This is a genomic window from Mucilaginibacter sp. GW821-FHT07H05 (assembly GCF_059418485.1).
In genome coordinates this window covers 1-57,671 of the sequence record NZ_JBWKPY010000011.1, presented here as the reverse complement: position 1 = coordinate 57,671, position 57,671 = coordinate 1, and the positions used below count along the sequence as shown (strand labels likewise).

Genomic DNA, 57,671 nt, shown 5'->3' with positions numbered 1-57,671 from the left:
TGATAATTTTATACTGTAATACTTCCATTTCTCAATCATTTAAACATACTTACTGTATATTGTTCCCCTTTGTTGCAAAGTTTGGTATACTCGGCATGCGTGCCTATCCAGCAAATGAACAGGTGGACTTCCTTTCTGCCGAACATATAGCCGCAGATGAGCCTGTATTTATTCCCGCCGATATCGAATACGGCCCGTTTACAGCCTTTGCCCAAAATATCAGTCGCAGGAAATGTTCCCTGCATGTCTTCCGGCATTGTCCAGCTGGCGGATTTTAACACATCCAGCCAGTTACGAAAAGCATTTTTGCTGACCGCGTGTTTGGCCACAAAGTCCTGAATTACCTTTTCTTTAACTAAACGAATGCGCATATAAAGATATACAAATATAATAAATAGTTAGCCTGTAGCGAACTTTTTAAGGAGATATTTTTAGTTATATCCTGGATAAATTGATTTTTTTTCTATCCGTATGAAATCTTCGATGGGTGCATGTTCAAGATCAAAGTCAACTTTCTGCGCAGCTATTGTATATGTCCTTTTTATCACCAAGCATACCCCAGCATATGCCCCCTTGAAGCATCCTGTTATTTTTGGTTTCGAGGTGGCAGCCAGGTAATGGCACCCTCTACATATGTATCTTTAGAAATGTCCAGTATCACATCCTTGTTTACTGTAAAAGATGATTTGGGCTTTCCGGGCCCATTGAATTTAATTTTGCAATTAATAAAAGCAACAGTCAGTGGTTTAGGCGTTGCCGGTAACATCGCATTGATAAGAGCGATACCTCCAAAACCATTTACGGGTACAATGGCCGAAATGGTACTGTTTTCAATCGTATCTAATCCGTTTCTTAGCAAAAGATTGTAGCCGTAGTTGTCCTCCAATATCATATTGTCTGCTTTACAAGTAACGTAGGGATCACCATGGCACATACCTGTTGAATTCTTCCTTGCAATGAAACCCCGGATGGCAATTTCACAATCTTCATGAGCGCTGATGCCATCGTCACCACATTCTGTAGCTGAAATATTTTCAAAAACTACGTCTTCAGTGTGCCCGTGGATGTTAAACCCGTCGTTGATAACGTGCGTAATATTCATGTTGCGAATAACCCAATGCTTGCAAATACCTCCAAATCCCACTCCATTCTGGCGAAGCGGTGTTTCAATATGATATTCTCCCAGTTTTTTTTGAGGATCAATCGCTATGTAAAATGTTGTGTTTGAATCTTCATATGTCCATTCGCCTGGTTGTAATTTATCCGGAGCTACCAACGGTTTACGAGCACCTTTGGAAGAACGGCCCATTCGGTTTTGAACACCATTCCACACCATAAAATAACGCTGGATCGTGGCTGCTGTAGCGGAAGCTCCGCTTTTAAGATCCGGAATAAGATGATCATTCTGATAAATTCCGGGCCGGATTGCTGTCCAGTCGGCAGCACTAATGGTATCAGCACCAGTAAATATGTTCCCCTGCCCATCGATCACAATAGGTTTACCCGGGGCCCCGGATTTATTATGGATCGTAATTGATTCATGAATAGGATGATCTACTTTAACAATCATAATGGTATCTCCCGGATACGCATGATTAATAGCTTGCGCCGTCGTTCTGAACGGCGCAAGCTTTGATCCCGAATTTTTGTCTGACCCTTTTGCAACATCAACATAGAAAGTGCCTGCAAAAACTGACGATGAACCCATTATCAGCAACAAAACTGTCAAATGAAATAAGGTTATCCTCCATGAGGATGGTAACCCTGTTTTTATGGTTGATATCATAAGTTATAATTACGCATCATATACGGGAATAAACGTTAATTTAAAACGAGCCGCACAGCATCGGCACATACCATTCCACCTTCACCTTCATTCGAAATTTTGACACGGCATCCTTTCCCTTTGGCAAAAGGATAGTTACCTATTTTATACCAGTAACCATCGCTGGGTTTCTGGGTCATGTCCACAAATTCCGTTTTTTCTCCATCTAATGTGTTAATGGCAATCTTAACTTTTTTCGATCGGTCTTTAGCAGCTACATACATCACATATACATCGTAGTTTCCATCTTCTATTATAGCAGGGTTATAAATTAAGCTCGCTGTTTCAACGGGAGACTGCATTGTTGTTTTGTAGCCGCCTATCAAAAACGGCAAAGTTTTTTGGTTCCTGCCCCATGCCCAGGTACCAATTTCTTCTGCATCAAGATCATCAACAACAATCCCGTTGAAATAGCTTTTAGGCAAATAGGAATCCGGACTAAGTGGAATGTCAAAGATCTGCCCATGCTGTTTCAAACTTGCCTGTAATGCCGGAATATTGATCTGCTGAACAGCCACTTTTGCTTTAACAGCAAAGGCTGCGGCCGTTCCCGCCGCATCGCCTGTGGTCATATAAACAGGCTCCATTCGTATAGAACCATAAATAACATGCGAGGCAGACAGGCAAATGGTAACCAGCAGGTTTTCGCATTCTCCTTGCTTAGGTACAAGACTGGTGTAAGGTATCTGATAAGGTTTATAAGGGATGTGGTGTATGCCGCCCTCGACGATCAGTCTTTTGTCGGGTGTAATGGTTCTCTGGACGTCGTGACTGTCCATAAAGTAAGATCCCATTCCGATGACATCCTGTTTTTTTACATTTTCCCAGGCATCCTGTTGCTTCATTACATAAGCGCCTATCATCCGCCGTGCTTCCCTGATGTACAGCATGTAGGGCCAGTTGTTATTGTCTGCAAACTCGTCTTTGGCGTATCCATAGCGCTGTGCGTCAAGCCTCAGCGCTTCAGGCACCCGGGGATCGTTAGCGACGAAATACAGGTAGCCTTCTTCCCAATCTTTATGATACTGGTATATCTTGCTCCGCTCGGCATAACTGCCGTCCGGGTAATTAAAACTGGCATTGGGCAACTCCAGGTGGTTAATATCTGTTTTTTGATCTGGCAGTTGATAAACGGTACACACCTGATCGAACTTAGTGAACTTTCCTGTAAGGATTTTTTTTAGCAGGGGTTCATACCTGGCCGGATTATAGCGTGCCGGTTTAGTGAAAGGAACTTTGTTATTGGCTTTTGTAGTTAAACATAACCTGAAGCCATACGCCTGCGTTTTTTTGTCTGCGGAACCTGCAGCTGGGAAACTCTCGAAATTATAATCCAGCGGAAATTCTTTGGCCAGCGCTTTTATCTCTTCCAGATTTTTATCTGATAATTGAACCGGCCGTACCCCGCGTGTTCCTCGGCCAGCCTCCGATTCCCGGTATTGGCCGCTGCTTTCCCTTCCGACGATGTAAGACACATGTGCCCAGGCCATCAGGTCGCCTTCATAGGTCGCATCGATAAAAACGGTGCCTTTAAATACTTGCCCGTTTTCGAGCGCAATTTTCTCAATGCGTTTATTGGCGGTAAAAACGCCATTTTTTTCTTTGATCCTCGAATCGTAAAAAATATCAACCCCAGCCTCTTTTGCCATGTCTACAAAAGTTTTCTCGGCGTCAGAACAGGTAAAATTAAAAGGAGGCCCCTCAACTCCGGGCCCGTATTTCGAACGGACACGTTTTAAAAAATCCATCGTATAGCCGCCAATGGTTTCGGCCATTCCCACATCGGTATTGCCCAGGCCGCTGGTAGGCAGACCGCCGACATGTTTATTGTCAGCTAACACAGCTACTTTGGCTCCCTCTTTGGCAGCGGCATACGCCGCTATCATTCCAGAGGCGGAGGCGCCGTAAATTACTACGTCATATTTTTTTTCCTGGGCTGCCAAACGACCCGGAACGACAATGGTTGCCAATAGGGTAAAAACTAATGATAAACTGATAATTGATTGTTTCATAGTGATTTATTTTAATTATTGATTACTGGGGATGCTCCCATGATAAAAGTTAGATTGCCGCCCCTGATCAGATCGGCATGCGATAAATAATTTTTTGAATATGGTTTTCCATTCAAATAAATTTGTTTGATAAAAATGTTCTTATCAGACAAGCCTTTAGCTTCAACCGTAAATGAATGATTGTTTGTCCTGATGATGGCTTTTTGAAATGAAGGCTTGCCGAAAACGTATTGCCCGTTTGAAGGATTAACAGGATAAAAACCAAAGGAACTCAGTACGTACCATGCACTCATCTGACCGCAATCGTCGTTGCCACTCAAGCCGTCAGGTGTGTTATTGTACAATTCGTTCATAATCTGATTGATTTTTTTCTGTGACTTCCAGGCTTGCCCGGCCAATGTATATAGATATGCCACATGATGACTGGGTTCGTTGCCGTGCACGTACTGGCCTATCAATCCCGTGATGTCTAAGGTTGACCCTTCACTTTCAATTTTCGGGCTCGCAGTGAAAAACGAATCGAGCTTTTTAATAAATTGCTGTTTCCCCATCAGGGTCATTAATCCTTTGATATCATGCTGAACCTGCCAGGTGTATTGCCAGGCATTGCCTTCCGTATAATCGCCGCCTACGGTACCGGCGTGGGACAGACTGTAAGGATCGAATTTTTCAACCCATTGTCCGTTGGCGTTTTTACCCCGCATAAAACCGGTTGATTGGTCAAACAGGTTTTTATAATTTAAGGCGCGCTTTGCAAAAAATCTGTAATCATCATCCTTACCTAAAGCCTTAGCCATTTGAGCTGCGCACCAATCATCATAAGTGTTTTCCAGTGTCGTGGAAACAGCCTCCTTTTTGATGATATCTGAAGGAAGGTAGCCAAACCGGTCATATATATTCCAGGGAGAGTTAGGGTGGTTAACCGTTAAACTGGTCTTGATAGCTTGATAAGCCTTATGAATGTCAAAACCGCGAATGCCTTTTAAATAAGCGTCGGTAATAACAGGAACAGCATGATTGGCGATCATGCAGAAATTTTCGTGCCCCCAGAGTGTCCAAATAGGTAAGTAGCCTTGTTGGTCAAAGTGAGCTAACATACCTGCAACAAATTTTCCTGTTACTTTAGGGCAAATAATAGTATAGAGCGGATCAAGTGCCCGGTAGGTATCCCATAAAGACAGTGTTGAATAATAAGCTCCGGTATTAGTGTGATAAATTCGGTTATCTGCACCACGATAATCCCCGTTAACGTCTGCGATATTATTGGGAGCGATCAGTGAATGATACATTGCCGTATAGAAGATCTCTTTTTGTTTGCGGCTACCCGTTATCCTAACGCGGGATAAGTAATCGTTCCAAATTTCAGCTGCGTCTTGTTTTGTTCTTTCAAAATTCCATCGGTCGTTTTCTGCCCTTAAATTCTGTTTGGCATTGGTTATGCTAACGGTCGATAATGCGATCTTTAGCTCCAATTGTAATTCACCTTTATTTTTGAAGCTGAGGACAACCCGCTGATTTCGTTTTGCAGTAGAATCAGACAACCATGTAACGGCAGAAAAAGGTTTTTTCAATTGAATCACAAAATAGACCTGCTTTTGACCGGCCCAGCCCCTGGTTATGGTAAAACCCGAAATGGTGGTGTCATTTTCCAAATGAAGTTCACTTTTAATGACATGATCCTCCAGGCTTTTTCTATCGTGAACCAGGCCATGGCGAAGATCTATCAGGACGTGCCCGGTTTGGGATTCCTGAAAGTGGTATTGATGGTAAGCAGTATGCGCAGTCGCGGTTAACTTTACCATCACCTTTTCGTCCGGTAAAAAAACCGAATAGTACCCAGGCTGAGCTTTTTCCTGCAAATGGGAAAATCGGCACCGGTGAATATCTTTTTTAACCGAAGTTGCAAACGGAAGTAATAATATATCGCCCAGGTCTTTTCCGCCGGTCCCGCTAAGATGGGTATGTGAAAATCCAAGCAAAGTGCTGTCCTTGTAATAGTAACCGCTGCAATGTTCCCAACCCATGAAATCGGTATCCGGACTAACCTGCACCAGGCCAAAAGGCAGCGCAGCGCCAGGAAAAGTATGCCCCGTGGCGTCAGTTCCGATAAAGGGATTGACATATTGTGCATTACCCGCCGACTGTGCCAATACCAACCGGGGCAACTGAATAAGAACGAACAAGAAATAGATGATTTTTTTCATAACATGTTTAGATTAATATTCGCTTACCACAGTTTTGCCTTCCCGCCAATCCAGCATATTCAACACCAAATAGTTCCAGTTCTGAAAACCCTTATTGAGCAGGGGTTCCCCGCTTTCCGGTTCGTAATATTCGTGAAGCGCACCATAACGTTGAAAGTCCCTGCCAAAAAGCACAATGGTACTTTCTGCCAACTCATTGGCTTCCGCTTTAAAACCGTAATTGACTAACCCTTTCCAGGTGAGATAATTGGATATTCCCCAGATAGGCCCCAGCCATGAGGATGGATTTCGTGAAGCTTTAACATTATACATTTTTTCCATTTTAGATAATGTGCGGATGCCGTACGGAGAGTGGAAGGTGTCCGTGTTATGGTAATGCCCGCTAACCATGCGCTTAGCTTGTTGTGGGGTGGCTATTCCCGCCCACATGGCCATAAAACCAGACCATACACCTAAGCGCTGGATAAGGCAATCCCAATCCCTGGGCATCCCGCTGTGCAAAATATATTCCAGCCCATCGTTTATTGGGGTCAGGTTAAGATCCACACTGTAAAAGAAACCGTCGCGCTCGTCCCAGCAATGTTCCTGAATAGCAGATCTCAGTGTAACTGCTTCTTTTTCGTATTGCGTTCCTGTTTCTTTCAGGCCTAAGCGATCGCATAAATAAACCATGGCGAGCAATTCTTTGTACATCATGCAGTTAAGCAGGATAGAACCCGAACTTTTGGGAGGGCGGCCAAAAGTTGCGGGATCGTTATCGACGCCTATGGATTTATCATTTTGCCAGTAGTAAAGGCCGGTTGACCGATGGCGGTGATGCTCATAATAATTATTTTCAAATCTTTGAAGATTATAAAAACTGTCGCGCAGCCAACCGGCGTCGCCGCCGGACAACCGGACTAAGAAAGCGGCATGCTGCGCTAAACAGGGTTTATGCATATTTTCCGCATATACCGCTGCCGGTTGTGTCAGTTCATCTGCGGCCGCGGTCCTTTTTACAAAAATGGGTATCCAGCCAGCAGGGCTGCTTAGCGATAAAAAATTCAGTACGCAGCCTCGTTCGTTCGCAACAACCTGCGCTGTTGCCTTTTCATTCCCCGAATCTTGCAAAACTTGTCTTAGAGCCACATTGCTCAGCCATGAATCCCAATCCCACAGCACATCGGCATACTGGCTGCTGCCAGGTGTTAAAAAAGGATATTTGAGGGCGCCGCCAGCTGGCTTGAGCATGCCCTGATAGTCACTGTAAACTGATTTTCGTATCATAGGACCATAGGTTTCCCATTGACTGGACTGGGCATTACCTTTTAAGCTCAGGGTCAAAAAAGGTATCAAAAGAGCCACTGTTTGCAGCCCTTTTAATGGGTTATTGCTATTGATGCCCATTGATCGTTATATCTTTTGTTTTGATTTGTTTAACGGCAGTTGCCGCCAGTCCTTTGCTCGTAATGCAAGCTTTATCCACATCTTCTAACCAAATGGCCGGTCTGCGGTCTGCCTGATGCAGATTAAATGTGAGGTTGATGATATTCAGGTTCTGTACATGTCGAACATATAAACCATAAGCAGGCAGTGTCCAGCCAAACATCCTGTTTTCCGGATACCCTTTTTCATTTTCCGGAACAGACTTGAGTGCGTCTGCTTCAGTTCCGCCGCCAGGTACATCGATACTGATGTCTTTAAGCGTTACATTTTCGATATAAAAACCGGGCACAGCAGTGATGGAACTGGCAATCTGGCTATGAGCGGAAGCTTTGATCTGGCTGATGACGACATTTTTCAGCGAGCCGACCGCGTTTTTCCGGTTACCCAGCCGCATAAATATAGGCGTCTGCACACCGGTCATCGTTATATTGGAGATGGTTACCTTGTCCAACATTCCGCCGTCCACAATTTCTAAAGCAATACCGGCAAGGCCTGTAATACTATCCTTTACCGTATGTTGCGATTTGATATCCCAGTGATGCAATGGCGATTCGGCCGCCTTGTACAATACACAATTAGTGATGGTAACGTTTTTAAACCCTCCGTAAGAACTGGTCCCCATTTTAATTAAATTACAATTAGATGCCAGGCGGCAATTGCTAACCGTAATGTTTTCGCACAATTTTTTGGGGTTATCGCTTTTCAGGCATAAAGCATCGTCGCCACTGTCTACAGTACAATCCGTTATTGTTACATCCTTACTGTCAATGTCAATGCCGTCATTATTATAATTGGCATGCGAGTAAACCGTAATACCCTTGATGTGTATGTTTTCGCTGTTATATAACCTTAGCGACCAGGAAGCCGATTGTCTGAGCTGGACGTCCTCGATGGTGACATTTTTACTTTGCCTTACATACACCAAATAAGGCCTGTCAGGAGCGGATTCTTCTACCTTAAAGTGATCGCCATTCCCTAAAATAGTTCCATGCCCCGTGATAGAAACGCCTTCGGCTTGATTAATATACACGACAGCGACATAAGGACTACCGGAAGCATTCCCCGACAGTACGGCACCATCGAGCAAATGGAGGTTTACTTTGCTCTTTAATACGACACCGTTAGTCAAAAATGTGCCGGCAGGAACTACTACCGTTCCGCCACCATGATTAAAGCAATCATCGATCGCGCTTTGAATCGCTTGAGTATTAATTGTTTTTGAATCACCTACTGCATGATACTTGGTAATATTATATTCCTGCGCGTAAGAGCTGGAAAGCAAAGCGAACGACAGTACAAAAAAAAGAATGGTTTTAGAAAAAGTCATAATTTGAAATTTAGTAGGGTTAATTGTATCCCGGATTTTGTATTAAGCTTTTATTAGTGTCCATCTCCCGGCTGGGTATTGGGTACCAAATCTTATAATCCGCGTAATTATTTATTACAAGGGCAACGCTTTCATTGGTAAAGACCGGAGTGGGGTCAAGACTGGCGACAACCGTTTTTAACTTTCCCGTCCGGATGAGGTCTATTCGTCGCCACCCTTCGCCGAGCAATTCCCTGGAACGCTCATCCATCAGTTCCTGCATAAAATCTGCTTTGAAATACGCGGTATTGATCGTGTTTAACGTTGCAGTAACCCCGCCTGCTGCGCGGCTACGAACCTGACTGAGTAAAGCCCTCGCACCTGGCTCATCACCCGTTTTGAATTTGCACTCAGCATACATTAACAGGACATCCGCATAGCGAAGGATGCCATAATCAGTTTCCCCCGAATTGGCCGGCACACCACGGGCAGCGCGGTCAACCGGGTCGTCCTCCCGCCATTTATTAAGACAGAGATTAGATAAATTTGCCGAAATAGCGGTCGGCGTATAGTATTTGCGACCAGCTATTGTAACATAGGTGGCGGTAGCGGCAATATTCCCACTGAAACTTAAACTTTTCCTGCCATCAGCGGCATTGAAACGATTATACCCCTCTCTTACAGGCCGCATCCAGCCCGCTACCGCCCCAACGGTCAGATAATTACCTGTGGGCCCGGCCAAGTTAAAATAGTAGATATATTCATTACTTCCCCCGGGCCCGGCCTGAACAACCATCATATGCTCATTCCTTGCTACATCTTCCGTGGCGGATAGAAAAAGATAATTGAAAGGCGTGATGAGTGCGTAACTGCTCTGCGTATAAATAACCTGACACAGCGCCAGTGCTTTCTGGTACATCTGATCCTTGTCAACGGCCGAAAAGCTATTAAGCGGGAAATTGAGTGCTTCACCTACATTATTTTCCTTACAACTGGCTAAATACAGATACAGTTTCACAAGGAAACCTGCCGCCGTATATTTATTTACTCTTCCTGCCTGGGCGTTCCGGGCTGGCAGCGTTTGATACGCGAACTGAAAGTCGCTCTCCGCCTGCGTCATTACATCTTGTAAGGATGAACGGGGGGCACTCAGATCTGGAATTGTTGAAGTACTGATCGGAACCCCGCCCCATAGCCATCCCAGGTAACAATAGTACATGCCTCTTAAAAACCTGGCTTCGGCAACGATCTGATTTTTCCTTGCAGCGTCCATGTTGATAGCTGGTACTTTTTCGATGACAAAATTTGCCCGGTTAATCCCCGCATACAAAAAAAACCAGGCATTACTCAACAGCGTGTTCTGAGAGGTGTAAGTATAGTTGGCAATGGTGACATAATTGTTGTCGCTTGTGATCTTTGTCGCGTCAGCAATCAATTCGTCGCATCCCATCGTGGTCAGCCATTGCATTCCTCTTCCCCAGGTACAAGCTGTTCCCTGCCCCTGAATAACATTCGCATCAAGAATATCATACACACCGGTAAGCGCCAGTTCGGCATCGGCAGATGTTTTGTAAAAGTTGTCCGTCGTAACGAAAGAATAAGGCGTTTCGTCAAGAAATTTTTTACACCCGGCGAACGGTAGGCCGGTTAAAATAATGAGGAATATAATCGTATATTTAGATTTCATGGTTTTAAAATTTTAGATTCAACCCTAATGTTATTGATCGTGACCTGGGGTAGGCGATGTTATCTATTCCCGGGAGCAGGGCCGTATAAGACGCGATCTCGGGATCAAAGCCGCTGTATTTTGTCCAGGTGACTAAATTTTCACCGGTGATGTAGATCTTACAAGCGCGAACGCCCAATCGTTTGAATGCTTTGGTCAGGTTGTAACCCAGCGTTACGTTTTTAAGCCGGAGGTAAGAGCCATCTTCTACGTAATAACTTGAAGTTTCTATTTTACCCAATCCCGTTAAGGCAGCATAGCTATTGCTGGGATTAGTCGGCGTCCACCTGTTCGCCCAATAAGTGGTACTCAAATTGGCAAAATAATTTTGCCCGGCTTCATACCGATACCGCCCGGCATTTAAAATATCGTTACCATAAGACCATTGGAGCAACGCGCTGAGGTCAAAACCTTTGTAAGTGAACGTGTTTGAAAAGCCGCCGTAATGTTTAGGATTGCTATTGCTGATCACGGTCATGTCGTTATCATCAATCACGCCGTCATTATTCAGGTCCTTATATTTAAAATCTCCAGGTTTGGCCACCCGGCTTTGCATCTTCACCACACCAGGGTTTAAGACTTGCGTGCTGCCGGTTGTTGTAAAATCGCTCGTTTGATAGATACCATCAAACACGTAACCGTAAGCTGTGCCTATAGGATTACCCACGATTACCCGGCCTACATTCCGGATGAGGCTGCCTGATATGGTCACTGGTAAATAATTTACGCTTCCCAGCGATTTGACTTCATTCCTGTTGAAAGAAATATTAAAACTACTTGTCCAGGAAAAATGAGGCCGCTGAATATTAATGGTATTTATACCCAATTCGATACCCTTATTATCTACCCTTCCGATATTTTGCCATTGTTTCATGTAGCCACCCTGACTCGAAATGTCGGCATTGATCAACAAATCCCTGGTTTGCTTCAAATAGGCGTCCGCGGTAACAGAAACACGGTCTTTTAATACTGCCAGGTCAATGCCCACGTCATATTGATAGGTAGATTCCCATTTTAAATTGGGGTTGGCCAGCACAGAAGGAGCGATACCGAGTGAGACACCTGAACTGCCGGAATAATAGGCATTTTCTGTACCTGATAAAGATTGGTAGGCCGAGATCCGGTCATTCCCTGTGATCCCAAAACTTGTTCTTAATTTTAAATCAGAAATAAAATCGAGTTTTTGTATAAAGGGTTCCTGTGAAGCTCTCCAAGCCAATGCGGCGGATGGGAATAGTGCGTACTTATTTCCGGCGCCAAACTTGGAAGACCCATCATTACGAAGTGTAGCAGTAAACAAATATTTATTGTTAAACGTATAATTAAACCGTGCAAACTGCGATAAACGGTTGTATTTATATCTGTTGGTCGTTGGTGGGGTTGACAATATTTTTGCGGTAGATATATTGTCGGTTGCATTAATGGACTGGACGTCAAACCCCTGGCCGATCATGTTGAAGCTTTCATAATCATAGGAGTTAACTTCAACGCCTAAGAGCGCGGCAATACTGTGGAGCTTACGAAAAGTATGCTGATAGTTCAGGGTGGTTGTATTGTACCAATTTAAAGAACTGCTGTTGCTTAGAATGGCAAGGCCGTTAACAGCGTAGCCCCAGGAAGTTGTGGAAGGATACCATTCCTTGTCCTTTGAGCTGGTAAGCACGCTGCCGAAACTGGTATTGAAATGAAGATCTTTGCTAAGCTGATAATCGCCCGAAATGTTACCGATGATTCGGGTGATCGGTATACTTTTATAGGCATAGTTAACAAAATCGATCGGGCTTCCCAATCCGCTGTTATCCGGATCGTCGCTAATATCGCCAGCCTCGGGAACGTTAACCGGCTTATATAAAACCAGGTTCTGGATCAATCCGTTATAATTCCGAGGTCCGTCACCACCATTGGTTGCGGTGCCGTTACTCATAGAATAGGAAGCATTGATCAACGACGCGATCTTGAAATTTTTAGTGGCCTGAGTATTAATCTTGAAATTCATACTGTACCGCTGGTAATCATTATTCTTCACCAGGCCCTCTTGTTTCAAATAGCCGACGGAACTGGAAAAGGTCGTCTTGGCGTTTCCACCGCTATAACTCACATTGTAATTCTGTGTGAGGGCATTACGCAGCAGCAGGTTTTGCCAATCGTACGTTTTTAGCGAAGAAACATCCTTTATTTGATCGTAAATCCCATCGCCATTTAAATCTACAGCCCATACCGGGTCCTGCGGAGTAATGGCATAACGGTAAGCAGCATAGTCCTGAGCTCCAAGCAGGCTAAGTTTTTTGGTAGCAGCGGACGTACCTACATAAGTATTAACTTCAAGAGCAGGGTTATTTGCGTTGCCGCTTTTGGTGGTAACCAAGATGACACCATTTGCTCCACGGGAACCAAATATGGCGGTCGCCGATGCATCTTTTAATACTTCAATGGATGCGATGTCAGCAGGGTTGATCCCCGCCAAAGGATTTAGCTGAGAGGTGTTTCCATAGGAGGAGTTCGATACTTCCCCGCTATTGATATCGATCTGTACGCCATCGATCACATAAAGAGGCTGAACACCTGAACTAAACGAGTTAGCACCGCGAATGTTGATATTTACGCCTGCACCTGGTTCTCCGGAACTTGATGTGATCTGGACTCCTGAAAGGCGGCCTTGCATGGCTTCCATAAACGACACGGCTTTTGACTGCTCGATGTCTTTTGACTTTAATGAAGTTACAGAACCGGTAAGATCGGATTTCTTCTGGCTACCATAACCGATCACGACCACTTCGTTCAGACCTGTATTTTGCTCTTTTAAAATTATGTTGATCAATGTTCTTCCGGCCACCTGAATCTCCTGTGTTGTATATCCGATGGAGCTAAACACCAATACAGAATTGGTTTGGGGGACATTAATGCTAAACTTACCGTCCTGATTGCTCACTGAGGAAATTTGTGTTTCCTTAACTTTTATCGTTACACCCGGTAACGGCTGATCCTTTTCATCTTTGACCGTACCCGAAACGGCTATAGCCGTAACTACAGCGACGTCCCTGGGCGTCTTAAGCTTAATTAATATTGTTTTCTGTTGAATGGAATAAACGAAAGGTTGATTTGAAAAACATTCCTGTAATACCTTTTCTACTGGAGCATCCTGTATGTTGACGGTTACCGGCCTGGCGGCAGTTAAGATATCCGGATCACAAAGGATGTCATAGCCCGTTTGTCGCCGGATGTCATTTAAGGTTTCCCAAAGCGATGCGGATTTTTTATTAATACTGATTTTTTGCGCCAGAGAGGATGCACTTACTTGCAAAAATGCAACAAGCAAAACGACGAATGACAGTTTCATTACTCTCCACAATTTAGGTTTGATGCGGAAAGAGATTCCGCATCCAATTGATGTATAATTTTTATACATTTGAATTTATAGGTTAATTAATAATTGGTTGTGTTAACAGCGATCATTTTGATTACCTAAATACAGCTCCCAAATGCTGTACATTTCCAGGGGCGGTTGGAACGCCCCTGGTTATATTCTTTAGATAATTCTTAAAAGTAAATTATTGCATCAATATCACTTTCCTCCCTTCTATTTTATAATGAATCCCGGATGTAAATGCGATGTTCTCCAGTAGCTCAGTAAGGTTTTTATACCTGGACACCGTACCTCTTAGTCTTTTCTGTTTAATGTTATTTCCCTCATATGCTACATCTATGTTATACCATCTCGAAGCCGTTTTCATCACATTCTGGATGTTTACATCTTTAAACGAGAACTTTCCATTGGTCCAGGCCAAGGCCTGTTCGGTGTCGGCGTTCTGCACTGCAATATCATCCTGGCCGATCGCGGTAATCCCTTGTTGGCCGGGTTTGATCAATGCTATAATGCGATCATGACGCATTTGTATCGAGCCCTCCACTAAAGTTGCTATGACTGTCTGATCATCTAAGTAGGCCGATATATTGAAGTGGGTACCAAGAACTTTTATCTCTGCCCCATTGGCATTGACAATAAACGGTTTCTCCTTGTTCTTGGCGACCTCAAAGTATCCTTCACCTTTCAGTTCAACTTTTCGGATTTTGTCTGTAAATACGGTTGGATAAGTAAGCGACGATGCTGCATTCAGCCAAACTTGCGTACCGTCTGGTAAATTGATTTTATAGGTTTCCCCTTTAGCGGTCGAAAGCGTATTAAACTGATCATTCCCGGAAGTACTGTTCCCGGCAACGGTATAAACTAATTGACCATTGGCTGTTTTTGTAACACGCACACCAGCTTCTTCAGCGATCTCACCTTTGACAGCATCAGATAATATGACCTTTTCTCCGTTTGCCAAAGTAAGCGTTGCCGTATTTTTGCCCGGAGGGATATCATTTTTGAGCGGTTGGTTAACCGCAACCCGTTGAGGTTGTTGATGACGAACTAAAAAATAACCACCCACCCCCAATGCAAATATCAAAGATGCAGCGGCGGCAATACGCGGCCATGATACAATACGGCGGTTGGTCTCCGGTAATTTCTGGAAGATATCTTCTAAATCTCTCGTAATTTTGTCTTCGGGGATTTCATTCTGGAAAAGCTGATCATGGTTAACGTACCAGGTCTCCAGCAGGTTAATCTCCTCCTGTGTACACTTGTCTTCGTTATACTTATTAACTAACAGTAGTATTTCTTCCTTGTTCATTTATCGGGCTCTAACCTGTATATAATGTATAATACATAGCTATACCCCAGGGCGTAGAAGAAAAATTAAAAAATTGAATTGTTGTGAGATAGCGGAGATAATGTCACAATGGTTGTGAATTTCCTTGTCAGAATTCACAGCATATGAGACACTCAACCTTTCCCAGGACGAGTCAAGTGATAACCCATGATTAATAACAATAACCAATGACCAATCAGTTAATAAAAAAACAGGAGGATTAAAAATGTAAATATGCCTAATTTAACACGTAATATCTTCAATGCATTGTTAACTTGCTTCTTAACGGTTGGTTCTGCAATGCCAAGTTGTTCCGCAATTTCTGCATGGCTAAAATTCCCCCTACGGCTTAATAAAAAGACTTCCCGCATCTTCGGTGGCAAGGCATCGATCTCCCGGTCGATTATTTTCTTTAACTGATTTTCCCTTGCCAGGTGATCGGTTATGCAGATACCTTGGTTCACGGAGTCTTGTAACGAAGCGATGTAAACATATTCCAAACCTAAACGGGAGATTGTCCGAAAAATACGGTTACGTACAGCAGTATAGAGATACGATGAAAGATGATTTCCCAAATTAAGCGTCTTCCGATTATTCCAAAGCGACACAAACAATTCCTGTACTAAGTCTTTCGCTTCCTCGGTATTCCTTAATTTATTATAGGCATGAACGTATAAGGGGGCCTTGAAACGGTTATAAATTTCGGTGTACGCGTTATGATCCCCTGCCTTTAATAAGACCGATAGTTCTTCATCGTTCAATGTATCATATGTAACCATGATGGGGAATCACCAATAAAGTTATGGAAATAATAAAGCAATGTTAAAGAAAATATTTCATTCCGTTCATATCTGCTAAATAGCCTTTGGTTAAAGCAATAATTATTAATTCGATAACAATCGAGCAAATATTTGTACGTCATTAGACTATCAATATACAAAGCAAGGCGGTGATTTACGGAGGCGATACTTTACTGATATATCCGGCTTTTATTGTACGGATGATCTTTTAAAAAGCATTATAGCCAACTGAAAAATGTCTTTGCATATTCGAAAAAATCACGAACGCAGAGAAAATAGCACTTTTGTATTTGACCAAAACCGTTTGTTTAATATGGATCTGAACGCGGCTGCGTTTGTATCATCAGCTTAGCGCTCTACCTGCGTGGTTTCGGTCACAACGATCCTCCGGCTTGCCCTTATAATCAATAGGCTTACCGATCACACAAATTAATTGCCTATCAATGCCTTCTGCCAGCTGAGTTTCGCCCCGTAACCAACCGTCAAAAGCGGATTGGGATATGCACGCCGATATTTACTGCTTATAGTTATTATTTCTAGGTTTGGTTGTTGGCGTCATTATGATATCCGTGTGTTTCAACCGTCGAAGCTCATGCAGTCTTAATAAAAAAACAGACTGCATGTCGTGCAGCCTGTCCAGGTATCATTCTAAAAATTTTATCGGCTTATGATGGGCGGATCAAATCAGATGATCATCTTTCTTATAATCCGGCACCATTATAGCAACCCACATTGGGAGCCGTAGTTGCAGAAACCGAATTACCATAAAAGTCCCAGCCTCCGTTACCAGTAATCAGTGTCCCGGTGCCTAAAGCTACCGAACCGGTCAAGAGTTTATAACCGTTAACATCCCCGACATCCGGATTCGTCAGTTTAACATTACCGGTAATACTGTTAGTTTGGCTGGGCTGACCGGTTGCCGTGTTATTGTAGAAAGCATTATAGTTAAACACATTACCCGTACTGGCACCGAGGGCATAGCTTGAACTGGTTCCGTAATTGGCCATAATATTGTTGTAATAGGACGAATTAGTAGGGTTATATGTCCCCCAAGTACTGTGCAGCACGATCCTGATACCGGTTTGGCTTGAACCGATATCGAATGTATTATTGTAAATCTGGGTATTGGTCGCTTTACCTGAAATTTTAAAGGCCCATTTACCGCCGGTTCCTGTTTGAGTAGTAATACCATCCCTTTCTATAATATTATATCTAAACACAGTTCCGTCATTAAAATCATCCGTATCATGCCCGCCGGTAACCAGGGTGCCAAAGTCATTATTGTGCGAGTAATTATATTGAATGATCGTATTTTTGGAATCAAAATCAGAGTCCAGCCCACCCGCATCTGCATCACCTACATTCGCCTTGGTATAACGGCTTTCATTAAACTGCATGATAGCGTTATCTGTATTGAAACTGTAACAGGCATTTCCGGAACCTTTAATGGCACAATGATCAAATAAATTATGCTCGATCAGCGGATGATCGGCGACGCGTACAATGAGCGCATTGGATCCAGTGTTATAAAAGGTATTCGCGCGGATAACGATATTAACAGAAGGGGTCCAGTCTGTATTGCTGCTCAATGTCCGGGTGGACCAGGATGAAAGGAAAAACATACCGACACGATCCACATCGTGAACCGTACAACTGTCTACTAAAACATCATCAAACCAGGTCGGCGTTGTAGAACCGCTGACCTTGAAATAAATGCCCCCATTATTTTTTGTATTCGCGTCTGCTTCGTCAATCGCACCGTTGACGCCATGGACGTTCAAATTATGGAGATAGATATGGTGATCCACACCCTTGTTAAGCGCTAAGATATACACGCCATATTTTGTGGTGTTAGCAGCTGTATATTGGGAGGGTAAGGTTGCGTTGGCATAGTTCGTGGTATTGTTCGCTTCCCAGGTCGCTAAACTCACACCTGCTTCCGTTGCATTAAAATTCGTTATTTCCAGGTTGGTGACTTCCCAATATTCCTGGTTATTGAGGTATACCGTACCATTCGCTACACCCGCCCCGTTGATCACCGGCCGATTACCAGTGCCATAGCTGCCTATCACGATCGGTGATCCGTTCGTTCCTGAACCTAAAGGATGCAATTGACCCGTCCAGATCCCGCCTGCTTTAAACAAGATCTGATTGCCGGCTGTAAAAGTAGTGGCGTTCACTTTTGATAAGGTCTTCCAGGCAGAAGCAGTTGATGTGCCATTATTGCTGTTGTTCCCGTTAATATCATCTACATAATAAATCGTAGTAACGATTCCGGACAACCGAATTTTAGTATTCACCGCACCCAATTGCGGTGTTTCTGGTTTTTGTTGTACAACCTCGCTTTTTTTGCAGGCGCTTGCACCTAACAGGCATAGCAATGCCATGGCTTTAAAATTTGTTTTCATAAAATAGATTTATTATGAGTTTAAAAATTGGTTCGGTCTGTTTTGATACTTTGAGCCAAGGAAATTGCTTAGCCCTGTAAAAAAGTGACTAAGAAAAATAATAGCCAAAATTGTGATTCTCTTCACAGCAGCCCGCATGACGAACCCGTTCCCGAGTCGATAAATAGAATTTTTGTACATTTGAATAATAGGTTAAATAAGATTGATTCCAAGAGATCTGTTTACTACCTAAGCGCAGCTTTACAAAGCTGCCGGATGACTTGGGGTGGTGGAACACCCCAGGTCATTTTAAGGTCTTATAAAAAAGTGTACGATATTACTGCAAGACTCCTCCTTTCTTTTTGACATCATTATTCGTTTGCATTACAATTCAAACATCATCAAATGACAGTTAGATCGTATCTTTCTATATTTTTTTGTGCTGCTTGTTGGGCAACTCACTTTAACATAGACATGAGTTTCGTAACGCAAAGAAGGTTAATAATTGGTATAAGCTATTTCAGCTTTTTTGTAAAGACAGTAAGAGACAAAAATTGGACACCTGTTTATTTAAAAATATTTCTGTCCTGATGTTATACGGCAATAACATCAGTTGACTTTACACTTTTCACACGAGGGGCCTCGCACATTTAATCGAATTGCGTTAACCTTATGGCTGGCTGGCATAGTTCCTGCGAGTTTAGGATGCGGCTTATGGCTTTTGGTTATAGGGAATATAATTTTCCCATGACCAGGGAATGGTTACGCCGCTGAGCTGTTCGAACAGCTCCTTGAAAATGCTTTCCCCGTTGGAAGAGTTGGTCATCACGATATAGGCCATGTGCTGACCCGGCACCCCCATGCCGAAATGTCCCCATCCATCGTCATGCCCGGCCTTAAAGAAGACCTGCCCGTAAGGCGTTTTGAAGAGGTCGAAGCCTAAACCGTAGGAAAGGCCGATAGCATCATTCGCTTTGGTCGTCGCGGAATCCAGGGTGGGAAACTGCCGGAGTGAATGGATAGCAATCTGCGGTCTGAGCATTTCGTTCCAGGCCTTTGCGGATATTTTCTCCTTCCGCATCACGGCCGCCATAAATCGGGTATAGTCTGCAATGGTCGTTTCCATCGAACCTGCCCCCTGGGCGGTGCTTCTTTTTCTTTTCTTTAGCGTATCCTGGTTTTCAAGGTGACTGTTGGCATAGTCGCTTTCGAAGCGCGGCTGCCAGACATAGCTGGTACGGGTCATGCCGAATGGCTTAAAGATGCGCGCCTGTGCCAATGTTTCCAGCGGCTGGCCGGTCATTTGCTCGATGACAAATTGCAGCAAATTGATCCCCTCGCCGGAATAAGCATACTTGCTGCCGGGCTGAAAGAAAATTTCGAGCTTTTCCGTTCCCCTGGGGTTCATCCAGCGCATGTTGGGGAAACCGGTGGTATGGTCGAGGCACATCCGCGCGGTGAGCAGCTTCCAGCGATCATCTCCGGCCAGATCTTTATAAGCGTCATATTCGGGCAATGGCTTCGGTAGATATTGATAGAGCGGTTTATCCAGCTCCAGCTTTCCTTCATCGACGAACTGCATGGCCAGGTAAGCAAAAACGGCCTTACTGAGTGAAGCGGCATAAAAGCAGGTGCCGGTATCGTTCAGCGTGGCTTTCGTTTTATTCTTATAGCCATAGGCTTTGACATAAACGACCCGGCCATCCTTAACCATGCCGAGGCACAACCCAGTTACTTTTCCGGCGCTCATCAGTCGCCCGACAGTCGCATCGATGTCCGAAGTATCTGGCCGGCGACCATTGGTTCCGCCTAATATTTGCGCCGTGGTCGAAGCGCACAGGATGCAAAATAGCCATAAGAAGAAAAGCCTTTTCATAGACTCTAATATCGATAAAATTAAATAGTTCCGGTGAGAAAAGCGGATATTCGGTTACCGGCCGTAAATTGACCGTTCGCCTGGGGTAAAGTATTCTTGTGTGAAAAGTGTAAAATTAGTAGTATTATTTACGATATCTACAATCTTTCACTTTTGCTGAGTCAGTTTTTGCATTGATGCTAAGTCTTGTTCATTTAATAAAAATGGCTGTAACTTCGACCACGACGGACGATGCTTCTTATTAATGACTTCCATAAATAAATCCTTACTTTCGTCGATCCTTCTTTTTTATATCTCTAAACACTTGGCAACGTTTTTTAACGATCCTATTTAATTTGCGTTAAATTTTGTTTGTATGTTTATATATAATTTGTGGGACTTCTAAAAACCAATGAACCAAAAAGCAACACTGCGACTTGAGGCAGAACCCTTACTGCTTCAACGGGCCGCCAATGGCGACCGCGAGGCGTATGCTGTGCTTTATCAGTTCTATTTACCAAAACTCTATCATTATTTATACGGAATTGTTCGATGCAAAGAGGACACCGAGGAAATTTTGCAGGACATATTTTTGAAACTTTGGGAAAACAAACGGGAGCTTACCCATATCAAAACATTAAATAGCTATTTATTTAAGATCGCCCACAACCGACTGATGAACCTTTACGATCATCAGAAAGTTCACCGCAAAGCGATGACCTACATCAACCGCGATGGTGAGGCTGTGGGTGATAATGCAGAGGATCGTTTGATCTACAGTCAATACGGAGAAATCGTACAAAGAGCCATTAGTCTTCTCCCTGCAAAACGTCGCCAGGTATTCGAAATGAGTGTGGAGCAGGAGTTATCTCATGATCAGATCGCTGAAGCGATGCACATATCCAAATCAATGGTGAAGAAGCAATTGCTTACCGCCAAGCGTCAGATAAAAGAATATCTCCATGTACACGCGGGTATAACTGCTTCAATTGCCGCAGTCGTTAGTATTATTTTAAAATAATTTTTTTACCGGGGGTATCCTTTCTGAACCTCTCCCTGTCTTTACCATATAAACCAATAGTATGGACGAACTTCACCTCCGTCAATTTTTAAAACAACTATCTGCCGGTAATTATACCAATGAAGATCATCAGGCCTTTATTCGCTGGACTGAAACCTGCAGCCGGGAGGAGTACCTCCAAATGTTGGAAGTATGGCAGGATATCATTGAACTGGAACCAACGCTACTGCCTATTGAACCTCAGTTGCACACCCGCATAGAAGCCGCCCTTGATCAACTTGACGCCAAATTCGTGGATGAAGCTCCGCGGCGCCTTACACCGTATTGGTTTAAACTTGGAGCTGTTGCAGCATCGATACTGATCGTTTTGAGCTTTGGTGCATATTTTTTTATTAATCATCAGGTTGTCCCATCAAAGACGCACGGTGCCCTTGTTGCACAAACACTTATCAAACCTGGAAAAAATGCCGCTACTTTAACACTTGCCAATGGTAAAAAGATCGTGCTGTCGGACGCCGGTAAGGGCGAGCTGGCAAAAGAAGACGGGGTAAGTATCACCAAAACTGCCAACGGACAGATCGTTTACACCATCAAAGAAACAGCCACTGCGGCCCCCGGTCAATATAATACCCTGAGTACCGCAAACGGCGAAACCTACCAGGTAAACCTGCCCGACGGCACAGCAGTATGGCTCAACGCCGCATCGGCTTTAAGATATCCGGTTAAGTTTGACGATAAAGCAAGAATTGTAGAACTACAGGGCGAAGCCTATTTTGAGGTCGCAAAAAACCCATTGAAACCTTTTCGGGTAACTGTTTACGGCAGCCAGGATATAGAAGTGCTGGGCACACACTTTAACGTAAAGGCTTATAGCGAAGACCGTGACATCAAAACAACGTTACTGGAAGGCTCGGTAAAATTAACCGCTAAAAACGGTGAGGCGGTTTTAAAGCCGGGCCAAACCGCCATTAATAACCTGACTGGTAAGCTGAAGATCATACCAGCAAATATCGACCAGGCCATGGCCTGGAAAAATGGCCTTTTTGTGTTTGATGATGAAACCATACAGGAGGCCGCAAAAACGGCCGCACGCTGGTACGATGTAGATTTTGAATACAAAGGTGATGCCGCGAAAAAGAAACTGTGGGGTACGGTATCCAAATACAAAAGCATTAACGAGTTATTGGATAATATGACCATTACTTCGGGCATTCATTATAAAATTGAAGGAAGGAGGGTAATATTGACGAACTAATACTCTTCGGACAATTACCTAAATAATTACCCGGGGCGTACCACCGCCCCAGGTAATATCGCAGCAAAATGGGAGCTGCCTTTAGGTAATCGATACGTGATCTTGTACAACCAATTATTAATTAACCTAACAAACCAAATGTATAAAAATTCTACTGCAATCAGATGCGGCATTTGCGCCTGCGTCACACCTAAAGTATGGAGAATTATGAGACTGTCTTTTATTTTTTCACTGATCGCTTTTTTGCAGGTAAGCGCAAGTTCTTTAGCCCAGAATATCAATTTAACTAAACAAAACGCCTCACTCCGGGAAACACTGAACGATATCCGCCGTCAAACGGGATACAGCATTCTTTGCGATGCCGATATTTTAAACGACGCGAAGCCGGTAACGGTGGTGATAAAAGATACACCGCTGGAAGATGCGCTGAAACAGTGTCTGACTAACCAGCCGCTCACTTTTGTGATCAGGCAAAAAACCATCCTCATTTCTGCCAAAAAAGAGGTCAACACCGTAACGGCGATTCCAATTGTTATTATGGGCACAGTAACTGATGAACATAAAACAACGCTGCCCGGAGTGACCATCAAGGTAAAGAACACACCAATCGCGACAATCACCAAAATGGACGGGACTTATCAGATCACAGTTCCCGACGAGGGCGCTGTTTTGGTTTTTTCGTCGATCGGGTATATCTCTCAGGAGGTTCCGGTTCTGAAAAGTAAGACGATAGATATCGTTTTGAAAGAACAGAACACCGGTCTGAATGAGATCGTGGTCGTAGGTTATGGTACCGCTAAGGTAAAGGATGTCACCGGCTCGGTCAGTCGGGTCGCGATGGCGGATTTTGCCAAAGCTCCCGTAAAAAGCTTCGACGATGCGCTGGCCGGCCGTGTGGCCGGTGTACAGGTTTCGGGTAACGATGGCCAGCCTGGTCAGGTCAATAATATCGTCATCAGGGGTTCCGGTTCAATTACGCAGGATAATTCACCACTGTATGTGATCGATGGGTTTCCGCTCGAAGATGCCAACAGCAATTCTGTCAATCCTGATGATATTGAATCGATCGATGTATTAAAGGATGCTTCTGCGACAGCAATTTATGGTGCGCGGGGTGCTAACGGTGTCATTATCATCACCACCAAAAAAGGTAAAAAAGGCGAACCTGTGATTAATTACAACGGCTATTACGGCGGTCAGCAGATCATGAAAACCATCCCGCTGATGAGCCCTTACGATTTTGTAAAATATCAGCTTGAACTCAACCCGACAACTGCAAAAACAAGGTATCTAACAACACCCGGCCGCACGCTTGATTCTTATCAAAATGAACCTGGCGTAGATTTTCAAAAACTCGTTTTCCGTACCGCTCCCATGCAAAATCACAATTTTTCCATTCGCGGTGGCAGCGACAAGACGATCTATTCGGTTTCCGGCAACATCATCAATCAGGATGGGATACTGCTCAATTCGGGCTTTCAACGTTACCAGGGCAGGGTATCCTTAGATCAAACCATCAATGCAAAATTCAGGACAGGAATAAATATTAACTACAGCAATAGTGTCTACTACGGCACCGTACCATCGTCAGATGTCACCACCAATGCCAGCAACAGCTATTTGTACTCTGTTTGGGGTTCCAGACCGATAACTACTAACCCCAATTTCGATGTGCAGGACGATTTTATAGATCCTGATCTTAACGCCACCTTAGATTTCCGGGTCAACCCGGTTATTTCAGCCCAGAATGACATACGCAAAAACAGCAATAATACGCTGATCGCAAATGCTTATATTGAATACAAGATTATACCCGATTTAACTTTGCGGGTGACCGGCGGTATTACCAGCAATGCACTGCGTGACGAAAGTTTTTATAATTCATTAACGCAAAAGGGTAATTCAAGAAATATTGCCGGTGTAAATGGTGCTATCTATAATACAGCGACCGATAATTTTTTGAATGAGAATACTCTAAACTATAAAAAGGTCTTTCATCGTGACCATGCGTTTGAAGTATTGGCGGGTTATACGGTACAATTGAACAATTCCCGTTTAAGCGGGTTTTCAGCGACCAATGTTCCGAACGAGAGTTTGGGACTTGACGGCCTGGATCAATCGCTCAATATTACGCCGTTATCCAGCAGCACACGCTGGCGCCTGCAGTCATATTTAGGCCGGTTTAACTACAGCTATAAATCAAAATATTTGCTTACAGCTTCAGTGAGGGCCGATGGATCATCCAAATTTGCACCGGGCAAACGGTGGGGCTATTTTCCGTCAGGCTCAATAGCCTGGCGCATCAGCGAAGAGCCGTTCATCAAAATGATCAGCGCGGTCTCCGATGCCAAACTAAGGTTAAGCTATGGCCAGACCGGCAATAACCGGATTGGGGATTTCGCCTATTTATCGCAATTAACGCTCCCCCCCTCATCAAGTTATTCTTACAACAACGCATATCCTACCATCGGCGCCGCGATCAGTGCATTTGGGAACCCGGACCTGAAATGGGAAACAACCGCGCAAACCGATGCCGGTTTAGACCTTTCGTTTTTTGGACAGAGGATCGAACTTACTGCCGACGTTTACCGGAAGACGACCAACGATCTGTTGCTCAACGCATTATTACCCTATACCACCGGTTTAAGCAGCGCCTTTAAAAACGTGGGTAAAATGCAGAACCAAGGGCTTGAGGTAACTGTAAATACGATCAACATTACCGGTAAAAATTTCAAATGGACGACAAGTTTTAATATCAGTTTCAACGCCAATAAAGTATTGGCGCTTACCGAAAACCAGACTTCCATAACCACTCCTGTTGCATTTGACGCCAACTGGCGTGCCTTATCCCCATACATTGCCTTATTAGGCCAGCCGGTGGCGCAGATGTACGGTGCGGTATGGGACGGTGTTTATGGCTATGATGATTTTAACGTGACTTCATCCGGCGGATATGTATTAAAAACAGGTATACCCAATAACGGGAATCCTTCGGCCAACATCCAGCCGGGTGACATTAAATATAAAGATATTAACCATGACGGAACCATTAACGCTGCGGATTTTACGGTCATCGGACGTGCGTTGCCTATCCATACCGGCGGGTTTAGCAATAATTTTACTTACAGGCAATTTGATCTCAATGTGTTTTTGCAGTGGAGTTATGGTAATGACATCGTCAACGCCAACAAACTGATCTTCGACGGAAACGGTCGGGCTTTCAATGACCTGAACCAGTATGCGGATTACAACAACAGATGGTCGCCCGATAATACGCAATCAAATTTGTACCGTACACATGGTGAAGGGCCGTCATATTATTCCAGCAGGCTGATTGAGGACGGCTCGTTCCTGCGATTGAAAACGGTTTCCGTCGGGTATAACTTTGCAAAGAATTTACTGCAGAAACTGAAGATCAGAAATGCCAGAGCATATGTTACCGGACAGAACCTGATCACGATTACCGGTTACTCGGGCATCGATCCGGAAGTGTCGGGAAGAAATTCAACCCTTTCGCCCGGTTTCGACTTTTCGACTTATCCACGCGCACGGACACTCATTATTGGATTTAATATTTCATTATAAAAGCTAAAGTATGAAAAAGATTATTTTGTTATTGATGATATTCACCATCATTAGCAGCATCTCCTGTAAAAAGATACTCGATACGGTACCTACTGATTTTATATCGCCCGACAGCTATTACAAAACCCCGGCCGATCTGCAAACCGCGCTTAACGGTGTTTACCGTTCGCTAACCGTCGCTGATGTTTTTGGCAATAACTATTTATACATGTTTAACGCCAATACAGATGAGTGTTACGACAAAAATATAGAAGACAACCCCTCCTATAACTACGATGCCGCAAGCGCAAAAAACGAATCTTTCTGGAAAGGTCTGTATGCTGGCATCGAAAAGGCGAATCTGCTGCTCAGCAATATTGATGCAGTTGATATGGATGCCACCAAAAAAAATGTAATAAAGGGAGAGACATTGTTCCTGCGGTCGTACATGTATTTTATGTTGGTGAGTAATTACGGTGATGTACCGCTGATCCTTAAACCAACGGCATCTGTGCTGGATGTAAATATCCCCCGCACCCCAATGAAACAGGTTTATGACCAGGTTACAGCCGATATGATCACTGCAGAGGGGTTATTACAAACACAAACCATCACCTCATTGGGTTACGGCGGCAAGGTGTGCAAAACAGCTGTAGAAGGGATGCTGGCAAGGGTTTACCTGTACATGGCCGGGTTCCCGCTGAATGATGCGAGTAAGTTTAAAGAAGCGTTATTTTGGGCCCAAAAGGTCGTTCACCCCACTGCTAACGCCCCGGAGCACGCTTTAAACCCCGATTATTCCAGCGTTTTTATTAATTATGCGAAAGACCTATATGATGCTAAAGAGAGCATTTGGGAACTGGAGTTTTGGGGTAACACCACGGGTATTGATGAAACGACCTCCTATTGCGGACGGTTCTGCGGAATCAGGTGCACCGATGTGAACATAGGTTCTGCGGTTGGGTATATCAGACCAACGAAAAAACTGTTTGATTCTTATCAGCTTGACCCGGCCAATTCAGCAAAATCACTGGACCTGAGAAGGGACTGGAACTGTTCGGATTATTTCTGGTCGGGTGTGCCGGGTGTTAAAACATTAAACGGAACAACCGGCTGGCTGCGGGATGCGGGGAAATGGAGGCGCGAATATGAAACCATTTCGCCTAAGCAAAAGGATTTCACCAATGAAAATTTTCCGGTTCTTCGGTATTCGGATGTGCTGCTTATGCTTGCCGAAGCCGAGAATAAAGTAAACGGCCCTACAACTGTTGCACAGGATGCCATCAACCAGGTGCGGAGAAGGGCTTATGGGCTTTTGCTGCCATCGCCGCCCAACCCCACTGTAAATGCTGATGTACCGAAGACCTTAACGCAGGACCAGTTTATGCAGTACGTTAAAGATGAACGCGCCCGCGAGTTATGCTACGAAGCGCTACGCCGGAATGACCTCATCCGTTGGGGTAATTTTATTGGTGATATGAAATCATTTTTAGCGTACGCTTTAGCCAATGGCGGCACAGCTCAGGAGATCACCATAGGTGCCTCGAGAATTTCAGCCAGGAATATTTATTTACCCATCCCCATCCACGACATGATGCTTAACAAAGCATTAGTTCAAAATCCGGGATATTAATCGATGATGCAATGAAACCTATTTTATATACCATTTTAAGCGTTTGCCTGTTAGCGGCCTGCCGCAAAATTGAAACGCCAAGCCCCAATATGGATGTTACGCTAGCAAAAACTACTTACAGTGCTAATGACACGGTGCGTTTCCAGATCTCAGGCGATATACAAAACATCGTATTTTATTCGGGCGAGGTTGGTTCAAGATACGACAGCCAGGGTCAGGTCACAGTGGATAAAGGCAAAACCCTGCTCGATTTTAAATCGCAAACGGCCGGCAGCCCGCGCACCAATTCGCTTAAACTACTGATCACCAATAGCCTTGATATAGTTAATGCCGGCACCATCGTTGCCGCCAACTGGACAGATATTACCAGCAGGGCGGTGTTGGCAACGAACAGCACTGCCGTTTCATCGGGCGCGATCGATATCACCGACTTTTACCTTGCAGGGAAACCGGTAAGGATAGCCTATAAATATGAGGCTGCCACAAGTGCAACGCTGGCACAGCCCATTTGGTCGATGACGGCTTTTAATATCAATACCTCCTATAACGACGGTACGGTGGTCCCGATCACCACCATCGCCAACGCGCAGTGGGCGGCCTTCGATATCAAAAACCCGCAGGCCCAATGGACGATATCGGCTTCGCAGGTACGGATCGACGGAGGTGCGAAATTGTCGCCCGATAACGAGGACTGGGTGGTAACAGGCCCTTTAGATCTTCTGACATCCAGGGAACTTTCGGACTATGGCAAGTCCATCAAAAACCTAACCAGCACCGCATTAACCCAATACCAGTATGTATTTACCAAAGCGGGGACTTACACGGTCACATTTGTTGGTTTTAACCACAGTATCGATGAGCAAAAAACGGTCGTCAAACAATTTAAAGTCATCGTTAATTAAACTTTACAGATCCAAAATTTCAATAGAATATCTATGCTTAAATATTTTACTGCCATAGCGGCCATCATCTTTATTCCGTTACTTTCTGTAGACGGTGCTTCAGTAATAAGGAAAACAGAATCGGCAAAACTGGTCACGCTCGATTACAATGATCTGGTAGCCATAAAAAGCAAGATCAAGGCCGGTGACGTTCAATATACAGCCGCTTACAAAACGCTGATGGCAAGCGCCAAAAAACTGCTTACCCAATCGCCGGATAACGTGACTAACGGGGATGTGCCTCCAAAAGGCGATAAACATGATTTTTATGCGATCGGCAAATTTGCCTGGCGCAACCCCAATACTCCCGACGGTATGCCCTACATCCGCGGAGACGGAAAGTTTAACCAGGAAGCCTTTGGGGATCGTTACGATCTTACCCGGTTTGAAAAAACGGTAGGTAATATCAATACGCTTTGCCTGGCCTGGTATTATTCGGATGACGAGCAGTATGCCATCAAGGCGAAAGAATTTATCAACGTGTGGTTTTTGGATCAGGCAACGCGCATGAACCCCAACCTGAAGTACGCATCGGCATTGCCCGGTGTTTTTGACGGGATGTCGGGAGGTATCATATTTACGGTGGTACTGATCGATATGGTAGATCATGTGAAACTATTGTACAGTTCCAAAACCTGGGACACCCAAACGGATAAAGCAATAAAACAGTGGATATCCGGCTATATGGCCTGGCTGCGCACCAGCGCTTTCGGTAAGCAGGAAAAAGCGGAGATCAGTAACCATGCTACCTGGTATTGCGCGCAACTGGCTGCATTCATGATATTTACAGGCGAGCGTGATGCGGCGGCGGATCTGTTTGAATATTCAAAACAGATGATAAGCGAACAACTCGCGGCAGATGGTGGTACACCCCGGGAACTGAAACGAGTCAATTCGTACCATTATTATTTTTATGAACTGCGTGGCTTTGAAACCCTGGCGCGTGGCCTGGAAGCTTTAGGATATGACCTTTGGTCGTATCAGACAACAGATCATAAAGGGATCAAATTGATGGTCGATTTCGTTTTACCTTATACTGCTGCCGGAGGAAAGCCGTGGACATACGGCGGAGAAGTGGATCTAAAAGACTACGACATATTGACCATACTGCGATGGGCCGATCAAAAATACGATGCACCAAATTTACACGCGGCATTGAGCCTGCAGCGCCAGACAACCCTATTTAAAGGCTACAAATATTTGTATATACCTCCTGCAAAATAAGAATGAATATGAATGATAAAATATATGAGGATGGCCGGAGACATTTTTTAAAAACATCCGCCCTGGCCGGGCTATCCTTGCTATTGGCGTTAAAAGGTATTGCGAAAACAAAAAAAGCAACGCTTATCCTGCGGTCCTCCTGGCAAACCGTAAACATCGGCGATATTGGGCATACGCCGGGTGTGATCGCTTTGCTGGAACATTACCTGCCTGACGTCAAAGTGCTGCTATGGCCTACTGACGTAGGAAATGGCGTGGAAGAAATGATCATGAAGCGGTTTCCGAAACTAACTATCCTGAAAACGGAGTCAGATAAAGAAAACGCGATTAAGCAGGCCGATTTCTTCTTGCATGGTTCAGGGCCATCACTCGTTGGTAAGGATGCGATGGAAAGGTGGATTGCTACCGGTAAACCTTATGGCATTTATGGTATAACCTATCCGGGTTTATATGCCTTGGCGGCCGACCGGTGGAAGTACAATCCTAAGGATATTGAACTCATGAGTAAGGCGAGGTTTTGTTATTTCCGCGATTCAGTATCGCTCGAATTTGCCAGGAGCAAGGGACTCAATTGTCCGGTAACCGGCTTTTGCCCAGACGGCGCCTTCGCTATCGACATCCGGGATGACGTTTCGGCTAAAACCTTTTTGCAGCAACACGACCTGGAGCCGGGCAAATTCATTTGCGTCATCCCGCAGTATCGATTTTCCCCCTGGTGGGATATTCCTGCAAAGAAACGTGCGGTAGATACAGCCAAGGTCGCCTATAATGAAAAATGGAAGGAGCATGATAATGCCCCCATCAGGGAGGCTATTATAGCCGTTGCCAGGCAAACCTCCATGAAAATTCTTATCGTACCCGAGAATGAAACACAGGTTAGAATCGGGAAAGAAATGCTGTACGATCCGCTACCCGACGATGTAAAAAAGAAGACCGTTTGGCGCGATCACTACTGGCTGACCGACGAGGCCGTCAGCACTTATGCGTTATCGGCAGGGTTATTTGGTTTAGAAATGCATTCGCCTATTTTTTGTATCGCTCTGGGAGTACCCGCCATCGTTTGCCGCTTTGAAGAGCAAACCAGCAAAGGTTACATGTGGAAGGACATTGGCCTTGCCGACTGGCTATTTGATATGGATAAGCCCGCTGATGTCGCGGGCATTACCCCGGCCGTGCTTGAAATGATCAAAAATCCCAAAGCGGCGAAAGCTAAAGTCATGGCGGCCCAAAACTTTGTAAAAAAACGCCAGGCCGAAACCATGAGGGTATTAAAAAATAACCTGTCTTAATTTTTACCCCTGATATCCTTTAAAATATGAAAATTAAATACTACTACTTTTATACCATCTGTTTTTTCTGCGGTATTGCCGCGTACGGACAACAGCCGGCGGGCTTTTCAAAAATTTCGGCCCCCTTGCAAGTAACCGCCAATGGTAAAGAACACTTGTTCGCCAGTTATTATGGCATCAACTCGTGGAGTAAAAATGAACGTTACATTACCGTGCTCGAAACCGATGTTCGATTCCAGATACCCGATGAAAAACAACCTGCGACATTAGGTCTGGTAGACCTCAGAACCAACAAATTCATCCCGTTAACGCAAACCCGTGCCTGGAACTTCCAGCAGGGTTGTATGGCGCACTGGCTGGCCACAAACCCCGATTCGGTTATTATTTACAATGACCTGCGTAATGGGCACTATGTTTCGGTGATCATGAACGTGCTCAGTAAAAAAGAATTGCGGGTGTTGCCTTACCCCGTTGCGGCAGTATCTCCCAATGGCAAAGAGGCTATCAGCATCAACTTTTCGAGGCTTCGCATCACACGCACCGATTATGGATATGGCGGCGGTGGCCAAAATGCGCAGCCAGACATTGCTTACCCTGATAATGATGGTGTTTTCTTGGTCAACCTGGAAACGGGCTCATCAAAATTGATCATTCCACTGAGCCAATTGAAAGGCCTGGTCCCGGATATCAAAACAAAAGAAGGGATCGAGTATATCGCGCATGTACTGTTTAACAAAGATGGCTCAAAATTCTTCTTTCTGGCGCGGGCAATACCGGATTGGAACACGGTTTCGTTTACGGCTAATAAAGATGGAGGTAATTTACAAAAATGTTTTCCGGGCAACTGGGGAGGCTCGCATTTTGACTGGCTGAATGATGGCCGCCTGATGATCACCGCTATGCCCGATGAAAAGAATTTCGAACACATCCTTTTCACACCCGGTAAACAAGATTATAAAAAGCTAGGCGAGGGCAAATTGGCCGATCGCGACGGGCATGGCACATTTTCCCCGGATGGCCGGTGGATGGTTACCGATACCTACCCCGATGATAATACCCGCAACCAACACATTTACCTGCTCAGTATGGGAACAGGTGAATTGATCAACCTGGGCGAATACCTGGAACCGGCTGAATATACGAAAGGCTGGCGGGCAGATATCCATTGCCGGTGGAGCCCCAAAGGCGATATGATCGGGTTCAACTCAACCCATAGCGGTACACGACAGGTTTATATCATGAAAGTTTCGGAAAATTAAGCCCGGCCCCGTAAAAAATTTTAGCATAACTATGAAAAACAAATTGGGTGGGGTTATGATCCTCACCATCTTCCATATTTTTTACGCCAGTGCCCAACGCCGGGTTAACGTAGACCGGCAAATAGAATTATCGGTTCAACAATACAAAGCCATGCTGAAAGAACTTCCGGATACCGGATTGTTCCCCCAGTCGGTGAACCCGGATGGCGGCCTGCGGCTCATGAAAAGCGAATGGTGGGGCAGCGGTTTTTTTGCAGGGTCATTATGGTATCTCTATGAGCAAACCAAAGAGCCTGCTATAAAAGCTGCCGCCGAAAAATGGACGGCAGCCTTAGCTAAAGAGCAATACGATGCCACAACCCACGACCTTGGGTTTATGCTTTATTGTTCATATGGCAATGGTTATCGACTCACTAAAAAGCCGGCTTACCGTGCTGTATTACTTACAGGTGCATCTTCCCTCTGCACTCGTTTTGATCCTAAGGTGGGTGTGATCAGATCGTGGGATAAATTCAGGGAATACAACTACCCGGTGATTATTGACAATATGATGAACCTGGAATACTTATTTTGGGCGGCAAAGATTTCGGGGAATAACGTATTCCGTGATATTGCCATTGCTCATGCCAACCATACCCTGCAAAATCATTTCCGCGCGGATAACAGCAGTTATCACGTCGTCTTATACGATAGTACCGGTCATGTATTAGCTAAAAAAACAGCGCAGGGTTACAGCGATGCATCTGCCTGGGCACGTGGGCAAGCCTGGGGCTTATACGGGTTCACGGTCATGTATCGCGAAACGCACGACACCAGGTACCTGAACCGGGCAATGGCTATTGCCAAATTTTTCATGGAACATCCGCGCCTGCCAAAGGATAAGATCCCTTACTGGGACTTTGATGATCCGGGTATTCCGAATGTACCGCGCGATGCTTCGGCTGCAGCCGTGGTAGCCTCGGCCTTGCTGGAACTCAGGAAGTATACCAGCACGAAAACTGCACGTACCTATTTTGCCTTTGCCGAGGATATTTTGGTTAGCCTGTCGAGCCCTGCCTATTTTGCATCATCGGGTAACCATCATTTCCTATTGCGGCACTCTACCGGGAACCTTCCCAAAAAAAGCGAAATAGATGTACCTCTTATCTACGCCGATTACTATTATATCGAGGCCTTGTTACGTTATAAAAACGCTAATGCACATTTGAAAACTAAAGCTCATCATTAATGAATTTACAACGATCAACGCAAACGGCTGTTTTTTTAAACGCCGCCGTCATTGTAGCGGCACTGGGGTATTTTGTAGATATCTATGATCTGCTTTTATTCAGTATTGTACGCGTACCCAGTCTTCGATCATTCGGCTTAAGCGGCGAGGCCCTGGTGAACGAAGGCGTTTTTATACTCAATGTTCAGATGATCGGCTTACTTGCCGGAGGGGTCATCTGGGGAATACTGGGTGACAAGAAAGGCCGCTTATCGGTTTTATTTGGTTCGATCCTCATTTACTCAATTGCTAATATTGCCAACGGGTTCGCCGGTTCCGTAAGTTCTTATGCACTCTGGCGTTTTATCGCCGGCTTTGGCCTGGCGGGCGAATTGGGTTCGGGCATTACACTGGTGGCAGAACTCATGCCAAAAGAAAAACGAGGTTATGCCACAACCATCGTGGCATCAGTGGGGGTGTTCGGCGCTGTTGTAGCGTACTTTATTGCCCGGAATTTTGAGTGGCGTACATCTTATTTCATTGGAGGAGGCCTGGGGCTTTGCCTGCTTTTACTCAGGATAAAAGTTTCCGAGTCAAAAGTATTTGAAAAAAGCAAAAACGCGCATATCAGCCACGGCAACATCCTGCTCTTGTTCAGTGACTGGTCGCGCTTTTTCAAATATCTGCGTTGTATTTTCATCGGTGTGCCCCTGTGGTTTGTCGTGGGGGTGCTTATTACTTTCTCGCCAGAATTAGGCCAGGAACTTAAAGTGAATGGAGCGGTTGATGCGGGCGCTGCAGTGGCCTGGTGTTATGGAGGGCTGATGTTAGGCGATATTGCGAGCGGATTGCTTAGCCAGCTATTGAATAGCAGGCTTAAGGTAGTTTACATTTACCTGTTTTTAGCGATTGTGGCAATTGCGGTCTACCTCTGTTCAAATGGTTTATCGCTAACGGCATTTTATATGCTTTGTCTGGCACTGGGTTTTTCGGTTGGGTATTGGGTGATCTTTATCACCATTGCCGCGGAACAATTTGGCACTAACATCAGGGCTACGGTAACTACAACGGCCCCCAACTTTGTAAGAGGCATGGTTGTGCCCATTACCATCTCATTTCAATACCTTAAAACTGATGTTTTCCATACCGGAAAAGCAGCAGCGGCGATAGTTGGCACTGCCTGCTTTATTTTAGCTTTTTGGTCACTGGCCCGAATGCAGGAAACCTTTTCGAAAGATCTCGACTACCTTGAAACCGACAATTAAATAACTTAAAACCCCTAGATGTATGCAAAAAATACGCTGTATTTTCATTTTTGTTTTCTTCATAGCCGGTAGTGGCTTTGCGCAACAGCACGTACTACAGAATATACAAGCGCGTAAACCTCTTAGTCTTGATGGTCGCTGGAATTATATTATTGATCCATACGAAAATGGTTTTTACGATTACCGCCGCGAGGCCTTTGACAGATCGGCTACCGGTTCAGGGGGCTATTATGATGACCGTAAACCAAAAGATAAAGATGATCTGGTGGAATACGATTTTGATCATTCGCCTACACTAAACGTTCCCGGAGATTGGAATTCCCAGGTTGAGAAGCTGGAGTTATATGAAGGGACCATCTGGTACCGTCGTAAGTTCAAAGCCAGTGTAAAAACGGACAAACGCTATATGTTATATTTTGCAGCGGTAAATTATGAAGCCCACGTTTATCTTAACGGTAAAAAACTGGGCATGCATAAAGGCGGTTTTAATGCCTTTCAATTCGAGATAACTGGTAAACTCGTTAATGGCGAGAACACTGTTGTAGTTAAGGTCGATAATACCCGCAAGCCAGATGAAGTACCGACTATAAACACCGACTGGTGGAACTACGGTGGCATAACGCGCGATGTTTATATAGCCGAAGTACCCGATACCTATATTGCCGATTACAAAGTACAACTGGCTAAAACAGACGCTTCGCGTTTAGAAGGCTTTGTACAACTTGACGGAAAAGACCTGACACGCACAATTACGCTACAAATCCCCGAAGCAAACGTTAAGGTCAATCTCACACCTGATGCGAAAGGCCGTGCGGTGATTAATCTACCGGTCAGGAAGCTAAACTATTGGTCGCCAGATAATCCCAAACTTTACCATATTAGCATCAATACACCTGGGGATACCATTACTGACCGGATCGGATTTCGCAATATCGTTGTAAACGGAAAAGATATATTGCTCAACGGCAAATCGATTTTTCTGCGTGGTATCTGCATCCATGATGAAAACCCCTTACTACATGGCCGTAATCGCTCGTCAGGAGATCTGCGCATGTTGTTGAGTTGGGCCAAAGAACTCAATTGTAACTTTGTACGACTGGCACATTACCAGCATAACGAAGAGATGATGCGGCTGGCGGACGAAATGGGCCTGATGGTTTGGGCCGAGGTGCCTGTATACTGGACCATCGCATGGGAGAACCCAGCCACGTATCAAAATGCCGAAACGCAAATAACCGATCTGGTTACCCGTGATATAAACCGCGCGAGCGTTATTGTATGGTCTATCGGTAATGAAACGCCGGTTAGTGAACCCCGACTAAAATTTATGGGGAATCTTGCCGCAAAGGTGCGTAGTTTAGATGATACGCGGCTGGTGGCTGCCGCTCTTGAGGTACATCGCGAGGGCAACGAAATTATCGTTGATGACCCACTTGGTGAAAAACTTGACCTGGCCAGTTTTAACGAATATGCCGGCTGGTATTGGGGCGGCGATCCGTCAGGCATTACCAAATACAATTTCAATATTAAATACAATAAACCGGTTGTGATCACCGAGTTTGGCGGTGACGCGTTAGCAGGGAACCATGCCGATGCCAGCACACGTTGGAGTGAGGAGTACCAGGAAGCGATCTATAAAAACCAGATAGCCATGCTAAGTAAAATAGATGCGTTGCGCGGCACAACGCCATGGATACTGGCGGATTTTCGCTCACCGAGACGCCCGCATCCCCTATATCAGAACTATTGGAACCGCAAGGGCCTGATATCAGAAACCGGGAAAAAGAAACTGGCTTTTTATGTATTAAAGGACTTTTACGATCAAATACAATTAAAGTATGATAAACCACGATATCTAAAAGTCGATTGAATATTTCCAATAACTGTGTCTTAGGTGATGCACCGGTAAACCCAATTTTTGCGTAGAACCATGCGTGCCTGTAATTCAGTGCTCCTTTCTAGCTTTGACGGGACTAATATGTTTCCAAACCTGGTAAGCTTTCAATTTAAATAAAAAAACAGGCTGCATGTCGTGCAGCCTGTCCAGGTATTATTCTAAAAATTTAACCGGCTTGTGATGAACCGATCAAATCAGGTAATCATCTTTCTTATAATCCGGCACCATTATAGCAGCCTACATGGGGCTTATTGTCGCAGAAGCCAAAACAATTCAACATTAATTTACTAAGCGAAAAGGAAAGAGTTGTTCCGGGATGATCTTACGCGCCGTATGAACAACACCTGCTATTAAATATAACGGCCTAAAATCATTAATTTTGTAAATGCCATTGATTTGACCTGAATGCTTCCAAAGACCCTAGCTTGAAAGAAATGCGAAGATATATTTTTTTAACCTGCGTAATGCTTTTGAAGGCAATTAGTCTTTTTCCTCAATCTCCTCTTGTATTTAAGCGGATTACGGTTGATAATGGATTGCCCCAAAACATAGCACAGAGCATTTTTCAAGATAAAAAGGGCCTGATCTGGATCGGTACGTTTGGCGGCTTAAGTAAATTTGATGGTATCGAGTTTACGACGTACAAGAACGATCCGGCTGACCTCCAAAGTTTAAGCAATAACCGAATCAACAAGATAGCAGCAGATCAACTTGGCCGCTTATGGATCGGCACTGCAAATGGTATCAACCGGTACGACCCTAGTACTGACCGCTTCGTACGATATTCAATGAAAAATTCCGACGCCAAGTATGGCGTATTCGACATCGTGACCGATAAGAGCGGCAGGGTGTGGGCGGCTTCTCAATATGGCTTATTGCGTTATGATCCGAAACATAAGACCGGCAACTCTTTTGATTTTATTAACTGTATCAATGGAAAGGTCCAGGCTCTGTTTATAGACCATGATCAGCATCTTTGGATTGCGGGCATGCAGGAATTGAGATTTTATGACCTTGTCACCGATAAATTTATACCGATTCCCTCGTTTTTACAAAGTCAGCGGGTGTTATTGAAGTGCATGGTTCAAAGTATGACCCGGGACCATAGCGGTAACTTTTGGATGGCCACGGAAACAGCGGGACTTTTCTGTTATAACCCAAACACGAAAGAGTGGGCGAATTATAACAGCAATAACGGGTTAATAAGCAACGCGGTGCGAGCAGTGATGGAGGCTCAAAATGGGCAGATCTACGCCGGAACAAAGAACGGTTTAAACGTGATCGACCCGCGTACCAAACATATCAGCGCTTATAGGCCGGATCCGATCGATCCTAATAGTCTGGGCAGCGCCTCTGTTAAGTGCATCATGCAGGATAATGAAGGTAGTATTTGGTTAGGTACTTATAACGGCGGCATCAGCGTATTATACCATCAGTATGATAGTTTCCATCATTTTGGCATACAGTTAGGACGCAACAACGGCTTATCATCCGGCGTCGTCAACTCCATTTTTCAAGATAGGGATAAAAGTTTCTGGGTCGGTACTGATGACGGTGGTTTAAATCATATCGACCCCGGTCTGGATCAAAACAAAGTGTTTTTTATCGAGAACAATAAAAATAAAGAACTGACCGGCTGTAGTGTGAAGGCGATACAACCGCATAATGATGCCGGCAAACTTTGGGTGGGTACCGGTCTGGGCTTGAAAATATTTGATAAGGTCAGCCACCGGTTTACGGAAACTAACATCCTGGACAAACCCGTGCAAGCAGGTGTTATCCAAAACTTCACCCTGTTAAAAGACGGAGAGGGTTTATGGGCAGGAACTAATTATAATGGCCTTTATTATATTGCACATCAAAAAGTGGTAAACCACTACCGGGGAATGCGCAACGCAAGAGACGGAATAGGCTCGTCTGTAGTCACCGCCCTTCTGCGTGATGGGGAATTTTTATGGATCGGTACCAAATCGGCAGGGCTTAGCCGGTTAAATGTGAAGTCGCATCTGATAGAAAGATACAATTTACGGTCCGCCAAACAGGATGGTCTATCAAACGAATCTGTTTTGAGCATTTATAAGGACCGGCATCACCGGTTATGGATAGGTACCGAAGGCGGATTGAACTATCTTGATGCTAAAACCGGCAGGTTCTATCCGGTCTCAACAGTGCCCGGTCTTGAAAACAATAATGTATATCAGATACTTGAAGACGATAAAGGTAGTCTTTGGGTGAGCACAAATACAGGTCTGTTCAGTTTGTTTTTTAAAACCGTTGGTCCGCCTTTTAAAACCGGTAACATCATAGCCTCACACTATAGCGTTGAGGATGGCTTGCAAAGCAACCAATTTACTGCCGGAGCAGGTATCATCAGTAGCAGCCGGGAACTCATTTTTGGCGGGATCAATGGTATCACCGCTTTTTATCCCGACAAGATCGTCATCAACCGGGTAAAGCCGGCCATCGTCTTGACGGACTTTTTGGTCTTTAATAAATCGGTTCCATTTGGTGTCAAAAACTCAGCCCTTGCCAAGCCGATCGATGAAACGCAGGAGATCACTTTACCTTATAATCAGGCATTTTTCAGTATTAAATTCGCCGCACTTAACTATATCAATCCCGGCAAAAACCAATTCGCTTTTAAATTGGATGGCTTTGCCGAAAATGGCTGGCATTACAGTAACAGCCCGGTCGCAACTTACACCAATCTTGATCCTGGCGTATACTTTTTTAAAGTTAAAGCGGCTAACAATGATGGCGTATGGAATGAGACGCCCCGTGTTTTAAGAATAACTATCTTACCACCCTGGTACAAAACATGGTATGCCTATATGGCCTATATGGCCATTGTATTCGTAGCGCTCTATTTTTTCAACTATTACTCAAGCAGAACCGCTCGTTTAAAGGCCCAGCTGGAATACGAATCCATCAGCCACCTCAAAGATCAGGAATTGGCTCAAAAAAAATTGAATTTCTTTGTTAATATCTCCCACGAGATTAAAACGCCTCTTACTATGATTATGGCACCGGTTGAACGATTGATTAAGTTGAACCAGGGTGACAGCCGCGTACAGCACCAACTTACAATGATGCAAAGGAATGGTGAGCGGTTGATCCGGCTTATTAACCAGTTACTTGATGTTCGTAAATTCGAATCCGGTAATATGTATCTGCAGGCCGGACAGGAAGACCTGATCAGTTTTTTAAAAGAGATCGCTTTAGCCTTTAACGGCCTGGCGCAATCAAAGAACATTAAACTGACCCTAAAACTGAGCGAAGAAGAACTGTTGATGTGGTTTGACCGCGATAAGCTGGAAAAAGTGATCTACAATTTATTATCTAACGCTTTTAAGTTCACCCCGGTTAATGGAGCGATTACGCTTTACGCCGAGCGGGATTCGGACTCAGGTATTGATAAACAGGTATTTATCGGGGTCATTGATAATGGTTGCGGTATTGCTCCGGAAGATATGGATCGGTTGTTCCACCAATTTTTTCATAACGAAAGCCATTTTTCAAATGTACAAGGCACAGGATTAGGATTGGCATTTTCAAAAGAGTTGATCGGACTGCACCACGGCACCATTAGCGTAGAGAGCAGGCCCGAGCGTGGTGCCGAACGCGGTTATACCCATTTTAAGATAGGCTTATTAATGGGTAAGGACCATCTGAAAGAAAACGAACTGGTTAGCACGTTTAATGGCAGTGAAGCAATCATTAACTACAGACAAACAGAGACTTCCATGAGGCAAAAGTTCTCCATGCGTAAAAGGGAGATATTGAATGCCGGCGAAAAAGGGAAATTATATCTGCTAATCATCGAAGACAATGACGATGTACTGGATTTTGTAAGAACCGGCTTTCAGGACGACTTCGTCGTCTATACTGCAACAAACGGACTCGACGGGTGGGCTTTAGCCAAAGAGCATATGCCGGATGTGATCATTAGCGACGTAATGATGCCAAAAATGGACGGCATTGAACTATGCCGGCACCTGAAATCAGCTGTCGAGACCAGCCATATCCCGGTGATCCTGTTGACCGCCCGCACGCCGACGATCTTTAAATTAGAGGGGCTGGATACCGGGGCCGACGATTATGTGACCAAACCTTTTACATTTAGTGTACTGGAGGCTCGTGTGTGGAACCTGATCGAGAATCGCCAGAAGATGCGCATGAAGTATCAAAAGGAAATTATGCTTGAGCCCGGCCATATCGAGATCAACGATACCGATGAACTGTTCCTGAGGAAAGTGATGGCCTATATTGAAGAACATATAGATGATGTGAATTTAAGTGTCGAGAGCCTGAACAATGAAACCGCTATGAGTCGAAGTACTTTTACCAAAAAATTAAAGGCCTTAACTAATCAAACCGGCGTAGAGTTTATCAGAACCATCAGACTGAAACGGGCAGCCCAGCTATTGGCGACCGGACAATTCCAGGTCAACGAAGTTGTTTATAAAGTAGGCTTCGAGGACATCAACTACTTCGGGAAGTGCTTCAAAGAACAATTTGGCTATACCCCCAAAGCCTACAGCGCGCAAAACTAAAAATCGACACATTCATTTAACAATTTGATTGTTAGATCTTTGTATTTTTTGTTGACCCCTTCCCTACGTTTTAAAAACGAATTTGCCGTGTATTTATAACGAGAATAGCATGAGCCCATTAGGCTTCAGCTTAATATGTTTGCCCTTAGCTAACCAAGGCTATAACCAAATTGTAACCAGGGTGCATCTTATTGTACCTGCATTATTAATTCATCAAACATTATTATGAGGAGATTTTACTTCAATTGTTTTAAAACATTTCTGCTATTGCTTATTGCCTATGGGCAACCAACCTTTGCGCAAAGCAACAGTTCCCGACAAATCACTGGTACGGTAAAAGACTCAAAAGGCGAAATTTTACCTGGCGTAACGGTTAGGGTGAAAGGAACACAGACTTCTACGTCAACGACTACCGATGGTAAATACAAGATCATTGTTAACAATAATAACGCCGTATTGACATTCTCTTTTATCGGCTATGAAACTAACGAACAGGTAGTAGGTAGTAGAACAGTGGTGGATGTAACGCTTTCCGACAAATCCAGCAGCCTGAACGAGGTCATAGTCATCGGTTATGGTTCTACTACCCGAAAAGACTTAACGGGATCGGTCGGAACGGTAAGTATGAGCGACTTGAACAAAGCGCCGGTCAAATCATTTGACGATGCTTTAGCTGGCCGCGTTGCCGGCGTACAAGTAACCACATCGGATGGACAGCCGGGTTCATCGCCAGCTATTGTTATCCGCGGCGGCAATTCTGTTACTCAAGATAACTCACCTTTGTATGTTATAGACGGGTTTCCGATTGAAAACTATAACAATAATGCCATCAGTCCGGCAGATATCGAATCGATCGACGTATTGAAAGACGCCTCTTCAACGGCAATATATGGTGCCAGAGGCGCAAACGGGGTAATCATTATTACGACAAAAAAAGGCAAAAGCGGCCCCCCTGTTGTTACTTATAGCGGATACTATGGCCTGCAGACCGTAACTCAAAGAGCGAAACTGATGGACCCTTATAATTTTGTCAAATATCAGTTGGAGGTTGATTCAACTAATGCCAAGCAATTATATCTGATTAACGGGCAAACCCTCGATAGTTATAAAGACAAGGCGGGGATCGACTGGCAAGACCAGGTTTTCCGCACTGCGGCAACATCAAACCACGATCTTTCTATCCGGGGAGGTAATAAGGACACAAAGTATACCGTTTCAAGCTCTGTTTTTCAGCAGGATGGCGTGATCATCGGGTCAGGCTTTAAAAGATATCAAGGCCGTATCAGTCTAGATCAGCAGGCTAATAGCAAGCTCAAGGTCGGTTTTGTAGGTAATTACAGTAACGTCGTAACCAATGGTACACAAGTAGGTGGTAACAATCAATCATCGTTTGGTTTTTTAACGAATGTATGGCAATACCGGCCCATTATAGGTTCGGGTAACCTTGATGTATTGTTAGATAATGCCCAGGACCTTGATGTCGTGTCGGCAACCAACTACCAATGGAATCCTGTATTGACCGCTTATAACGAAATTAGGAGCCGGACCAATAACGTGCTTACTGTAAATGCCTATGCAGAGTATTCTTTTATACCTGATCTGAAATTAAAAGTGACCGGTGGTTATAATTTTAATAATACCGAAGCCGATGTTTTTAACACTTCTAATTCACGGTTAGGCAGCCCGTTGAGTACTTTAGGAAATGGTGGACCAAACGGTTCGGTTACGTTTACCAATCTTTCTAATTATGTTAACGAAAATACATTAACATATAATAAGGTTATCCGCAAAAATCATTATATCAATTTGTTGGCTGGTTTCACCATTCAGGGGAACGGTTCACAAGTTGATGGCATGCGAGCTATACTTGTCCCGAATGAAAGTTTAGGCGTAAACGGACTTTCTAAAGGAACCCCTTTTTCAATTGCAACTAGCAAATCTCAAAACACACTTGCCTCCTTCATCAGCAGGGCAAATTATAGCTATAGATCAAGATATCTTGCCACTATAAGCTTTAGGGCCGACGGTTCTTCTAAATTTGTTGGCGACAACGTTTGGGGATATTTTCCATCCGGCTCATTAGCCTGGCACTTAAGCGAAGAAAGTTTTTTAAAGAACAACAAATATGTGTCCGATGCAAAGATAAGAACAAGCTACGGTATTACTGGGAACAATCGTGTAGACGATAGGGCGTCTTACGCATTGCTCGGACAAGGGGGTACCGACTCTTATTCATTCGGTAACAACTGGTTAAGCGGGGCTTATGCAAGTTCTCTGGCTAATCCAGCATTAAAATGGGAAAGTACAGCTGAAACGGATATAGGTGTTGACCTCGGCTTTTTTGATCAGCGGATCACGCTGACAACGGACATTTATAACAAGAAAACGTCTGACCTGCTCCTAAACTCACAACTGCCGGGTGCCAGCGGCTACTTATCGGCTTTCGAAAATATTGGTGAAATACAAAATCGAGGCTTGGAGTTTACGCTAGGCACTGAAAATTTAAAAAGTAAGGATTTTACCTGGTCGAGTACTTTTAATATCGCGTTTAACCGTAGTAGAGTAATAGCCCTGGCACAAGGCCAGCAACAATTGTTAACCGCAGTTAAATGGATCAATACAGGAGGAATAGCGCTAACACCCGATTATGCGGCAACAGTAGGTCAGCCGGTTGCCATGTTTTATGGGTATCAGTGGGTAGGCAATTATCAATATAGCGATTTTGACCACCCAAGCGCGGGAGTATATACATTGAAGGCAGATGTACCAAATAACGGGAATGCCCGTTCGACGATAAAGCCCGGCGATATAAAATATGCGGATATTAACGGCGATGGGGTAGTTGATGGAAACGATTTGGGAACAATTGGCAATCCGAATCCACAATTTAGCGGTGGCTTTTCCAATAATTTTAGTTACAAGGGGTTTGATCTGAATATATTTTTCCAGTTTGTTTATGGCAATCAGGTACAGAATCTCAATAAACTGCAACTGGAAGGATCAACTGTTTTAGGATCTAATCAGTTTGCCAGTTACGAGGATCGATGGACGCCTACCAACCCTAGCAATACTTATTACAGAACCGGTGGTTTTGGTCCAGCTGTGTATTCGTCCCGGTTATTGGAAGACGGGTCTTTTTTGCGACTGAAGACTATAAATCTCGGCTACACTTTCAATAAAAAGCTACTACAATATGTTAAATTAACAAATTTACGTGTGTACGCATCGGTTCAAAACTTGATCACCTGGACCAAGTATTCCGGCCTTGATCCTGAAGTGTCCATTTTTAATTCGGCTTTAACACCGGGTATAGATTACTCCGCTTACCCTAAAGCCAGGGTAATAACTTTTGGTTTAAATGTGTCACTCTAACAACTGAATACTTAACAGGTTTAACATTAAACGTCATGAAAAAAAATATTACTATAGCCATCATCTTGCTTTTTACAACGTTAACGTCCTGCAAAAAATATCTTACCCAACTACCCCAGGATTCAATCGCACCACAAACATTCTATAATAATGAGGCACAATTAAACTCTGCTTTGGCTGCTGTTTACACGGAGTTGGGCAACATCGACGAGTCTACTTTTTCACGTTTTCTTTCGCTCGAGGCACCGGCGGCTAACGATGAAGATTATTTTCGTTCATCGAATACCATTGCAGCAAGCTGGTATAATGTCAATTCTTCCTACGTAAACTTTACCAACTGCTGGAATAATTTATACATTGGTATTGAACGCGCTAATTTAATATTGGCCAATGTTGATAAGGCGGACGTGGCGCAGTCAGTTAAAGACTATGTGCGTGGCGAGGCTCTGTTTTTGCGTGCTTATTATCACTTTCTATTGGTAAGCTATTGGGGCGATGTACCGTTAAAAACAGGCACTACAAATTCGGTAAACGAAACCAGTTACCCACGCATACCAGCAAATCAGGTTTACGCCCAGGTAATACAGGACATGACAATGGCCGAGCCTTTAGTAAAAGGTATAGCCGGGTTTCCCGGCGTTACCGGCAGGGTAACAACCAGCGCCGTTGATGGTATCTTGGCACGTGTTTGCCTATATGCCGCCGGACGCTTAAACGACCCAACATACTACCCTCAAGCTGTAACCTGGGCACAAAAAGTGATCAACTCAGGCCTGCACTCGTTAAATCCGGATTACAAGCAAATATTTATTAACGAAACACAAGATATTAACGACCAAAAAGAATGTATCTGGGAAGTTGAGTTCTACCGTGATGCTGCGGGTATCTATACCGAATATGAACGTTTTGGTTCGACCGTTGGTGTCAACAATACCAATATCAATGTTGGTTTTATGCAGGGTAACTATTCGGCCACAGGTTCGTTTTTTAATGCTTACGCCGCCGGCGATAACCGTCGTGACTGGGCAATAACTCCTTTTTATTATAGCGGTAACGATGCGAGCAAGGGTAAAATATTCTTCCCTTCAACCTTCGTTTGGGGGCGCTCGGTTGCCAAATGGCGCCGCGAGTATCAGAATCCGGCTATCATCACCAATAAAAACTTCGGTGGTACGAACTGGCCATTATTACGTTACGCCGATATATTACTGATGTTTGCTGAAGCGACAAATGAAGTAAGCGGCCCTACAGCAAGCGCTATTGCCGCTGTTAACAGCGTTAGGGCGCGTGCTTTTAGCGGCAGCGTTAAAAACATTACCATAACCGCGGGTGGTACAGGTTACACCACAGCTCCAACGGTAACGATTACCGGCGCAGGCACAGATGCAACTGCAACTGCTACCGTATCGGGTGGTAAAGTAACCAAAATAACTATAACAGCGGTAGGTTCGGCATATACCACAGCTCCAACCGTCAGCTTTACCGGCGTGGGCACTGGTGCTACCGCAACTGCTACAGTATACAGCGCCGCCGACCCAGCCTCTGCTTTATTACCCGCCCAGACCAGCAGTCAGTCTGCATTTCGCGTAGCTATACAACAAGAACGTTCGTTTGAGTTAGCTTTTGAGGGCTTTCGTAAACTCGACCTTTTGCGTTGGGGCACTTTTTTAAGTACCATGCAGAATATGGTAAATATCATTACCACTCAGGCACCGGTTACACCAAATAATACATTGGGTTATTCGGGTCAGGCAAATGCGCTCACTCCGTATAAGAACGTGACCAACCGCGATCTGTTATTTCCTATACCAATAGGCGAGCTATCGCTTAATCCGGCAATAACCACAAATAATCCTGGCTGGTAGCGCTATGAAAATATATATTACCAGTTGTCTGGTGTTCTGCTTTTTCATCGTAAGCGGGCAGAATAAAGTAAATGTTCCAAAACAGATGGAATTAGCTGCACGGCAGTATAGGATGATGATCAGTGCGACCAGCGACTCCACCGCATTTCCGCAATCAGTGACCCCGGATGGCAGCGTCAGGCAAATGAAGGCTGAATGGTGGGGAAGTGGCTTTTTTCCGGGGGCACTATGGTACCTCTGGGAATACGCACATGATCCGCAATTTAAAGATGCGGCGAGAAAATGGACATCCGGGTTAGCAAAGGAACAAGATGACACGAGCACTCATGACCTTGGCTTTATTCTGTACTGTTCTTATGGAAATGGTTTCAGGTTGACCGGGGATCTTAGTTACAAGTCTGTGCTGTTAAAGGGAGCTTCATCCCTGGCATCACGCTTCGATCCTAAGGTGGGATTGATCAAGTCCTGGGATAATTTCAAGGGATATCATTATCCGGTCATCATTGATAACATGATGAACCTCGAATACTTATTATGGGCCGCAAAGGCCTCCGGCGATAAACGCTTATATCAAATAGCAGTGAGCCATGCGGATAATACTTTAAAAAATCATTTCCGTGCCGATCAAAGCAGCTATCATGTGGTGCTTTATGACAGTGTCGGGGGTGTGCTGGCGAAAAAAACGGCGCAGGGCTACAGCGATAATTCAGCATGGGCAAGGGGGCAATCTTGGGGCTTGTACGGCTATACGGTTATGTACCGGGAAACAAAGGATCAGAAATACTTGCAACAAGCTATGGCTATTGCCGAGTTTTTAATAAATAATCTTAAACTCCCCAAAGACAAAATCCCTTTCTGGGATCTCAACGATCCGGGTATCCCCTACGTTTCACGGGACGCTTCAGCCGCAGCGGTTACGGCATCAGCGTTATTGGAATTAGCGCGGTTTGTTGACAAGCAAAAAAGCAAGGCTTACTTTTCTTTTGCTGAAGATGTTTTGGCCAGTTTGTCCTCACCTGAATATTTTGCGACGACAGGCAACCATCATTTCCTGTTAAAACATTCTACCGGCAATCTGCCAGCGAAAAAGGAGATCGATGTCCCGCTGATCTATGCTGATTACTATTACCTGGAAGCATTGCTTCGATATGACAGATTCAAATGATAGCTAACGATACACTTTAATCAACGTTATTTTGATGAGGCAATTAGCCGAAAAAAACATTTTTATGATTATCTAAAACACTATAATGGAAAATAAGTATTTGAAATATACATTCACCTGGATCATTTCGCTGGCCGTTCCCCTTCTCGGCTATGGACAGGAAAGGGTTTCTCCGCCTGTTTATTTGAACGCCAATGCGCCGGTTAAAGAGCGGGTGCGCGACCTGCTCCAACGGATGACCCTGGAAGAGAAAATTGGTCAGATGTGCCAGTATGTCGCTCCTGAATATATCAAAGCAAATGAGCGTAAATACAGATCGGCGCAGCTTGGGAACCATAACGATGCCTATGCTTTCTACCCCGGACTGAAGCCCGGGGACGTTGAAAACATGGTTGCCGTAGGTGTGATCGGATCTTTTCTCCATGTCTTAACCGCCCAGGAAGCGAACTATTTACAAACCCTGGCTCAAAAAAGCAGGCTAAAGATTCCTTTGCTACTGGGTATTGATGCCATTCACGGTAATGGTATGGTCAGTGGAAGCACGATCTACCCGATTCCGTTGGGACTGGCGGCTACCTGGGATACCAGCTTGGTTAAGCAATTATCCGTTTATACGGCCGCGGAAATGCGGGCGACCGGGACACAGTGGGCCTTTTCGCCAAACCTGGATGTAGGCAGGGATGCCCGTTGGGGAAGGATCGGCGAAACTTTCGGGGAAGACCCATTCCTGGTGTCGGCTATGGGTGTAGAAATGATCAATGGCCTACAAGGAGGTAATAAAGATCATATAGATGTATTGGCATGCGCCAAACATTTGATTGCAGGTAGCGAGCCTATTAACGGGATAAATGCAGCCCCGACAGATATTTCTGAAAGAACATTGAATGAAATTTACTTGCCGCCGTATCGCGCCGCTGTCAAGGCCGGTGTATCCACCGTGATGCCCGCCCATAACGAGATCAACGGTACGCCGGGCCACGCCAATAAACAGCTGATGGATGATCTGCTTCGTAAACAATGGGGATTTGAGGGTTTTTACATCTCCGATTGGATGGATATTGAAAGGCTGGTAACCATGCATGGGATTGCTAAAGATACGACCACAGCCGTGCTAAAGACCATGCTGGCCGGTATGGACATGCATATGCATGGCCCGGGTTTTTCAGAAGCCATACTGCGGCTGATCAAAGAAGGCAAACTAACCGAGCAGCGGATAAACGAGTCGGCCGGCCGCATTTTAGAGGCTAAATTTCGCCTCGGGTTATTTGAAAATGCGTGGGTCAATCCTCAAAAGGTCGCTTCCGCTGTATTTACGCCACAACATACGGCTTTATCACTTCGAGCGGCTGAAGAGGCGATCGTACTGCTTAAAAATGATCATATATTGCCCTTGTCAGCTAATAAGTTCAAAAGGATACTTGTTACCGGACCCAACGCGAACAACCAGGCCATCCTCGGTGACTGGAGCCAGTTGCAACCTGAAGACCATGTGGTCACTGTCGTGAAAGGAATGCAGCAGCAAAAGCCCGAGGGATATACCGTAGAATATTTTGATGTCGGCAGTTCGGTCAGGAACATCAGCCCTGAGAACATCAGCATTGCCGCGGCTAAAGCAAAAGAGGTAGATGCGGTCGTGGTCGTTGTTGGAGAAAACTCTTTACGCTACCTGGACAAAGAAAAAACCTCCGGCGAAAATATGGACCGGGACGATCTGCAATTGGTAGGCAGGCAACAAGAGCTGGTGGAAGCCATTTGCAAAACGGGTAAACCCGTGATCCTGGTACTGGTGAACAGCAGGCCGCTGGATATTTCATCGTTATCTCAAAAGGTAAGCGCCATCGTGGAGGCCTGGGAGCCTGGTAGTATAGGCGGGACGGCCGTAGCCAATATCCTTTACGGCAAAACCAATCCTTCGGGCAAACTACCTGTCAGTTTCCCGCGGTCAGTCGGGCAGATCCACACATTTTACAATTATAAGCCCTCGGCCTATACCCGTGGTTATGTAACGAACGAAACCGGGGCGTTATTCTCGTTCGGCCAGGGATTGAGCTATACCCAATTTACTTACGGTGAACTGAAAACGAACAAAAAAGAGATCAATGGCGAGGACAGCCTGACAGCCAGCATCGAGGTCACCAACAGCGGAAACTTGGACGGGGAAGAAATTGTACAACTCTATATCCACGAACCGGTGAGCGATGTCACGCGGGCGGTTAAGCAATTAAAAGGTTTTTTTAAGGTAAGCTTACAGCCAGGACAAACCCGCACCGTGAGTTTTAGGATCACCCCCGCCCTGCTTTCTGATTACAACGCGGAAATGCGGTATGTGGTTGATCCCGGCGAATATACTCTGATGGTCGGCGGTTCTTCGCTTGATCGTGACCTGAAAGTAGCGTCGTTAACCGTAAAATAAAACCGTATGAAAACCATGAAGTTATTGATCTGCCTCGTTCTTTTTAACGGGCTCGGTCATGGGCTGTACGCTCAGGGAACTATGACCAATTGTGACTCTTTGAGGCTACGATGGACCGACTTTTTAACAGGCGGGCATTACGACCCGAACGATCCGGAGATCAAAGTCAAGCTTAAAGCGATCGAGAGTAACGTCACGACATATGAAAACCTTTTCAACCGGGATACGGCAAGCCGGAAAACCGTATGGACTGATCTGAAATATAATAGGTCGACCGATATCACGGCAAGCTATACCCGTTTATTTTCCATGGCGCTGGCTTACCGTTCTGTCGGCACGAAATGGTATCATGACAGATCCTTAAAGCTAGACATTTTGCTCGGCCTGCAATGGCTGTATGTAAATTGTTATAACGAAAAGACCAAGGTACCGGCTACCGGTGGCATCAATAACTGGTGGGATTACCGCATCGGCAGCCCGGAGAAACTCAATGATATCCTATTTTTGATGTATGACGATGTTTTACCGGAACGCCGTAGTCTTTATTTGCGTACGATCCAGCATTCAACACCAGACGTAGGGACCTATACCGCCGGAAACCTGGTCTGGATCAGCAAAATAATCGCCCTATCCTCCATATTGGCCAATGATGTTCATAAGATGGATTACGCTGTCCGGTCTCTCCGGCCGGTGTTCGATTACGTCGAAGCGGGTGATGGTTTTTATACGGACGGCTCCTTCATCCAACACAATAAGCATCCCTATACCGGGGGTTATGGGGTTTCGATGATCTCATCCTTAGCCGAAATCATGTACTTGTTTCCAGAGATCAACGTAGATATGCCTTCTTCGGCCCATATTTATGATTGGATCTACAACGCTTACGAGCCGTTGATCTATCGGGGCGGCATGATGAGCATGGTCATGGGACGCGGTATTGCCCGGTCCGGTTCGACAGAACATTCAAAAACAAGGGAATTATTAGAGGGACTCCTGTTACTGGTTCAGCAAGCTCCAAAAAATGAAAGTGAAAAATTGAATGCTATCATCAAATCTTATATCGGGGCAAATCAGCACGGGATCAGTTTTTCAACGATCACCCTGACGCGGATGGCTAGGTCGATCATGAATAACCAAGCGATCATTGCCCCTGAAAATTACAGGGCTTACCGTCAATTTGGCAACATGGACCGGGCCGTACAACAAGCGGATGATTATGCTTTTGCGGTCAGTATGCATTCGGCACGCATTTATAATTTCGAATCGATCAACCAGGAGAACTTAAAGGGCTGGCACCTTTCCGATGGGATGACCTACCTCTACAATGCCGATCAAACCCAGTTTGAAGATGGTTTTTGGTGTACAGTTGACTATCAGCACCTGGCCGGCACAACGACCGAGGAGAACTCGACCGCGCTCACGAACAAGCCCAGTGATAAAACCTGGGTAGGCGGTGTAAGTTTACTTGACCGATATGGCCTGAGCGGGATGGATCTGAACCCGTTCGGGACTACCCTGACCGCAAAGAAATCATGGTTTATGTTGGATCACCAGATCGTATGTTTAGGTGCGGGCATTGCGAACAAGGACAATAAAATGGTATTGACAACCATCGATCAACGCAAACTTCGAGACGAGAATGACAATGCCTTCATGGTCGACGGGGTAAGCATGCCTTCGCTCTTCGATCTGCGTCAAAAGACGGGAATACACTGGGCACATCTTTCGGGGAATGTTAAAGATGGGGACGTAGGCTATTACTTTCCCGACGGAATCGATCTTGATATGCGGCGCCAGCCGCAAAGCGGCCGATGGAGCGATGTGCGAACCGGAGAAGACGGTGCAATGAATACACGCAACTATCTGACTTTATGGAAAGATCAGGGTAACCATGCTGAAGATAACAAGGACCCTGAAAACAAGTATGCTTATGTGTTATTACCCGGCTATACTGCAAACCAGGTCGAAAAATATGCTAAAAGTCCGGACATCGAGATTTTATCGAATACCGCGGTAGTCCAATCCGTAAGAGACAAAAAAATAGGATTGACCGGTGCCAATTTCTGGAAAGATAGCATAACGGCCGTATTCGTAAACGGCAGCCCCTATTTGACTTGCGATAAGAAAGCGGCGGTCATGATACTGGAAAAGGCTGAAAGCCTGACCATGGCAGTAGCCGATCCCACGATGTTGAATGAAGGCCTGATCAATATAGAAGTCAATAATCCTTTTGTCGGAATAGCTGCACCAACTGACCGGATTGTGGTCATACAATTAAAGCCGACGCTTAAATTTTCAGTGGATGTTAAGGGCTTGAAAGGGCAAACGATAACAGTTGTATTTAACAAAAAATGAGCATAAGCATTAAAAACTTGTCACCGATGTATAACACTAAAAATATTATCCTGCTGATCGTACTGCTGATCAACATCCAATGGTGTATTGCGCAGCCTAAGGTGATCATCAAATTGGATGATCTGGGTTCAAAAAATGGTGTAAGCAGCGCTAAGCCTGTTCTGGATGATTTACTGAAAAGAAAGATCAAGGTAGCGATAGGCGTAATCGCGAACCGCCTGGACACTACAGCAAACCTGGCTTATCATACTTATATCAATGCGACCAACGATAAAGGAGAAAAATTATTTGAAGTATGGAACCATGGGTTTGACCACTCTAAGGATAATCCGCCTAATATGTGCCAGGAGTATAAAGGTACAAGCTATGCGTTTCAACTGGATCACTTTAACCGTGCAGATCAGCGGGTCAAAACATTGCTGGGTGTGACCATGCATACTTTCGGCGCTCCATATAACGCCAGTGATTCCACTTTTAATAAGGTAATCAAACAAAACCCGAATTACAAGATCTCCATGCTTAACAGTTTGAAAACCAGGGAAACTGATGGCGTGGCCAATTTTAATAACCGGGTCGATATGGAGATCAGCACAGGAAATGTCAATTATGAACATTTTGTAACACAGTATCAGCAACGCAAAAGCAGATATCCCGATTATATCATCTTGCAAGGCCATCCTAATAATTGGGATGCCGCTAAACTGGCACAGTTTGATCTCATACTTGATTATTTGATTTCTCAGGGCTGTGAATTTGTATTACCGTACGCATACTATTTAAGCACGATTAAAAAATGATCTGAACCGTCAACTATTACTCTCTTCATTGACATCTTACAAGAATAATTACTAACCAATTAAAACCATTTATGATGAAAAATTTTAGAAACTATTACTGGGGAGTAGCTCTTATCGGACTCGTCCTTACCAGCTTGCTGGTGACGTGTACTAAACACCAAATTGGCAACACGACTTCCTCAGAAGCGGCGAAAGATTTTCCTAAAGGTATGAACAGCTTTCCTGGTTCACTTCCATTCGTCCACCCCGGGATTTTAAATACCCAGGCGACATTGGATACGATAAGAAAAGAGGTAAATGCCGGAATTAATAACAGGAGTAGCTATTTCAATTCCCGGGTCATGTATTATATCACGAATCACCATATGCCGACTACATTCCCAAGCACCGTTGGTGTATCAGATACTTCAGTGGCCGCGGCACAATTTAAATCAAACGCGATCCTCGCTTATGCCTGGGCCCTGCGTTGGGCTAAAACCGGGACCGCCGCCTACGCGGACAGCGCAAAAACAATTTTAAATGGTTGGGCCGCTCATTTAACGAGCATATACACCCAGGCGGGAGTTGCAGATCCGGCGCAGTACGAACTCTATTGTGCCTGGGCAGAGCCTACCTATGCCGCCGCAGCGGAGATCATCAGGTATTATACGATCAATGGCCAGGGCGCTAACTGGTCGAGTACTGACATCAATACCTTTAAAGGTTTTATCAATTTACTGAAAAATAACGCCAACAAAATTTTAACCGGGAACGGACACAACAATAACTGGCGGGTTTCAGCTTCCTATGCTAGGATCGCTGCAGGCGTATTTCTGGATAGTCTGAGCGTTTATCAAAATGGGGTCTCTTCCCTCAAAACGATCATGACCACGGTGATTCAATCTGACGGCACGATGCCCGAACTTTGCAGTTTTCTGGATTGCGGTCATTTTCAGTTTTCACTCACCGGCCTGAGCTATGGTGCCGAGATTGCACGTATTCAGGGTGATACTTCAGTCTACGGATACCAAAGTACGCGGATCAAGTTGGGATTCGACTATATGTACACCGCCTATCAAAACCTCATCAGTTGTAAGTCATGTTCTACGCAGCTTGAACATCCGGGTGTTGAAATCGGTTACAGATACTACCATTCAAGTAGCTTGAATTCACTGAGAACGCTCCCAAGCGTTGGTGCGCCATTTGGCGTTCAAGGTGGTGATACTTTCCTTGGTTTTACGACCTATACACATTATGGCGTTCCGTTATAAAAAGGAATAATAAAGTTATTAACCAATTAAAACCATACATTATGAAAAACTTCAAAAACTATTACTGGGCAGCCGCTTTGATCGGCATCGCAATGACCAGCCTGCTGGTGATGTGCACCAAACGTCAGATTAACAGTGCGACTTCATCAGATCCGGAGACTGCAAATCTGCCTAAGGGTACTAACAGTTTCCCTGCTTCACCAGCATTCGTCCATCCGGGCATCCTGAACACCACTGCAACGCTGGATCTGATCAGGTCACAGGCCAATGCCGGTACAAACAACCGTAACATCGACTATACCAACACGGTAATTGCATATATAAATACACACCCGATGCCTGCCTCGTACCCGTCGGTTGTTGTGACCTATAATACCGATACATCTGCTACAGCACTCCAGTTTAAATCAAACGCGATACTGGCCTACGCCTGGGCTTTGCGCTGGGTTAAAACGGGTGCCACTGCAGATGCAGATAACGCCAAAGCTATACTGAACGGTTGGGCATACAATTGTACCGCGGTAACAACGCATGCCGGAGAACCCAATCCCGATCAGTATCAACTGATGTCTGCCTGGGCTCAACCTACCTATGCAGCCGCTGCCGAGATCATCAGGTATTATCAGCCAGGCGGTGTTAGTGCCAATTGGTCGAGCACTGACATTAATAAGTTTATATCCTTCATCAATATGCTGAAGAACAATTCGAACCAGATTCTGACGAGTACCCAGTATTACGCTAGTAACTGGCGGGTGTCGGCTGCTTATGCCAAGGTTACCGCGGGTGTATTTATGGATAACCGAAGTGTTTACCAGAATGGTGTAGACAGCCTGGTCAGACTGCTGCCCCAATTGATCTTATCCGGCGGGACGATGCCCGAGCTATGTGGCCGCGGGGATTGCGGTCATTTTCAATTTTCATTGACCGGCTTGACTTATGGGGCCGAGATCGCGCGTATTCAGGGCGACACGACATTGTATGGAAGTACAAGCAGACGGATCAAGTACGGTTACGATTTTATGCTTTCAGCCTACAAACAACAAGTGAGCTGCGCCAATGGAAGCGTTCCTTGCGGAAGCCAGTTAGAATACGGCGGTGTTGAACTGGCTTACCGTTATTATCACTCTCCCAGCATGGACACACTGAGAACCTGGGTAAATACGTCCGGTGCGCATTTAGGTGCGCCGTACAGGGCGCAAGGGGGTGATCTCTTTTTGAGCTTCACAACCTTTACACACTATGGCGTTCCGTTGTAAAGCGGGATCGTCCAGTTTATTGTTAAAAGATTAAACCCATTATTATGAAATTTAATATCTTCCTGCTGGGAGCCGGTGTCCTTCTTACTTTACAGCTTCAGGCAAGTGCTCAAGAGCGCGGTAAAGCCGGCTTTCCAACAGTTTCGCAACCTGTTCAGGTAACGAGCAGTGACAATGAGCATCTGTTCGCCAGTTATTACGGCATCAATTCCTGGAGTAAGAATGAGCGCTACATCACGGTGCTGGAGACCGACGTGAAATACAATATCCCTACTGAAGAGCAACCTGCGATGTTAGGGCTAGTCGATCTCAGGACCAATAAGTTCCTGCCTTTAACCCAAACCCGTGCCTGGAACATGCAGCAGGGTTGTATGGCCCATTGGCTGGCCACAAATCCCGATTCTTTGATTATTTACAACGACATGCGCGATGGGCATTATGTTTCAGTTATCCTGAATGTGATCTCGAAAAAAGAGATCAAAGTTTTACCTTTTCCTGTCGCCGCGGTATCCCCAAATGGCCGGGAGGCCATTAGTATCAATTTCTCCAGGCTGCGGATCACCCGGACCGATTATGGGTATGCCGGTGGCGGACAGGACGCCAAACCGAACGTTCAATATCCGGAAGACGATGGTATATTTTTGGTAGACCTGCAAACCGGCAGTTCCAAATTGATTATTTCGCTGGCCTCGTTAAAGGGGCTCGTGCCGGAAATAAAATCCCCGACTGGCATAGAATACATTGGTCATGTGCTTTTCAATAAAGATGGTTCTAAATTCTTTTTTCTAGCCAGGGCTATCCCGGATTGGAACACCGTTTCTTTTACAGCGAATAAAGACGGGAGTATGCTACAAAAATGTTTTCCTGACAATTGGGGTGGCTCGCACTTCGACTGGTTGAATGACGGCAGGTTAATGGTCACCGCGATGGCTGATGAGAAGAACTTTTCTCACATTTTATTTACGCCTGGTAAACAGGATTATAAAAAACTTGGCAATGGGAAGCTGGAGGACCGTGATGGTCACGGTACTTTTTCACCCGATGGGAAGTGGATGGTTACCGATACTTATCCCGATAAGGATACCCGTGATCAACACATCTTTTTACTGAACATGAAAACGGATGATGTCATCAGTTTGGGTGCATTCCCGGAACCACCGGCATTTAAAGCGGGCTGGCGCGCGGATATTCATTGCCGCTGGAGCCCTAAAGGTGATATGATCGGGTTCAATTCAACACATACCGGCACGCGCCAGGTCTATATCATGAAAGTCAAATATTAATATGCGTACAATGGTTATTAAGCGCTATCTGGCGATAATCTTTTTTTGTTCGGGTTCCTTGTTTGCCCAGCAAAAAAAGGATTTAAATAGTTACCAGACCATCCGGCAGAACCTGTCGGGAACGGATAAAGACCATACGGTCAATTGGGACTTTTACTGCACCGGTGGCAGGAAGAGCGGGGAATGGACGACCATTCCTGTGCCTTCCAACTGGGAGTTCCAGGGCTTTGGCGGGTATAACTACGGTCATGATAAGGTGAAGCATGATGAGGAAGGTTTGTATAAGCATCCGTTTAAACTGGGCGCTAATGTACAGCACAAACGCGTGTTTATCGTTTTTGAAGGGTCGATGACCGATACCGAGGTCAGGATCAACGGTAAGTTGGCCGGGCCTGTTCATCAGGGTGCGTTTTACAGGTTCAAGTATGACATTACCGATCTGGTCAACATTGGCGCCGATAACCTGCTGGAAGTAAAAGTGAGCAAGATGTCGGCGGACGCTTCCGTGAACCGTGCCGAGCGCAATGGTGATTTTTGGGTATTCGGCGGCATCTACCGCCCGGTGTACCTCGAGCT

General features: G+C 44.9%; 35 protein-coding genes (1 of these 35 running past the window's edge). 22 read left to right on the top strand and 13 right to left on the bottom strand.

The genetic code is table 11. From position 1 onward, the window contains the following. The 13 genes from AC07M6_RS24135 to AC07M6_RS24075 form a co-directional block, all read right to left on the bottom strand. Window positions 1-28: the start of a helix-turn-helix domain-containing protein gene (locus AC07M6_RS24135; protein WP_494893989.1), read on the bottom strand. 422 nt of this gene lie to the left of the window's left edge; only the first 28 of its 450 coding nucleotides appear in the window; it begins with the start codon at window positions 26-28; the stop codon falls past the left edge of the window. A gap of 7 nt (window positions 29-35) precedes the next feature. Continuing rightward, complete coding sequence (locus AC07M6_RS24130; RefSeq protein WP_494893987.1) at window positions 36-371, bottom strand: type II toxin-antitoxin system HigB family toxin; 336 nt, start codon at window positions 369-371, stop codon at window positions 36-38. Window positions 372-586: 215 nt separating this feature from the next. Beyond that, entirely contained in the window at window positions 587-1,786 is a 1,200-nt protein-coding gene (locus AC07M6_RS24125; RefSeq protein WP_494893985.1) for a hypothetical protein, read from the bottom strand. 35 nt (window positions 1,787-1,821) lie between these two features. After that, window positions 1,822-3,837, bottom strand: a complete 2,016-nt coding sequence (locus tag AC07M6_RS24120) for an FAD-dependent oxidoreductase (RefSeq protein WP_494893983.1) — start codon at window positions 3,835-3,837, stop codon at window positions 1,822-1,824. Between the two features lie 11 nt (window positions 3,838-3,848). After that, the gene (locus AC07M6_RS24115; protein WP_494893982.1) at window positions 3,849-6,041 is read right to left on the bottom strand and encodes a GH92 family glycosyl hydrolase; all 2,193 of its coding nucleotides are present in this window, start codon (window positions 6,039-6,041) and stop codon (window positions 3,849-3,851) included. Window positions 6,042-6,053: 12 nt separating this feature from the next. Beyond that, window positions 6,054-7,271, bottom strand: coding sequence for an MGH1-like glycoside hydrolase domain-containing protein (locus AC07M6_RS24110; protein WP_494893980.1), 1,218 nt, complete (start codon window positions 7,269-7,271; stop codon window positions 6,054-6,056). Between the two features lie 142 nt (window positions 7,272-7,413). Beyond that, complete coding sequence (locus AC07M6_RS24105; protein ID WP_494893978.1) at window positions 7,414-8,793, bottom strand: glycoside hydrolase family 28 protein; 1,380 nt, start codon at window positions 8,791-8,793, stop codon at window positions 7,414-7,416. A gap of 19 nt (window positions 8,794-8,812) precedes the next feature. After that, window positions 8,813-10,459, bottom strand: coding sequence for a RagB/SusD family nutrient uptake outer membrane protein (locus tag AC07M6_RS24100; protein ID WP_494893976.1), 1,647 nt, complete (start codon window positions 10,457-10,459; stop codon window positions 8,813-8,815). Between the two features lie 4 nt (window positions 10,460-10,463). After that, the gene (locus tag AC07M6_RS24095) at window positions 10,464-13,904 is read right to left on the bottom strand and encodes a TonB-dependent receptor (protein WP_494893974.1); all 3,441 of its coding nucleotides are present in this window, start codon (window positions 13,902-13,904) and stop codon (window positions 10,464-10,466) included. A 142-nt stretch (window positions 13,905-14,046) separates the two neighbouring features. Then, a complete protein-coding gene (locus AC07M6_RS24090) occupies window positions 14,047-15,171 on the bottom strand; it encodes a FecR family protein (RefSeq protein ID WP_494893972.1) in 1,125 nt (374 codons plus the stop codon). A 218-nt stretch (window positions 15,172-15,389) separates the two neighbouring features. Next, on the bottom strand, window positions 15,390-15,950 hold the full coding sequence (locus AC07M6_RS24085; RefSeq protein WP_494893970.1) for an RNA polymerase sigma factor: 561 nt from the start codon (window positions 15,948-15,950) through the stop codon (window positions 15,390-15,392). A gap of 740 nt (window positions 15,951-16,690) precedes the next feature. Beyond that, entirely contained in the window at window positions 16,691-18,397 is a 1,707-nt protein-coding gene (locus AC07M6_RS24080) for a right-handed parallel beta-helix repeat-containing protein (RefSeq protein ID WP_494893968.1), read from the bottom strand. Between the two features lie 691 nt (window positions 18,398-19,088). After that, the gene (locus AC07M6_RS24075) at window positions 19,089-20,252 is read right to left on the bottom strand and encodes a serine hydrolase domain-containing protein (RefSeq protein ID WP_494893966.1); all 1,164 of its coding nucleotides are present in this window, start codon (window positions 20,250-20,252) and stop codon (window positions 19,089-19,091) included. A gap of 391 nt (window positions 20,253-20,643) precedes the next feature. Here AC07M6_RS24075 and AC07M6_RS24070 point away from each other — a divergent pair, with 391 nt between their 5' ends. The 22 genes from AC07M6_RS24070 to AC07M6_RS23965 form a co-directional block, all read left to right on the top strand. Continuing rightward, a complete protein-coding gene (locus AC07M6_RS24070; RefSeq protein ID WP_494893964.1) occupies window positions 20,644-21,252 on the top strand; it encodes an RNA polymerase sigma factor in 609 nt (202 codons plus the stop codon). Window positions 21,253-21,313: 61 nt separating this feature from the next. Then, window positions 21,314-22,507, top strand: coding sequence for a FecR domain-containing protein (locus AC07M6_RS24065; RefSeq protein ID WP_494893962.1), 1,194 nt, complete (start codon window positions 21,314-21,316; stop codon window positions 22,505-22,507). Window positions 22,508-22,714: 207 nt separating this feature from the next. Beyond that, on the top strand, window positions 22,715-26,092 hold the full coding sequence (locus AC07M6_RS24060) for a TonB-dependent receptor (RefSeq protein WP_494893960.1): 3,378 nt from the start codon (window positions 22,715-22,717) through the stop codon (window positions 26,090-26,092). 10 nt (window positions 26,093-26,102) lie between these two features. Next, window positions 26,103-27,704, top strand: a complete 1,602-nt coding sequence (locus AC07M6_RS24055) for a RagB/SusD family nutrient uptake outer membrane protein (RefSeq protein ID WP_494893958.1) — start codon at window positions 26,103-26,105, stop codon at window positions 27,702-27,704. An 11-nt stretch (window positions 27,705-27,715) separates the two neighbouring features. Then, window positions 27,716-28,606, top strand: a complete 891-nt coding sequence (locus tag AC07M6_RS24050; RefSeq protein WP_494893956.1) for a DUF5017 domain-containing protein — start codon at window positions 27,716-27,718, stop codon at window positions 28,604-28,606. Between the two features lie 33 nt (window positions 28,607-28,639). Further along, a complete protein-coding gene (locus AC07M6_RS24045; RefSeq protein ID WP_494893954.1) occupies window positions 28,640-29,869 on the top strand; it encodes an alginate lyase family protein in 1,230 nt (409 codons plus the stop codon). An 8-nt stretch (window positions 29,870-29,877) separates the two neighbouring features. After that, entirely contained in the window at window positions 29,878-31,158 is a 1,281-nt protein-coding gene (locus tag AC07M6_RS24040) for a polysaccharide pyruvyl transferase family protein (protein ID WP_494893952.1), read from the top strand. Window positions 31,159-31,184: 26 nt separating this feature from the next. Next, a complete protein-coding gene (locus tag AC07M6_RS24035; protein ID WP_494893950.1) occupies window positions 31,185-32,417 on the top strand; it encodes a hypothetical protein in 1,233 nt (410 codons plus the stop codon). A 31-nt stretch (window positions 32,418-32,448) separates the two neighbouring features. Continuing rightward, window positions 32,449-33,645 carry a glycoside hydrolase family 88 protein gene (locus AC07M6_RS24030; protein WP_494893948.1) on the top strand — a complete coding sequence of 399 codons (1,197 nt, stop codon included), beginning with the start codon at window positions 32,449-32,451 and terminating at the stop codon, window positions 33,643-33,645. Beyond that, window positions 33,645-34,889, top strand: a complete 1,245-nt coding sequence (locus tag AC07M6_RS24025) for an MFS transporter (protein ID WP_494893946.1) — start codon at window positions 33,645-33,647, stop codon at window positions 34,887-34,889. The genes AC07M6_RS24030 and AC07M6_RS24025 overlap by 1 nt, the downstream gene beginning before the upstream one ends. A 22-nt stretch (window positions 34,890-34,911) precedes the next feature. Beyond that, complete coding sequence (locus AC07M6_RS24020) at window positions 34,912-36,759, top strand: glycoside hydrolase family 2 protein (RefSeq protein WP_494893944.1); 1,848 nt, start codon at window positions 34,912-34,914, stop codon at window positions 36,757-36,759. A gap of 491 nt (window positions 36,760-37,250) precedes the next feature. Next, complete coding sequence (locus AC07M6_RS24015) at window positions 37,251-41,339, top strand: hybrid sensor histidine kinase/response regulator transcription factor (protein ID WP_494893942.1); 4,089 nt, start codon at window positions 37,251-37,253, stop codon at window positions 41,337-41,339. A gap of 225 nt (window positions 41,340-41,564) precedes the next feature. Then, complete coding sequence (locus tag AC07M6_RS24010; RefSeq protein WP_494893940.1) at window positions 41,565-44,711, top strand: SusC/RagA family TonB-linked outer membrane protein; 3,147 nt, start codon at window positions 41,565-41,567, stop codon at window positions 44,709-44,711. Window positions 44,712-44,746: 35 nt separating this feature from the next. Then, complete coding sequence (locus tag AC07M6_RS24005) at window positions 44,747-46,576, top strand: RagB/SusD family nutrient uptake outer membrane protein (protein ID WP_494893938.1); 1,830 nt, start codon at window positions 44,747-44,749, stop codon at window positions 46,574-46,576. Between the two features lie 4 nt (window positions 46,577-46,580). After that, window positions 46,581-47,741: a glycoside hydrolase family 88 protein gene (locus AC07M6_RS24000; RefSeq protein ID WP_494893936.1), complete on the top strand. Its 1,161-nt coding sequence runs from the start codon at window positions 46,581-46,583 to the stop codon at window positions 47,739-47,741. A gap of 85 nt (window positions 47,742-47,826) precedes the next feature. Beyond that, window positions 47,827-50,154 carry a glycoside hydrolase family 3 N-terminal domain-containing protein gene (locus AC07M6_RS23995; protein ID WP_494893934.1) on the top strand — a complete coding sequence of 776 codons (2,328 nt, stop codon included), beginning with the start codon at window positions 47,827-47,829 and terminating at the stop codon, window positions 50,152-50,154. Window positions 50,155-50,160: 6 nt separating this feature from the next. Next, entirely contained in the window at window positions 50,161-52,509 is a 2,349-nt protein-coding gene (locus AC07M6_RS23990) for a polysaccharide lyase 8 family protein (protein ID WP_494893932.1), read from the top strand. 26 nt (window positions 52,510-52,535) lie between these two features. Beyond that, a complete protein-coding gene (locus AC07M6_RS23985; RefSeq protein ID WP_494893930.1) occupies window positions 52,536-53,306 on the top strand; it encodes a DUF2334 domain-containing protein in 771 nt (256 codons plus the stop codon). A gap of 71 nt (window positions 53,307-53,377) precedes the next feature. Further along, window positions 53,378-54,556: an alginate lyase family protein gene (locus AC07M6_RS23980; protein WP_494893928.1), complete on the top strand. Its 1,179-nt coding sequence runs from the start codon at window positions 53,378-53,380 to the stop codon at window positions 54,554-54,556. Window positions 54,557-54,597: 41 nt separating this feature from the next. Then, window positions 54,598-55,812, top strand: coding sequence for an alginate lyase family protein (locus AC07M6_RS23975; protein WP_494893926.1), 1,215 nt, complete (start codon window positions 54,598-54,600; stop codon window positions 55,810-55,812). A 44-nt stretch (window positions 55,813-55,856) separates the two neighbouring features. Beyond that, window positions 55,857-57,095 (top strand): TolB family protein, encoded by a 1,239-nt coding sequence (locus tag AC07M6_RS23970; protein WP_494893924.1) that lies wholly within the window; start codon window positions 55,857-55,859, stop codon window positions 57,093-57,095. A gap of 10 nt (window positions 57,096-57,105) precedes the next feature. Then, window positions 57,106-57,671: sugar-binding domain-containing protein (locus AC07M6_RS23965; RefSeq protein ID WP_494893922.1), on the top strand; the 566-nt coding region annotated here is incomplete at its 3' end.

What these genes read in the sequence shown, in the direction of transcription:
- AC07M6_RS24130 (WP_494893987.1), bottom strand. Translation starts at nt 371, where the DNA reads ATGCGCATTCGTTTAGTTAAAGAAAAGGTAATTCAGGACTTTGTGGCC.
- AC07M6_RS24125 (WP_494893985.1), bottom strand. Translation starts at nt 1,786, where the DNA reads ATGATATCAACCATAAAAACAGGGTTACCATCCTCATGGAGGATAACC.
- AC07M6_RS24120 (WP_494893983.1), bottom strand. Translation starts at nt 3,837, where the DNA reads ATGAAACAATCAATTATCAGTTTATCATTAGTTTTTACCCTATTGGCA.
- AC07M6_RS24115 (WP_494893982.1), bottom strand. Translation starts at nt 6,041, where the DNA reads ATGAAAAAAATCATCTATTTCTTGTTCGTTCTTATTCAGTTGCCCCGG.
- AC07M6_RS24110 (WP_494893980.1), bottom strand. Translation starts at nt 7,271, where the DNA reads ATGCTCAAGCCAGCTGGCGGCGCCCTCAAATATCCTTTTTTAACACCT.
- AC07M6_RS24105 (WP_494893978.1), bottom strand. Translation starts at nt 8,793, where the DNA reads ATGACTTTTTCTAAAACCATTCTTTTTTTTGTACTGTCGTTCGCTTTG.
- AC07M6_RS24100 (WP_494893976.1), bottom strand. Translation starts at nt 10,459, where the DNA reads ATGAAATCTAAATATACGATTATATTCCTCATTATTTTAACCGGCCTA.
- AC07M6_RS24095 (WP_494893974.1), bottom strand. Translation starts at nt 13,904, where the DNA reads ATGTATAAAAATTATACATCAATTGGATGCGGAATCTCTTTCCGCATC.
- AC07M6_RS24090 (WP_494893972.1), bottom strand. Translation starts at nt 15,171, where the DNA reads ATGAACAAGGAAGAAATACTACTGTTAGTTAATAAGTATAACGAAGAC.
- AC07M6_RS24080 (WP_494893968.1), bottom strand. Translation starts at nt 18,397, where the DNA reads ATGAAAACAAATTTTAAAGCCATGGCATTGCTATGCCTGTTAGGTGCA.
- AC07M6_RS24075 (WP_494893966.1), bottom strand. Translation starts at nt 20,252, where the DNA reads ATGAAAAGGCTTTTCTTCTTATGGCTATTTTGCATCCTGTGCGCTTCG.
- AC07M6_RS24070 (WP_494893964.1), top strand. Translation starts at nt 20,644, where the DNA reads ATGAACCAAAAAGCAACACTGCGACTTGAGGCAGAACCCTTACTGCTT.
- AC07M6_RS24065 (WP_494893962.1), top strand. Translation starts at nt 21,314, where the DNA reads ATGGACGAACTTCACCTCCGTCAATTTTTAAAACAACTATCTGCCGGT.
- AC07M6_RS24060 (WP_494893960.1), top strand. Translation starts at nt 22,715, where the DNA reads ATGAGACTGTCTTTTATTTTTTCACTGATCGCTTTTTTGCAGGTAAGC.
- AC07M6_RS24055 (WP_494893958.1), top strand. Translation starts at nt 26,103, where the DNA reads ATGAAAAAGATTATTTTGTTATTGATGATATTCACCATCATTAGCAGC.
- AC07M6_RS24050 (WP_494893956.1), top strand. Translation starts at nt 27,716, where the DNA reads ATGAAACCTATTTTATATACCATTTTAAGCGTTTGCCTGTTAGCGGCC.
- AC07M6_RS24045 (WP_494893954.1), top strand. Translation starts at nt 28,640, where the DNA reads ATGCTTAAATATTTTACTGCCATAGCGGCCATCATCTTTATTCCGTTA.
- AC07M6_RS24040 (WP_494893952.1), top strand. Translation starts at nt 29,878, where the DNA reads ATGAATGATAAAATATATGAGGATGGCCGGAGACATTTTTTAAAAACA.
- AC07M6_RS24035 (WP_494893950.1), top strand. Translation starts at nt 31,185, where the DNA reads ATGAAAATTAAATACTACTACTTTTATACCATCTGTTTTTTCTGCGGT.
- AC07M6_RS24030 (WP_494893948.1), top strand. Translation starts at nt 32,449, where the DNA reads ATGAAAAACAAATTGGGTGGGGTTATGATCCTCACCATCTTCCATATT.
- AC07M6_RS24025 (WP_494893946.1), top strand. Translation starts at nt 33,645, where the DNA reads ATGAATTTACAACGATCAACGCAAACGGCTGTTTTTTTAAACGCCGCC.
- AC07M6_RS24020 (WP_494893944.1), top strand. Translation starts at nt 34,912, where the DNA reads ATGCAAAAAATACGCTGTATTTTCATTTTTGTTTTCTTCATAGCCGGT.
- AC07M6_RS24015 (WP_494893942.1), top strand. Translation starts at nt 37,251, where the DNA reads ATGCTTTTGAAGGCAATTAGTCTTTTTCCTCAATCTCCTCTTGTATTT.
- AC07M6_RS24010 (WP_494893940.1), top strand. Translation starts at nt 41,565, where the DNA reads ATGAGGAGATTTTACTTCAATTGTTTTAAAACATTTCTGCTATTGCTT.
- AC07M6_RS24005 (WP_494893938.1), top strand. Translation starts at nt 44,747, where the DNA reads ATGAAAAAAAATATTACTATAGCCATCATCTTGCTTTTTACAACGTTA.
- AC07M6_RS24000 (WP_494893936.1), top strand. Translation starts at nt 46,581, where the DNA reads ATGAAAATATATATTACCAGTTGTCTGGTGTTCTGCTTTTTCATCGTA.
- AC07M6_RS23995 (WP_494893934.1), top strand. Translation starts at nt 47,827, where the DNA reads ATGGAAAATAAGTATTTGAAATATACATTCACCTGGATCATTTCGCTG.
- AC07M6_RS23990 (WP_494893932.1), top strand. Translation starts at nt 50,161, where the DNA reads ATGAAAACCATGAAGTTATTGATCTGCCTCGTTCTTTTTAACGGGCTC.
- AC07M6_RS23985 (WP_494893930.1), top strand. Translation starts at nt 52,536, where the DNA reads ATGTATAACACTAAAAATATTATCCTGCTGATCGTACTGCTGATCAAC.
- AC07M6_RS23980 (WP_494893928.1), top strand. Translation starts at nt 53,378, where the DNA reads ATGATGAAAAATTTTAGAAACTATTACTGGGGAGTAGCTCTTATCGGA.
- AC07M6_RS23975 (WP_494893926.1), top strand. Translation starts at nt 54,598, where the DNA reads ATGAAAAACTTCAAAAACTATTACTGGGCAGCCGCTTTGATCGGCATC.
- AC07M6_RS23970 (WP_494893924.1), top strand. Translation starts at nt 55,857, where the DNA reads ATGAAATTTAATATCTTCCTGCTGGGAGCCGGTGTCCTTCTTACTTTA.